We start from the raw sequence: 57,671 nt of genomic DNA on the forward strand, positions 1-57,671 counted from the left end.
CGCGGTGGCGTATCGCGCCCTGCGCGATCAGCTGAACCCGGGCGAGTACGGCCTGTTCCTCGGCACCGCGCACCCGGCGAAGTTCAAAGAGAGCGTGGACGCGATCCTGGGCGATTCCCTGCCGCTGCCGAAAGAGCTGGCCGAACGTGCCGATCTGCCGCTGCTGTCGCACAACCTGCCGGCCGATTTTGCGGCGCTGCGTAAGTTGATGATGACGCGCGGGTGATTGTTTGTTGCCGGGTGGCGCTTCGCTTACCCGGCCTACACGAGCTCGAATTGTAGGCCCGCCAGGCACAGCGCCGCCGGGCATCAGGCCGCACAATCCAGCCGGGGACGCCTCTGCGTTACCCGGCTTTTTTATGGAGAAATTAAGGAGAGAAATAGCAGGGAAAAAGTAGAAATTCCCAATTAATGCGGATACTTACAGAATAGGATTGCAGAGAATAACATCCTACCTATCCCTCACGTAATCTCCTTACATCGGCCCACAACGGGCAGGATGAATAAGGAGTAACCTATGTCGAAACTGAAACCTGTGCTGATCGCGCTTTCTCTGATGCTGGTGGCTCCGATGGCGGCTCAGGCCTCTGAAATCACTCTGGTACCGGCGGTCAAACTGCAAATTGGCGATCGGGATAATCGTGGACACTACTGGGATGGCGGTCACTGGCGCGACCATGACTGGTGGAAATCTCACTACGAGTGGCGGGATAACCGCTGGCATCCGCATGGCGAGCATCACGATAATCGCCATCACGATCGCCATGATGACCACCGTCCGGGACCGGGCTGGAAGCATCACTAAGATTTCCCCGCCGGGCGGCGGGGAAGGTGATTACTGCTCGTGACGCTTAAACACCAGCTCACCTTTCCCTGACGCTTCCTCATCAAAGAAATAGCCTTCGCTGTCGAATGCTTTCAGCTGCTCTGGCTGGGTCAGACGGTTTTCAATGATGTAGCGGCTCATCAACCCGCGGGCTTTTTTGGCGTAGAAGCTGATCACTTTGAATTTGCCATTCTTCTCGTCCAGGAAGACCGGCTTGACGATCTCCGCGTTCAGCTTTTTCGGTTTGACCGCTTTGTAGTACTCATCTGATGCCAGGTTAATGATAACGTTATCACCCTGGGCCGCCAGCGCCGCGTTCAGCGTATCGGTGATGGTCTCTCCCCAGAACTGATAGAGATCTTTCCCTCTCGCGTTTTCCAGGCGGATCCCCATCTCCAGGCGGTAAGGCTGCATCAGATCCAGCGGGCGCAACACCCCGTACAGGCCGGAGAGCATGCGCAAATGCTGCTGGGCAAAATCAAAATCCGCTTCGCTAAAGGTTTCTGCCTGCAGGCCGGTATAAACATCGCCTTTAAAGGCCAGAATCGCCTGACGCGCGTTGAATGGGGTGAAATCGGGCTGCCAGTCGTGAAAACGGGTGGCATTCAGATCCGCCAGCTTGTCGCTGATGCTCATCAGGGTCGCAATTTGCGGAGCCGAAAGCTTACGCGCCTCGCGGATCAGCTGTTGCGAGTGATCCAGCAGTTCCGGCTGGGTATAGCGCTCGGTGGCAAGCGGGCTCTGGTAGTCGAGCGTTTTGGCAGGTGAAATCAGAATCAGCATATCCAGTCCTTGCAGAAGAATGAGTGCGACTTTAGCAAAAAAAACGCCCTGGGTGATCGATGGCTGTTATTGACGCGGCAAATCATCCCAGGCGCCGGGGGCGAGCTGTGCTTCAATCTCGGGATAACGCGAGACATCAAAGACCGGCTGGACACCCAGCTTGCGCTGACGCAGATAGTCCCGGGCAATCAGGGTCACCACCGGGGAGAGCAGCAGGATAGCCGTCAGGTTGGCGATGGCCATCAGGGCCATGATGATATCCGCCAGCTGCCAGACCGTCGGCAGGCTTAACAGCGATCCGAGCAGCACCATCAGCACAACGCCGCCCCGTAATACCCAGCGCGATCGCCGGGCATCGGGATGCAGAAAGATCAGGTTATTTTCGGCATAGATGTAATTCACCACGATGGAGCTGAACGCGAACAGGATGAGGATAAACCCGACGAATCCCGCTCCCCAGCCCCCGGTCAGGTTTATCAGGGCCTGTTGCAGCAGCTGTATGCCTGCGGTATCTGCTGGCAGATCCATAGGCCCTGCCAGCAGCACAATCATGGCGCTGGCGGTACCGATAATGATGGTATCGACGAAGACGCCGATCATCTGCACCAGTCCCTGAGAGGCCGGGTGAGGGGGACAGGAGGCGGCGGCTGCGGCGGCATTCGGGGTTGAGCCCATGCCCGCTTCGTTGGAAAACATGCCGCGCTGGAAACCTGCCGTCAGGGCCTGGCTCAGGGTGTAGCCCAGCGCCCCGGCGGCCGCTTCGCGCCAGCCAAAGGCGCTTTTGACGATCAGGCTGAAGACGGCGGGTAACTGTCCGGCATGCCAGACGCAAATGACCAGGCTGCTCATGACCCACAGCAGCGCCATCGTCGGCACCATCCACTGCATCAGCCGGGCGACGCCTTTGATGCCGGTGACGATCGCCAGCAGCGTGAACGCGGCCAGCATGCCGCCGGTGATGATTTCCGGGCAGTCGAAGGCGAAGCGCAGCGCATGGGCCACCGAGTGGGCCTCGACGGTGTTAAAAATAAGACCGTAGGCGACGAGCAAAAAGAGTGAAAAGAGCACGCCCATCCAGCGCATGCCGAGGCCCCGGGCCATGTACCAGGCCGGGCCACCGCGAAATTGCCCCTGTTTATCCGCTTCCTTATAAAGCTGCGCCAGCGAGCACTCTGCGAAGGAGGTCGCCATGCCGATAATGGCGGTCATCCACATCCAGAATATCGCCCCCGGGCCGCCAGCGGAGATGGCCAGCGCGACTCCGGCCAGGTTACCGCTACCGAGCCGGGCCGCCAGGCTGGTACAGAGCGCCTGGAATGAGGTTAAGCCTCCCGGCTGGGGGCTCAGGCTATTTTTCAGATTAATGCGCAGTTGAGGAAGGGAGCTAAATTGAATAAACCCGCTGCGAACAGTGAACCAAAGACCTGCCGCAAAAAGCAGGTATATCATCACCGAACCCCACAGAATTTCATTAATAAACGACAGATAATCAGGCACTAACGTCCCTCGTGTTGATGCCAAAGTGCATAGGTAATCGCTTCGAGCGATTGAACAAACAGTGAATGGGTAATCTGTTAATTTGCTGAGTTTATCACAGTATCTTTCAGCGCATTGTCTGCGGTTGCGCTGACCTTCCGTCGTGTTATCATCAGGGCAGACCGGTTACATCCCCCTAACAAGTAAACCTGTCATTTTTCCGTTTCTGGCATCTTGCTGGTAACGCGAATTATCCAGGGCAAGTTAAAGAGAAACACTATCATGACGGATAAATTAACCTCCCTTCGTCAGTTCACGACTGTTGTCGCTGACACCGGAGATATCGCGGCAATGAAGTTGTACCAGCCGCAGGATGCCACAACGAACCCTTCTCTGATCCTTAACGCTGCACAGATCCCTGAATACCGTAAACTGATCGACGATGCCGTTGCCTGGGCGAAAAGCCAGAGCAGCGATCGCGCACAGCAGGTAGTGGATGCTACCGACAAACTGGCAGTGAACATCGGTCTGGAGATCCTGAAACTGGTTCCGGGCCGCATCTCCACTGAAGTGGATGCGCGTCTCTCTTACGACACCGAAGCGTCCATCGCGAAAGCCAAACGCCTGATCAAGCTGTACAACGATGCGGGTATCAGCAACGACCGTATCCTGATCAAACTGGCTTCCACCTGGCAGGGCATTCGCGCTGCAGAGCAGCTGGAAAAAGAGGGCATCAACTGTAACCTGACCCTGCTGTTCTCCTTCGCGCAGGCGCGTGCGTGTGCAGAAGCGGGTGTCTACCTGATCTCGCCATTCGTGGGCCGTATTCTGGACTGGTACAAAGCCAACACCGATAAGAAAGAGTACGCGGCAGCGGAAGATCCGGGTGTGGTTTCCGTTACCGAGATCTACGAGTACTACAAACAGCACGGTTATGAAACCGTGGTGATGGGCGCAAGCTTCCGTAACGTGGGCGAGATCCTGGAACTGGCTGGCTGTGACCGTCTGACCATCGCCCCTGCGCTGCTGAAAGAGCTGGCAGAAAGCGAAGGCGCAATCGAGCGTAAGCTGAGCTTCAGCGGTGAAGTGAAAGCCCGTCCAGAGCGCATCACTGAATCTGAGTTCCTGTGGCAGCACAACCAGGATCCAATGGCGGTAGACAAACTGGCGGACGGTATCCGTAAGTTTGCCATCGACCAGGAAAAACTGGAAAAAATGATCGGCGACCTGCTGTAATCATTCCAGCGTGACCGGGCTCCCGGTCACGCTACCTTTCTCATACCCTGTCTGAATCGCCTTCCTGCGTGTATCATTCCCCTCAATCTGTATTGTTTGAATGGAATGGATATGAATACCTTACGCATTGGCTTAGTTTCCGTCTCAGATCGCGCCTCCAGCGGTGTCTATGAAGATAAAGGCATCCCCGCGCTGGAAGCCTGGCTGGCGTCTGCCCTGACTACGCCGTTTGAAGTACAAACCCGTCTGATCCCCGACGAGCAGGCCGTGATTGAGCAAACCCTGTGTGAACTGGTGGATGAAATGAGCTGTCACCTGGTGCTGACAACCGGCGGTACCGGTCCGGCACGACGCGATGTGACCCCGGACGCAACGCTTGCCGTCGCCGACCGTGAAATGCCGGGCTTTGGCGAACAGATGCGCCAGATTAGCCTACACTTTGTGCCAACGGCCATCCTGTCACGCCAGGTCGGTGTGATCCGCAAGCAGGCGCTGATTCTCAATCTCCCGGGCCAGCCAAAGTCGATTAAAGAGACGCTGGAAGGCGTTAAAGAGGCTGACGGCAAAGTGGTGGTGGCGGGAATCTTTGCAAGTGTACCGTATTGTGTACAGCTTCTGGAAGGACCTTACGTCGAAACCGATCCGCAGGTAGTAGCAGCTTTTCGCCCTAAAAGCGCGAGACGTGAAACAATATCCTGAAATTAACCAGAATGTGACATAAGCTGTAACGGCAGTAGCGTGCTGATTGATTTACGGTATAGTAATTTTTTCTTTACGATAGCTGTAAATATAACTCAACAATTCAGCCCAGAATGGTTCGCTATGTCACATTACAACCGGCCCCTCAATCGACAGGATTATAAGACCCTCACGCTTGCCGCACTCGGCGGCGCGCTGGAGTTTTATGACTTCATCATTTTCGTCTTCTTCGCCGCTGTCGTCGGGGAGCTATTCTTCCCGGCTGACATTCCCGAATGGCTGCGTCAGGTTCAGACCTTTGGCATTTTCGCCGCTGGTTATCTGGCGCGCCCGCTGGGCGGCATCGTGATGGCCCACTTCGGCGATCTGGTCGGGCGCAAGAAGATGTTCACCCTCAGCATCCTGCTGATGGCGGTACCTACCCTGGCGATTGGCCTGCTGCCTACCTATGCCTCCATGGGCATTCTCGCGCCGGTCCTGCTGCTGCTGATGCGTATTCTGCAGGGGGCGGCGATCGGCGGTGAAGTACCAGGGGCATGGGTATTTGTGGCGGAACATGTTCCGGCCCGGCGGATCGGCATTGCCTGCGGCACACTGACCGCAGGACTGACCGTCGGCATTCTGCTGGGCTCGGTGGTGGCGACGCTGGTGAATACCAGCATGACCCAACAGGCGGTACACGACTGGGGCTGGCGTATTCCATTCCTGCTGGGCGGCGCGTTTGGTCTGGTCGCCATGTATCTGCGCCGCTGGCTGCAGGAGACACCGGTATTCCTTGAGATGCAGCAGCGTAAGACGCTGGCGCAGGAGCTGCCGGTGAAAGCGGTGGTGGTGCGGCACAGAAAGGCGGTGGTGGTGTCAATGCTGCTCACCTGGCTGCTCTCGGCGGGTATCGTGGTGGTGATTTTGATGTCGCCGGTCTGGCTGCAAAAACAGTATGGCTTTGCGCCGGCGGTGACGCTGCAGGCTAACAGCATCGCCACCATCATGCTGTGCTTTGGTTGCCTGATTGCCGGGCTGGCGGTGGATCGTATCGGCTCCAGCCTGACCTTTATTATTGGCAGCCTGCTGCTGGCCGGGTCGAGCTGGGCGTTTTACCATCTTGCGGGTAGCCATCCTGAACAGCTGTTCCTGCTGTATGGCACCGTGGGGCTTTGCGTAGGTGTGGTTGGGGCGGTGCCGTATGTGATGGTCCGCGCCTTCCCGCCTGAGGTGCGCTTCACCGGTATTTCGTTCTCCTATAACGTCTCGTACGCCATCTTCGGCGGCCTGACGCCGGTTGCCGTAACCCTGCTGATGGGGATATCGCCGATGGCGCCCGCCTGGTATGTGCTGGCGCTCTCGTTGATGGGACTGGCGCTGGGGATCTGGCTGCGCCAGAAACCGGTAGAAGCACCGGTCCTCGCGGGATAGCAAAATGCCGGGCTGGGCCCGGCATTTTTATGAGTGCGAAGGGGTGTAGCTCAGGATGATGTTCTCATCCGGGATATGGGTGAAGTCAGCGATAATCGCGTGGTAATCCGCCTGTGGATCCATGTCGTTAAAGAGTGCTGGATAGAAAATTTTACTCAACGCCTCGATGGCGACGATGTTGTATGGGTTGTTATAGAAGTGGTGATACAGCGCCCCGGTATGACCCTGCGCCACCGCCGGAATAGCGGCAACCCCCTGACGCGCCACAAGCGCATTGAACGCTGCGGTGACCTTCTCTGCCGGGACGTTATAGCCAAACGGGATAATGGCCGAGCCTTTGCCCGGACGCTTAGAGCCGGTCATCAGGTAGTAGTCCGGGTTGAGGGAGATTATTTTTTCCACCGAAACATTCCCGCTCGCCCCAGGCAGCAGCTGTGAGCCTATGTTGGTGCCACCCGCCGCTTCAACCAGTCCCCCCCAGCCGTTACGCGCATGGGTAAAACAGCAGCCATTATCCAGCCCGCCAACACCGGCGATCGGTTCGATAAAGACCAGCGGTTTTTTGCTGACGGTCGCCAGACGCTGGTGGATTTTATCCAGACGCTGTTGATAGAAATCGATGTAGGCTTGCGCGCGTTCGGTCTGACCCAGCACCTGGCCCAACAGGGCGATACTCGGCAGGGTATTCTTTACCGGATGCAGCTCGTAATCCACGAAGAGGACCGGAATGTGCAGGGCCTCGAGCTTCGTCAGTACGCCAGATTGCACCAGCGACGGTTTAGCGCGAAGCTGGGCGATCATCAGGTCCGGCTGGCGGGAGAGCACCGTTTCGAGATCGACATTGCCCTGGTCGGAAAACTTCATGTCGAGGATCTTCTCCGCTTCTGGCCATTTCCGCTTCAGCACGTTCCAGGTTTCGGTATCCTGCTTTTTCGGCAGATTGTTCCACGCCACCACCCTGGCGAACGGGTTCTCGCGCACCAACAGCGCCAGCGCGAAGATGTCCCGCCCGTCCTGCAAAATGATGCGCTGCGGTTCGTGTTCCACCGTCACCGTGCGGTTATCCATATCCTTGACCGTCACGGGCCAGCTTTGCGCCTGGGCGATAAGCGGGGTAATGAAGAGTGCCAGCCCCCCGGCGGCTGCGATGAGTTTTTTTAGCATCCTGTTTTCCATCTCTTTTAGGGTGTTAATCCGTCGACCACCACATGGGGCAGCCTGCGGGAACAGTATTCGACTCGTCCCTCCACGCCATATACCGTCGCCAGATTAGCAGGGGTAACAACCTCTCCCGGCAGGCCGCTGGCAATCAGTTCGCCGCCTTTCAGCATCAGGGCATAGTTAGCGTGGCGCAGGGCAATGTTGATGTCGTGGATCACCACGACAGTGACGATGTTGCGCAGCCGCGTTTCGCGGGCGACGATATCCATCACATGGAACTGATAGTTGAGGTCGAGGGCACTCAGGGGCTCGTCCAGCAACAGCAAATCGGGCTGGCGGATCAGGGACTGAGCGAGGCCAATCAACTGCTTTTGCCCGCCGGAGAGCCGGTCGAGAAAACGCATCGCCAGATGAGCAACACCCAGTTTTTCAAGGATGGCGTACGCCTCCTGTTCAACATTTTGCGTATCGACGCTGCCGCTGGCCCGACGGGCGACAATCACCGATTCCAGCGCATGCAGGTGCACACCCTGAGGCAGGGATTGCGGGAGATAAACCACCTTCTGCGCCCGCGTTGCCGAGGGCAGCATCATCAGATCCTCGCCATTCAGCCGTAACTCGCCCTGCGCAGGATTCAGGTCCGCCAGGGCGCGCAGCAGGGTCGATTTACCGGAGCCGTTCGGCCCCAGCAGGGCGGTGATCTCGCCGCGGGGGAGCAGGGGCGTGGTGAGCCCGCTGATGATCTTTGTCTTGCGATAGCCGGTGTGCAGTTCCCGGACGCGAAGGCCGTCGGTCATACGTTCCCCCGGTTGCGAATAATGATGCTCAGGAAGAACGGCACGCCCACCAGCGAGGTGACAATCCCTACAGGAATAATGACGCCGGGAACGATGTTCTTGGAAAAAACGGAGGCCAGCGAAAGCACCAGGGCGCCAACCAGCATGCTGCCGGGGAGATAAAAACGGTGATCCTCGCCAAACATCATGCGGGAGATATGCGGCGCCACCAGGCCTATAAAACCCACTGGCCCGACAAAGGCGACCGTCAGCGACGAGATAATACTGATGCGTAAGAGCGTCGCCAGACGCAGCTTTTTTACGTTAATGCCGAAGCTGACGGCACGATCTTCGCCCAGACGCAGCGCCGTGAGTTTCCATGCATTTTTCAGCGACAGCGGCACGATAATCAGCAGGGCTACGGCCAGGATCGCCAGCTTATCCCATGAGGCTCTTGCCAGGCTGCCCATCGTCCAGAATACCAGTCCCTGCAGCGTATCTTCGCTGGCGACAAACTGCAGGATGGAGATTAGCGCGTTAAAGGTAAAGACCAGCGCGATACCGAATAACACCACGCCGGAGGTGGCCACGCGGGTCCAGCGGCTGATGCCATCCAGAATAAAGCAGGCCAGCAGGGCAAAGATAAAGGCGTTTGCCGGAATAAACCACTTATCGTCAATGCCGGGAACGCCCAGCCCGAGCACTATCGCCAGCGCGGCACCGAAGGAGGCGGCAGACGACACGCCCAGCGTAAATGGACTGGCGAGCGGGTTATTCAGGATGGTTTGCATCTCTGCCCCGGCAAGCCCCAGGGCCATGCCAACGGCGACAGCCATCAGCGCGAACGGCAGCCGCAGTTCCCAGACGATAACGCGCGTGCCGGCATCGACAGAAGCGGCATCCATTAAGGTGTGCCAGAGCGTGGAAACGGAGATGCCCGACGGGCCGAGGATAAAATCGAGGATCAGGGAGCAGATAATGAAGAAGAGCAGTACGCCTGCCAGAGTAAAACGCCTGACCAGGACTTTACGGTAATGCGACGCGATAATGGCTTCGCCAGTTTGCTCGCGAGCGGCAAGGCTGGAGTTCATCAGATAACCCTATGCAACACAAAAGAATCATTTATCCCCTGCGCGTTCCATTTTGGCGGCCGTCTGATATCCATTATCGGGGATGCCCGGGCAACACTATTCGCAATGATAATGCTTATCAATTGAATATGATGATTATTGCCGTTCTGTTTACGTATCGTTTCTGAAGCGGGCAAAAAACAAGCAGATTAGAAGGGGAAGGTGTAACCGGAGAGGGGAGTCGTGCCCGCGGAGCGGGCACGAAGGGGATCAGTGTTTTTCACCAATCGGCAGAACGGTGCGACCGAACTGCTCGTTCAGGACTTCACCCATTGCCAGGTAGATGGCGCTGGCACCGCAGACCAGGCCAACCCAGCCCGCCACGTGGATAATGGCTTCGCCGTTATCCACCAGGTGACCCACTGCCAGCAGGGCGAACAGCACGGTCAGGCTCAGGAAGACGAACTGCAGCGCGCGGTTACCCACCAGCGTGCCGAAGAACATGAACAGCGTGAAGACGCCCCACAGGCCCAGATAGACACCCAGGAACGGCGTATTAGCCGCATCGGTCAGGCCCATTTTCGGCATCAGCAGAATGGCGACCAGGGTCAGCCAGAATGAACCGTAAGAGGTAAATGCGGTTAAACCGAAGGTATTGCCTTTCTTATATTCCAGCAGGCCCGCGAAGATCTGTGCGATACCGCCATAAAAAATGCCCATCGCCAGGATAATGCCATCCATCGGGAACATCCCGATATTATGCAGGTTCAGCAGAATGGTGGTCATGCCAAAACCCATCAGGCCCAGCGGAGCCGGATTAGCCAACTTAGTGTTGCCCATAAGTCCTCAAAAAAATCATCATTAATATGGTGAAATAGTGGTTCCCACGCCAATACTCCCTGGCGGGGCGCGGCATCATAATGGGCGCCATCGATGCCGTCTATGATCTAATCAGGGTGAAATTAAAAAATTTTTTATCCGTCCCCCTTGATGGATGCCGTTGCGACCCCATCTTGTAGTCAACCGCAGTGTGTGGACCTGAAAAAATTCAAATCTGGGCAGTTGAAAAAGCACCTTTTGCCCTTATTACAGGTACACAACCACATGTTGACCGAATTTATAGTGGAGACGTTTAGATGGGTAAAATTATTGGTATCGACCTGGGTACTACCAACTCTTGTGTAGCGATTATGGACGGCACAACTGCACGTGTGCTGGAGAATGCCGAGGGCGATCGCACCACGCCTTCTATCATTGCCTATACCCAGGATGGTGAAACTCTGGTTGGTCAGCCGGCTAAACGTCAGGCAGTGACAAACCCGCAAAACACGCTGTTTGCGATTAAGCGCCTGATTGGCCGTCGCTTCCAGGACGAAGAAGTTCAGCGTGATGAAGCCATCATGCCTTACAAAATCATCGGCGCTGAAAACGGCGACGCCTGGATTGATGTTAAAGGCCAGAAAATGGCACCGCCGCAGATCTCTGCTGAAGTGCTGAAAAAAATGAAGAAAACGGCGGAAGATTACCTGGGTGAGCCGGTAACTGAAGCGGTTATCACCGTACCAGCCTACTTCAACGATGCACAGCGTCAGGCGACCAAAGACGCGGGCCGTATCGCGGGCCTGGAAGTCAAACGTATCATCAACGAACCAACCGCAGCGGCACTGGCTTACGGTCTGGATAAAGAAGTTGGCAACCGCACCATCGCGGTATACGACCTTGGTGGTGGTACTTTCGATATCTCTATTATCGAAATCGACGAAGTTGACGGCGAAAAAACCTTCGAAGTACTGGCAACCAACGGTGATACCCACCTGGGTGGTGAAGACTTCGACAGCCGTATGATCAACTACCTCGTTGACGAATTTAAGAAAGATCAGGGCATTGACCTGCGTAACGATCCGCTGGCGATGCAGCGCCTGAAAGAAGCCGCAGAAAAAGCGAAAATCGAGCTCTCTTCTGCGCAGCAGACCGACGTGAACCTGCCGTACATCACTGCAGACGCCACCGGTCCAAAACACATGAACATCAAAGTGACTCGCGCGAAACTGGAAAGCCTGGTAGAAGACCTGGTTAACCGTTCCATCGAGCCGCTGAAAGTTGCGCTGCAGGATGCGGGCCTGTCCGTATCTGAAATCCAGGACGTTATCCTGGTAGGTGGTCAGACTCGTATGCCAATGGTTCAGAAGAAAGTCGCTGAATTCTTTGGTAAAGAGCCGCGTAAAGACGTTAACCCGGACGAAGCCGTTGCTATCGGTGCTGCTGTTCAGGGCGGCGTACTGACCGGTGATGTTAAAGACGTACTGCTGCTGGACGTTACCCCGCTGTCTCTGGGTATCGAAACCATGGGCGGTGTGATGACTCCGCTGATCGCCAAAAACACCACCATCCCGACCAAGCACAGCCAGGTGTTCTCTACCGCTGAAGACAACCAGTCTGCGGTAACCATCCATGTGCTGCAGGGTGAGCGTAAACGTGCCGCAGATAACAAAGATCTGGGCCAGTTTAACCTCGACGGTATCAGCCCGGCGCCGCGCGGTATGCCTCAGATCGAAGTCACCTTCGACATCGATGCTGACGGTATCCTGCACGTTTCCGCGAAGGACAAAAACAGCGGTAAAGAGCAGAAGATCACCATCAAGGCCTCTTCTGGTCTGAACGAAGAAGAGATCCAGAAAATGGTTCGCGAAGCAGAAGCGAATGCCGAGTCTGACCGTAAGTTCGAAGAGCTGGTTCAGACCCGCAACCAGGGTGACCATCTGCTGCACAGCACCCGTAAGCAGGTTGAAGAAGCGGGCGATAAACTGCCTGCTGACGACAAAACGGCTATCGAGTCTGCACTGAGCGCGCTGGAAACTTCCCTGAAAGGTGAAGACAAAGCCGATATCGAAGCGAAAATGCAGGCACTGGCGCAGGTTTCCGAGAAGCTGATGGAGATCGCACAGCAGCAGCACGCACAGCAGCAGGCTGGCGCAGGCGCTGACGCTTCTGCGAACAACGCGAAAGATGACGATGTTGTCGACGCAGAGTTTGAAGAAGTGAAAGACAAAAAATAATCGCCCTTTGAACGGGTAATACACTGGCACGGGCGAAGAGGTTTCCTCTCCGCCCGTGCACGCATGTTAGGGGCAGATAAAACAAGATGGCAAAGCAAGACTATTACGAGATTTTAGGCGTTTCCAAAACAGCGGAAGAGCGTGAAATCAAAAAGGCGTACAAGCGCCTGGCCATGAAATATCACCCGGACCGCAACCAGGGTGACAAAGAGGCCGAAGCCAAATTTAAAGAGATCAAAGAAGCCTACGAAGTCCTGACCGATGCGCAGAAACGTGCGGCTTACGATCAGTACGGTCATGCCGCGTTTGAACAGGGCGGTATGGGTGGCGGCGGATTTGGCGGCGGCGGCGCAGATTTCAGCGATATCTTTGGTGACGTGTTCGGCGATATCTTCGGCGGCGGCCGCGGTCGCCAGCGTGCAGCCCGTGGTGCAGACCTGCGTTACAACATGGAGCTGACGCTGGAAGAGGCGGTCCGTGGCGTGACGAAAGAGATCCGCATCCCGACGCTGGAAGAGTGTGACGTTTGCCACGGCAGCGGCGCGAAGGTGGGCACCAAGCCGCAGACCTGTCCAACCTGTCATGGCTCCGGTCAGGTGCAGATGCGTCAGGGCTTCTTCGCGGTGCAGCAGAGCTGTCCGCACTGTCAGGGTCGCGGTACGCTGATCAAGGATCCGTGCAACAAATGTCACGGTCACGGTCGCGTCGAGAAGACCAAAACCCTCTCCGTTAAAATCCCGGCGGGCGTGGATACCGGCGATCGTATTCGTCTCTCTGGCGAAGGCGAAGCAGGCGAGCATGGCGCACCGGCAGGCGATCTGTACGTTCAGGTACAGGTGAAGCAGCACGCGATTTTTGAACGTGAAGGTAACAACCTGTACTGCGAAGTGCCGATCAACTTTGCGATGGCGGCGATGGGCGGTGAGATTGAAGTGCCAACGCTGGACGGTCGTGTAAACCTGAAAGTGCCTGGCGAAACCCAGACCGGCAAGCTGTTCCGTATGCGCGGCAAAGGGGTGAAATCCGTCCGTGGCGGCGCGCAGGGCGACCTGCTTTGCCGCGTGGTGGTAGAAACCCCGGTTGGCCTGAACGAAAAACAGAAGCAACTGCTGAGAGAATTGCAGGATAGCTTTGGTGGCCCAACAGGTGAAAACAACAGCCCGCGCTCCAAAAGCTTCTTTGATGGCGTGAAAAAATTCTTTGACGATTTGACTCGCTAATGCTGAGCTAACGTTGTCCCCGAAGCCCGGAAGCGATTCCGGGCTTTTTTATCCCTGAAGTAATCAGATCGAAAAAACTGAGTCTATAGTTAACATTAACCTGCTTTTGCCGATGAATATCCGTGCGTATGATGGTTTTAACGAAGGATTGTCGTAAAAAGAGAGAGTAATAGTGAAACTTTTGAATCGTTTTTTCCGCAATGAGGCCTCTGGGGGCATCATACTCATGCTGGCTGCAGCCATCGCTATGCTGCTGGCAAACTTGGGCCCAACCCGCGGCCTGTATCACGCTTTTCTGGAAACACCCGTTGAGTTACGCGTCGGCGTGCTGGAAATCAACAAGAACATGCTGCTGTGGATCAATGATGCACTGATGGCGGTCTTTTTCCTGCTGGTGGGGCTGGAGGTCAAGCGTGAGCTGGTCCAGGGCTCCCTGGCAAGCCGTCAGCGCGCGGCGTTTCCGGTGATTGCCGCCATCGGCGGGATGGTGGTTCCGGCCCTCATCTTTCTGGCTTTTAACTATCAGGATCCCATTGCCCGGGATGGCTGGGCGATCCCGGCAGCAACGGACATCGCCTTTGCGTTGGGCGTTCTCGCGCTGTTAGGTAATCGCGTGCCGATGGAGTTAAAAATCTTCCTGATGGCCCTGGCGATCATCGATGACCTGGGCGCAATCGTCATTATTGCCCTGTTCTATACCAGCGAGCTGTCGGTGCTGTCGCTGGCGGTTGCGGCGGCGGCCATCGTGGTACTGGCGCTGCTCAATATCTGCAATGTCCGTCGTATTGGTATCTATCTCCTGGTGGGTATGGTGCTGTGGACGGCTGTACTGAAATCGGGCGTGCATGCCACTCTGGCCGGCGTGATTATCGGTTTCTTCGTGCCGCTGAAGGCGCAAGAGGGTAAATCGCCGGCGAAGCAGCTCGAGCACGTGCTGCATCCGTGGGTCGCCTTTATGATCCTGCCGCTCTTCGCCTTCGCAAACGCGGGTGTTTCCCTTGAGGGCGTCACGCTGGATGGATTGATGTCGATGCTGCCGCTGGGGATCATCGCCGGGCTGTTTATCGGTAAGCCGCTGGGGATTGGCCTCTTCTGCTGGATGGCGCTGAAACTGAAGCTTGCCACCCTGCCGCACGGAACCACCTGCCGGCAGATCATGGCCGTCGGCGTGCTGTGCGGGATCGGCTTTACTATGTCGATCTTTATCTCAACACTGGCGTTTGGCGCGAATGCCCCTGAGCTTATCATCTGGGCTAAGCTGGCTATCTTAACCGGATCGCTGTTGGCTGCGTTTGTAGGTTATATGTTGCTGAAGACGAAATTGCCCTCGCAGGCGCATCCGGCGTAACGGGACTCCGGGAGGGACAGGCAGCCCTCCCGTTAACACAATCAGGGAGCGAGGATCATATGTCTCATCTTAACTACAACCATCTTTACTACTTCTGGCATGTCTACAAAGAGGGGTCGGTTGTCGGCGCTGCAGAGGCGCTCTACCTGACGCCGCAGACGATTACCGGGCAGATAAAAGCGCTGGAGGAGCGCCTGCAGGGCAAGCTCTTCAAGCGTAAGGGGCGCGGTATTGAGCCAAGCGAACTGGGTGAACTGGTGTTTCGCTACGCCGACAAAATGTTCACCCTGAGCCAGGAGATGCTCGATATTGTGAATTACCGTAAGGAGTCGAACCTGCTTTTTGATGTGGGCATTGCAGATGCGCTGTCAAAGCGGCTGGTCAGCGGGGTGCTGGATGCGGCAGTCGTGAAGGATGAGCAGATCCACCTGCGCTGTTTTGAATCGACGCACGAGATGCTGCTGGAGCAGCTGAGCCAGCATAAGCTGGATATGATTATCTCTGACTGCCCCATCGACTCCACGCAGCAGGAAGGCCTTTTTTCGGTGAAGATTGGCGAATGCGGCGTCAGCTTCTGGTGCAGCAATCCGCCGCCAGAAAAACCGTTCCCCGCCTGTCTGGAAGAGCGCCGTTTACTGGTTCCCGGGCGTCGTTCGATGCTGGGACGCAAGCTGCTGAACTGGTTTAACTCCCAGGGGCTGAACGTTGAAATTCTGGGTGAGTTTGACGATGCCGCATTGATGAAAGCGTTCGGGGAAGCGCATAACGCCATTTTTGTCGCCCCGACGCTCTATGCGCAGGATCTCTATGCGGATGAGAAGATTACCGAGATAGGCCGGGTGGACAACGTGATGGAAGAGTATCACGCCATTTTTGCCGAAAGGATGATCCAGCATCCGGCGGTGCAGCGTATCTGTAATCAGGATTACGCTGCGCTGTTTACGCCACCGGTACTCTGAAGGCATAAAAAAACCCGCATTAAGCGGGTTCTTTTAAAACAAGCAACAACAAATAGCGATTAAGCCAGTTTGTTGATCTGCGCGGTCAGGTTAGCCTTATGACGCGCTGCTTTGTTTTTGTGGATCAGACCTTTAGCAGCCTGACGATCCACGATTGGTTGCATTTCGTTAAATGCGTTCTGCGCAGCAGCTTTGTCGCCAGCTTCGATAGCTGCGTATACTTTCTTGATGAAAGTACGCATCATAGAGCGACGGCTTGCATTGTGCTTACGAGCCTTTTCAGACTGGATAGCACGTTTCTTAGCTGATTTGATATTAGCCAAGGTCCAACTCCCAAATATGATCTATGTGGACAATTCAAAGGCCGAGGAATATGCCCTCTATACCTTCTTTTGTCAATGGATTTGTGCAAATAAGCGCCGTTAATGTGGCGACGCTACGTTACGTAGTGATGGCGCAGGATTCTACCAGCTTGTCGTGTCTGAATACAGCTTTTCGGCACAAAAAACGTTATCTGCCGACAGTTTTTTTCGCTCTGAAAGGTCAGCATGATGAAATCATTACAGCTTTCTGTTTTGCGGCAACAATCGCCGGTTAACCTTAACCGCTGTACAAGGTATACTCTGGCGATTTTCACTGTTTTGAGCCAGTCATGAAGCTGATACGCGGCATACATAATCTCAGTCAGGCCCCGCACGGGTGTGTGCTGACTATTGGTAATTTCGACGGCGTGCATCGTGGGCATCAGGTGCTGTTGCAGGGATTGCGTGAAGAGGGACGGGCACGGGGTCTGCCGGTCGTCGTAATGATTTTTGAACCGCAGCCGCTGGAGCTCTTCGCCAGCGAGAAGGCGCCTGCGCGACTGACCCGTCTGCGTGAAAAATTACGCTATCTGGCGCAGTGTGGCGTGGACTATGTCCTGTGCGTCCGGTTCGACCGACGCTTTGCCGCCCTGACGGCACAAAATTTTGTTGGCGACCTGCTGGTCGATCGCCTCGGGGTACAGTTTTTGGCGGTGGGTGATGATTTCCGCTTTGGCGCTGGTCGTCAGGGGGATTTCTTGCTATTACAGAAGGCTGGTCTGGAGTATGGCTTTGACGTCACCAGCACCCAGACCTTTTGCGAAGGCGGCGTGCGCATCAGCAGCACGGCGGTTCGCCAGGCTTTAGCCGATGACGATCTGGATACCGCCGCAAAACTGCTCGGACGCCCGTTCTCCATTTCCGGACGCGTCGTGCACGGCGATGAACTGGGTCGCACCATTGGTTTCCCTACGGCGAATGTACCGCTGCGCCGTCAGGTTTCCCCGGTTAAAGGGGTTTATGCGGTAGAAGTGACGGGGCTGGGTGATAAGCCTTTACCGGGTGTTGCCAATATTGGTACCCGTCCGACAGTTGCTGGCGTGCGCCAGCAGCTCGAAGTGCATTTGCTGGACGTTGTAATGGACCTCTACGGTCGCCATATAGATGTAATCCTGCGTAAAAAAATACGCAATGAGCAGCGATTCGCCTCGCTTGATGAGCTGAAAGCGCAAATCGTGAGAGATGAATTAACAGCCCGCGAAATATTTGGGCTATCGAACCCGGCTTAATGCCTGAGATATAAATACGGAACCGAGAATCTGATGAGTGACTATAAATCAACCCTGAATTTGCCGGAAACAGGGTTCCCGATGCGCGGCGATCTCGCCAAGCGCGAACCGGGAATGCTGGCGCGTTGGACCGATGATGACCTGTACGGCATCATCCGTGCAGCCAAAAAAGGTAAAAAAACTTTCATTCTGCATGATGGCCCTCCCTATGCGAATGGCAGCATTCATATTGGTCACTCTGTAAACAAGATTCTGAAAGACATTATCGTTAAGTCTAAAGGCTTAATGGGCTATGACTCGCCTTACGTTCCAGGCTGGGACTGCCACGGTCTGCCGATCGAGCTGAAAGTGGAGCAGGAGTTTGGCAAGCCGGGCGAGAAGTTCACCGCTGCTGAATTCCGTGCTAAATGCCGCGAATATGCCGCCACGCAGGTGGATGGTCAGCGTAAAGACTTTATCCGTCTGGGCGTACTGGGCGACTGGTCGCATCCGTACCTGACCATGGACTTCAAAACCGAAGCCAACATCATCCGTGCGCTGGGTAAAATCATCGGCAACGGCCACCTGCACAAAGGCGCTAAGCCGGTGCACTGGTGTGTGGACTGCCGCTCTGCGCTGGCAGAGGCAGAGGTTGAGTATTACGACAAAACCTCTCCGTCCATCGACGTAGCCTTTGAAGGCGTCGATCAGGATGCGCTGCAGGGCAAATTTGGTCTGCCGGGCGTCAACGGCCCAATCTCGCTGGTCATCTGGACCACCACGCCGTGGACCCTACCTGCCAACCGCGCGATCTCCCTCTCTGCGGAGTTCGAATATGCGCTGGTACAGGTTGAAGGCCGCGCGCTGATTCTGGCGAAAGATCTGGTTGAGAGCGTGCTGAAGCGCGCGAATATCACCGACTATAAGGTACTCGGCACCGTGAAGGGCGCTGAGCTGGAGCTGATGCGCTTTAAGCATCCGTTCCTCGATTTCGATGTTCCGGCGATCCTGGGCGAGCACGTTACCCTGGAAGCGGGTACCGGTGCGGTACATACCGCCGGTGGCCACGGCCCGGACGACTACAACATCAGCCTGCAGTACGGTCTGGAAATCGCTAACCCGGTTGGCCCGGATGGCGCGTACCTGCCTGGCACATACCCGACGCTGGACGGTGTTAACGTCTTTAAAGCCAACGATATCATCGTCAACATGCTGCGCGACAACGGCTCGCTGCTGCACGTTGAAAAAATGCAGCACAGCTATCCATGCTGCTGGCGCCACAAAACGCCGATCATCTTCCGTGCGACCCCGCAGTGGTTTGTGAGCATGGATCAGAAAGGGCTGCGCGCGCAGTCATTGAAAGAGATCAAAGGCGTGCAGTGGATCCCGGACTGGGGCCAGGCGCGTATCGAGTCCATGGTGGCGAACCGTCCTGACTGGTGTATCTCCCGTCAGCGTACCTGGGGCGTACCGATGTCTCTGTTCGTGCATAAAGAGACGCAGGAGCTGCACCCGCGCACGCTGGAGCTGATGGAAGAAGTGGCTAAGCGCGTTGAAGTGGACGGCATTCAGGCGTGGTGGGATCTCGATTCCCGCGACATCCTGGGCGCAGATGCGGATAGCTACGAGAAGGTGCCGGATACGCTGGACGTCTGGTTCGACTCCGGATCTACCCACGCCTCCGTGGTTGACGTGCGTCCTGAGTTTGCCGGTCACGCTGCCGACATGTATCTGGAAGGTTCTGACCAACACCGCGGCTGGTTCATGTCATCCCTGATGATCTCCACCGCCATGAAGGGCAAAGCGCCTTACCGTCAGGTACTGACCCACGGTTTCACCGTCGATGGCCAGGGCCGCAAGATGTCTAAATCTATCGGTAACACCGTTTCTCCGCAGGACGTGATGAACAAGCTGGGCGCGGATATTCTGCGTCTCTGGGTGGCATCTACCGACTACACCGGCGAAATGGCGGTTTCTGACGAGATCCTGAAGCGTGCTGCCGACAGCTATCGTCGTATCCGTAACACCGCGCGTTTCCTGCTGGCGAACCTGAATGGTTTCGATCCGGCAAAAGATATGGTGAAACCGGAAGAGATGGTGGTGCTGGATCGCTGGGCGGTAGGCTGTGCCCAGGCGGCGCAGGAAGATATCGTCAAGGCGTACGACTCCTACGACTTCCACGAAGTAGTGCAGCGCCTGATGCGCTTCTGCTCCATCGAGATGGGCTCGTTCTATCTCGACATCATCAAAGACCGTCAGTACACCGCCAAAGCGGACAGCGTGGCGCGTCGTAGCTGCCAGACTGCGCTGTACCACATCGCGGAAGCGCTGGTGCGCTGGATGGCGCCGATCATGTCCTTCACCGCAGATGAGATCTGGGGCTACCTGCCAGGCGACCGTGAGAAGTATGTCTTCACCGGCGAGTGGTATGAAGGTCTGTTTGGTCTGGGCGAAACCGAAGCCATGAACGATGCCTTCTGGGACGAGCTGCTGAAAGTGCGCGGCGAAGTGAACAAAGTCATCGAGCAGGCGCGTACCGACAAGAAAGTGGGCGGCTCTCTGGAAGCGGCAGTAACCCTGTTCGCTGAACCAGAGCTGGCGGCGAAGCTGACTGCGCTGGGTGATGAATTACGATTTGTCCTGTTGACCTCCGGTGCAAAAGTTGCGGATTATGCCGGTGCGAGCGCTGATGCCCAGCAGAGCGAACTGCTCAAAGGGCTGAAAGTGGCGCTGGCAAAAGCCGACGGCGAGAAGTGCCCGCGCTGCTGGCACTACACGACCGATGTCGGTCAGGTGGCGGAACACGCAGAGATCTGCGGACGCTGTGTCAACAACGTCGCCGGTGATGGCGAAAAACGTAAGTTTGCCTGATGAGTAAATCACTCTCTTCAACAGGGCTGCGCTGGCTGTGGCTGGTGGTGGTCGTGCTGATTATTGATTTGGGCAGCAAGTACCTGATCCTCCAGAACTTTGCTCTGGGGGATACGGTTCCGCTGTTCCCGTCGCTTAATCTGCACTATGCGCGTAACTATGGCGCAGCGTTTAGCTTCCTTGCGGACAGCGGCGGCTGGCAGCGCTGGTTCTTTGCCGGTATCGCCCTCGGTATCTGCGTGGTACTGGCCGTGCTGATGTACCGTTCGAAAGCCACGCAAAAGCTGAACAACATCGCCTACGCGCTGATCATTGGCGGCGCGCTGGGTAACCTGTTCGACCGTCTGTGGCACGGCTTTGTGGTCGACATGATCGACTTCTACGTCGGCAACTGGCACTTCGCCACCTTCAATCTGGCCGATACGGCGATTTGTATCGGTGCGGCGCTGATTGTGCTGGAAGGCTTCTTGCCGAAGCCCGCAGCGAAAGAGCAGGCGTAACAAACCCGCCGGGCGGCGCTGCGCTTGCACCGGCCTACAATGAGTAGGCCCGGTAAGCGCAGCGCCACCGGGCAAAATGAGTGAGCACTCTGCATGTCTAAATCCGTACAGTCCAACAGCGCGATGCTGGTTCATTTCACGCTGAAACTCGATGATGGCTCCACGGCGGAGTCCACCCGCAATAACGGCAAACCGGCGCTGTTCCGTCTGGGTGATACCTCTCTGTCTGAAGGTCTTGAGCAACAGCTGCTGGGGCTGAAAGAGGGGGATAAAAAAAGCTTTTCACTGGAGCCGGATGCTGCGTTTGGCGTGCCGTCCCCGGACCTGATCCAGTACTTCTCGCGTCGTGAATTTATGGATGCAGGAGAGCCTGAGATCGGGGCGATTATGCTCTTTACCGCTATGGATGGCAGCGAAATGCCAGGTGTGATCCGTGAAATCAACGGCGACTCGATTACCGTTGACTTCAACCATCCGCTTGCCGGGCGTACCGTTCATTTTGATGTAGAAGTGCTGGAAATCGATCCGGCACTGGAGGCCTGAAATGCAGATCCTGTTGGCTAACCCGCGCGGCTTCTGCGCCGGTGTAGACCGCGCTATCAGCATTGTTGAAAACGCGCTGGAGATCTACGGCGCGCCGATTTACGTGCGCCATGAAGTGGTACACAACCGCTACGTGGTCGACAGTCTGCGCGAGCGTGGGGCGATCTTTATCGAGCAAATCAGCGAAGTGCCGGACGGCGCTATTCTGATCTTCTCTGCTCATGGCGTTTCCCAGGCCGTGCGTAACGAAGCCAAAAGCCGCGATCTGACCGTATTCGACGCTACCTGTCCGCTGGTGACGAAAGTGCATATGGAAGTGGCCCGCGCCAGCCGTCGTGGTGAAGAGTCGATCCTGATTGGCCACGCCGGTCATCCGGAAGTCGAAGGTACCATGGGCCAGTACAGCAACCCGGAAGGAGGGATGTATCTGGTTGAGTCCCCGGAAGATGTCCTGACGCTGAACGTGAAAAACGAAGCCCGTCTGTCGTTTATGACGCAGACCACGCTTTCGGTTGATGATACGTCGGATGTGATTGACGCCCTGCGCCAGCGCTTCCCGAAAATCGTCGGGCCGCGTAAAGATGATATCTGCTATGCAACCACTAACCGTCAGGAAGCGGTGCGTGCCCTGGCTGAACAGGCGGATGTGGTGCTGGTAGTCGGCTCGAAAAACTCCTCTAACTCCAACCGTCTGGCCGAACTGGCGCAGCGAATGGGCAAGGCGGCGTTCCTGATCGACGACGCGACGGACATCCAGGAAGCGTGGGTTAAAAACGCGGCCTGTGTCGGTGTCACCGCCGGGGCTTCCGCGCCGGATATTCTGGTGCAGAATGTGATTGCTCGCCTTCAGGAGTTGGGTGGGGGTGAAGCCGTTCCGCTGGAAGGGCGCGAAGAGAACATCGTCTTCGAAGTCCCGAAAGAGCTGCGAATCGACGCCCGCGAAGTAGAATAAGGTTTAAAAATGCCAGTCATCAGGTGACTGGCATTTTTTCATTCAGATAGTTGATCATGGCTCGCATTCTGGCTGGCATATGCTTGTTACGCGTCCAGAGCAGCCATAAATCGCCCGAATAGCTGCTGATAAACGTCCACTCCGGCAGAACCTGTACTATTTCCCCTTTTTCAAGCGCCTCACGCGCCGTAAACAGCGGTAAACTCCCGATACCTACATGGTGTTTGACCGCATCCAGCCGCACGCCCGTGTGGTTAGCCGCGTAGCGGCCGTGTGTCTGTACCATCTCCGTTTTTCCCTGCGAGGTAAATTTCCAGCGTGAATCGGCCGGGGTTTCACCGAGCGAAATACAACTATGCCCCCGGAGGTCGTGCGGATGCTGAGGCGTGCCTGCGCGACGAAGGTATTCTGGCGTCGCGCAAATAATATGGGTTACCGGCATCAGCGGTTTTCCGTACAGGCCTGGCGAAGGGGTATCGGTGATCCGCAATGCCAGATCGACACCGTCATCGATCAGATCCATGTAGCGATCTTCTAGGCGCAGGCAGACATCTATTTGCGGATAGCGCGCCAGGAATGCTGGCATCAGCGGATGGATCACGAACCGTCCCACGGCTTTCGGTACGCTTATCGTGAGCTTTCCCTGCGCAATGGTTTGCAGACTGCTGCCGGAATCCATTGCCTGTTGGGCCGCGTCCAGCATATCCAGGGCATGTTCATAGACCGATTTTCCGGTTTCGGTAAGCGCCAGTTTGCGCGTGGTACGGTTCAGTAACTTACACCCCATCTCCTTCTCCAGGCGTGAAACACAGCGGCTGATCGCTGAGGGGGTCGCGCCCGTAATACGGGCTACGGTTGAAAAATTGCCATGTTCGACAATGGTAACGAAGGTCGCGAGATCGGGAAGCAGTGCATGTTTCATTTGTGCATACCAGGCAAGAGTGCATTGATTGAAAGCCAGATTATCGATGCTTAAGTGATGAATATACTGTCAGGGTACAGAGGAGAACAACCATGACAGAACGACTTTATTACATCAGTGAAGCGACGGAAGGCCGCGCGAAAGTCATCCGTTGCACTGAAGAGGCGGATGGCCGTTACGCCGTCGAGCTGGATCAAACCCTTTTCCATCCGCAGGGTGGCGGACAACCAGCAGATCGGGGCTTCATCGCTGGGATCGCGGTGGAGAGCGTGAACCTGCGTGGAGAGCAGGTCATTCACATTCTGGCCCGGCCGCTTATGCCTGGTGAGGTGGACATTCAGGTGGATAAAAGTGCGCGGGTGCGACATTCCCGCTGGCACAGCGCAGGCCATTTGATCGGTTATGCCGGCGAGCGATGTGGTTGGGAACCGGTAAAAGCCCACCACTGGCCCGGTGAAGGACGAATTACCTTTACGGCCCGGGACCTTAATAGCGCAATGCCTGATGCTAGCGCGCTGACAGTTCTTATTAACGGCTGGAAAGCGGACAATCTGCCCCGTCATACAGCAATAGAAGCGGGCAGACGCCAGGTTCGCTTTGGCGATCTTCCTGCTTATGCCTGTGGCGGAACGCATGTTAGCCAGCTGGCGGAAATAGGTGAGATGGAGATCCTGGGGATGAAAATAAAAAAAGGGCAGTTGGTCGTCACTTATGCCCTTCACGAGCAGGCGTAACTGGAGCGTGATTAACCCGACAGAGCGGAAGGCTTCGCGGGAGGGGGACAGGTTAATCTGGTAAGCTTGTTGTGTTGTTCTCCTCGGGCCGGAGATAAACATGAATCCTGATATTACCCCGCCACCCCAGGTGGCATCGGCCGGCGGTTATGCGCTTCGCGTATTTGCCGCTGAACTTCACCCACAGGGATGGGAGGTCAGCCATGCTTAACGTTGGGCTGGATATGACCATTACACACCGTCCATTGGGTTTTAGCTACGGAGGCGACGTCACTGGCCCGATGCCGGAGATCCGAACGCTGGATCAGATCCGTCCGTCGCTGCGCAATCCGGACTGCGAAGGGCCAGAGCAGGTGTATGCCATCGCGATGGACGTGGCGAGGCTTGCAGACAGAGAGGAGCTGGAAAAGCGGAAACTGCTGTTTGGCGTGGTCACCTATGCCGCGGGTACGCTCGGCGATGAGCCGGTGCGTAGCCAGGGGCATGTTCACCGTATCAGCCAACACAGTGGATGGTCACCGCCCGAACTGTATGAGATCTGGCAGGGGAAAGCGATCGTCTACATGCAAGAGTATGTTGATGACGATCCCGGCCGCTGCTTTGCGGTGCTGGCGGGGCCGGGTGAAAAGGTACTGGTGCCGCCGGGGTGGGGCCATGCCACTATTTCCGCCTCGCCGGAGGAGCCCTTAACCTTTGGCGCCTGGTGCGACAGAGAATATGGCTTTGAGTATGAGGCCATTCGCGCCCGCAGGGGGCTCGCCTGGTATCCGCTGGTGCAGGGGAGGCATATCGTCTGGCAACATAATAAGCATTATATGGCAGGCAGGCTGCAGATGATTACGCCGCGCTGCTACAGCGAGTTTGGCATCACCGATGCGCCTGTCTACCAGCAGTTTATTGACGATCCCGCCCGCTTTCAGTTTATCTCCCGCCCGGATAAAACGGCGGAGCTATGGCGCAACTTCCATCCGTAACGTAAGCCGGGGCATCGCCCCGGCTCGTTTAACCGGCAAACAGACCGGATGCCACGCCAAGCGCGGCCAGCACCAGCAGTAGCAGCATGGCTTTCACCGGCGAGACCCCTTTTTTTGCCATCAGATACCAGGTGCCGAGCACGACCGCCAGCGGCAGCAACTGCGGGAAGATCCCATCGAGCATCTGCTGAACGTGGATATTCACCCCATCTTTAGTGATGAACTCCAGCCCGGTGCCCAGCTTCACGTAGCTTGCCGCCACGCCGCCCATGACGAAAACCCCTAGCAGCGAGAGCGCCTCACGCAGGCGTGCGGATTTGCTGCTTACCAGCATCTCCACCGAGCCGGAACCCATCCGGTAGCCCTTAAGAAACAGGAACCAGGAGCCAGGGAGCACGATCGCCAGCCAGGCGATAGCATAAAAAAGCGGCCCGAGAATATTCCCCCCCGCCGCCAGCGCCATTCCGATACTCAGCAGAATGGGGATCAGCATGCCGGGGATCATTGAGTCGCCGATGCCGGCGATCGGCCCCATCAGGCCCACCTTCAGGGTATTGATGGTGTCGCCGTCAATGGGTTCACCGTTGGCTTTTTTCTCTTCCAGGCCCAGCACCATGCCGTTAACTATCGCGCCAATCTGCGGTTCTGTGTTGTAGAACGAGGCATGACGGCGCAGCATTTCGGTGCGCTGCGTTGCGTCCGGATAGAGCTTTTTTGCCACCGGCAGCATGCTCAGGCAAAAGCCGAAGGATTCCAGGCGTTCAAAGCTCATCGACGACAGGTTATGCATCATCCATGCCCGCCAGCAGCGGCGCAGATCCTTACGGGTGAGTTTACGTTCTTCCATCAGAATTCATCCTCGTCGTCGTGCGTCGGTCTTGCGGCAACGGGTTGCGGTGCCTCCGGCTTGTAGTTGTAATGGATCAGCGCCAGCAGCGCGCCGACAATCACCAGCGCCACCATGTTCAGCTTCAGAAAGACAATGCAGACGAAACCGACCAGGAAGTAGATGAGCATGGTATAGCTTTTGATGATCTGCTTTAACAGAATGGCGATGCCCACGGCAGGCAGGATGCCGCCCAGCACGTTCATCGTGGAGAGCACGATTTGTGGCAGGCTATCCATAAAGCTGCTGATGTACTGGGCACCAAAATAGACCGCGATGAAGGCCGGAACAAAGCGCAGTACAAAGTTCATCGCCTGCGGCCAGATCGCGCTGTTGAGAAAGAGTCCCCGTTCGTCGCCGCGTTCCAGCGCAACATCCGCCCGGTGGTTCCAGTACGAATTCAGGACCATCATGGCGTTAAAGAGGATGGTGCCGGCGATGCCAATGGTGGCCGCCAGGGCAACGGCGACTTCGGGACCTTTACCGGAGAGAATGCCAAGGGCTATCGCAGGCCAGGCGACGAAGTTTAAATCCGCTGGCATCGAGCCGCCCGGGGTGACCATGGCGATATAGACAGCCTGAACCGCCACGCCAATCATGATACCGGTTTTTACGTCGCCAAGGATAAGCCCTACCAGCATGCCCGAAATCAACGGCCTGGAGATGAGATACCAGCCGCCTGTCAGGCCGAACAGCCAGGGACTGCTGAGCGCCCCGAGATAGCAAAACAGGCCGATTAATGATGCTTCGACAATCATTTCTGGCTCCTTATTTTATTTTTTGTTTAGCGTCCTGCCAGCTAAAGAAGCTGGCATCCGGCACCAGGCGAAACTCAATCACATGGCCCCGTTCGGCAAGCCACTCAAAGGCTGCGGCCTCCTCAGCGCTGACGGACTGGTTAGGCCCGATGGTCGTGGTGTTGGCGCGGGCGCTCATTGGCCCGACATTAATTTTCCCGTTGCTGTTTTTCAGGCTAATGCCCGCCTGTTCAATGCGCTGCAGCGTGACCGGTGATTTGCCGATCACGAAATAGCGTTTCTCGCTGGCAATGACCTTCGGCAGCTTCTCAATGGCCGTAGCGGTATCAAATAGCCACACTTTGGTATCGGATACCGCCCCTTTCATGACCGACGAGAGCAGTGGGTCGGCCGCGACGGCATCGTCAATGGCGACGATGCCGTCGCAGGGCAGCTCTTTTGCCCAGCGTGTGACCAGCTGGCCGTGGATTACCCTGTCATCAATGCGTACGAAAGAAATCGTCATAGCTCTCTCCTTAAAAATCGTCTGTCTGTTCGGTCACCACGTGCCTGGCCTGGATGAGCGTGGGGAAAGTCAGTTCAAGAAGCTGTGCGGCGGCGTGTTGCACATCGTCCAGCTCAGTGACCTCATCGGTTTGCAGCAGCATCGGGAAATTCACCCCCGCTACCACGGCGATGGGCGGCTGGGTTAAGGGGTTAAACGCGGCTTCGCAGGCCACGTTCCAGGGCGTGCCGCTCTGCATATCGCACAGCACCAAAATGCCGCTGGCCCCCTCGCTGGCCTGCGCCAGAGCGGTAGTGAAATCATGGCGAAATCCTTCAATGCCTCTCTCTCCGGTGAGGCATACGGCGCGTAGATTTGGCAGTTCGCCATAGACCATCTCCCCGCTTTCCAGCAGCGCGGCGGCCAGGGGGCCGTGTGTGGCAACGATAAACTGAATCATGCTTACCCCCTTATCCAGGCTTTAACGGTGGCCAGTTGCTGGCCGATGCCTTTACCCCAGGGAGAGATGCGGTATTCGCCCACGGCAGCAGGGACGATAAAGGTTTCGGCGTAATGCACCACGAAGGGTTCAAAGGCGTTGTCAGGACTGTCCACTCGCGCTTCTGCCCCCTCCACCAGGTTCAGCACGTTTACGCCGCCTTCCGTGTTGTGCAGGACTGGTTCGCTGAACCAGTGACGGCGGGTTTCAATAAATTCGCGTTCGTGCAGGCCGGTGCGCTCTTCGCGCCAGCCCTTTCCTTCGCTGACAGGCTCAAACTGGTTCACGAGATGCTTCTGTACCCAGCGGGTGTCACGCTGCCAGTCAATGACCTGCTCGCCATGCTCGAGGTGAACAGGGCGGGGCAGACCGTCCATGCCGAGACGGCCCCAGTCCCAGAGTTTGAAGGTGAAAATGTAAGGCGTGGCGCTGATCTCCAGCACCATCGTGCCGGAACCTGAGCAGTGAACCGTGCCGGCGGGGATCAGGAAGTGATCGTGTTTATGCGCCGGGATCTTGTTCACAAAGCGGGCGTCATCGAAGGCTTTTTCACCCTGAGCGGCGCGTTTGAGATCGTCCATCATTGCCTGTGGGTGGGTGCCGCTCACGGTGCCAAGGTAAACCACCGCGCCGGGCTCCGCCTCCAGAATGTAGTAACTCTCATCCTGGGTGTAGTGCATACCGAACTGCTGCTGGATGTACTCCGTTACCGGGTGCACCTGAAAGCTCAGGTTCTGCCCGCCGATGGTATCGAGAAAGTCGAAGCGGATTGGGAATTCTGCGCCAAACCGGGCGTGAACCTTTTCCCCCAGCAGCGAGCGGGGCTGAAGCAGAACCAGGTCCTGGGAGGGGATCTCGATCCGCACCGCGCCAAAACGCAGTAACAGGCTGTTTTCCTCGGGCACGCAATCAAAACACCACGCGTAGTTGGGCGCGGCGGGATCGAGATCGAACTGTTGTTTCATCCACTGGCCGCCCCAGACGCCGGGATCGAAGAAGGGCACCACGCGGAAAGGACGCCGGGTGGTGTGCGCCAGGCCCGCGCGCAGGGCGTCTCCGCAGACCATCGCCGGTGCGTTAGCGAGGGTGGTATCCAGCAGGAAATCAGCGCGTTTAAGGAGCGGTGTTTTGTGGCGATCGAACACCCGCCACTCAATAAAGAAGGCGCGCTTATAACGGCGGAGCATATCTTCAGTCTGGTTTTCGACGCCCCAGTTGCCCAGCTCGCCTTTGCGCATACGCTGCTGAATTTCCCAGCGCGGCAGATCGGCGTAGACCAGCACGTCGCCCGGATGGACCAGGGCAGCGCCGGAGCCATAAATCACCACCAGCCCCTCTTCACAAGCGGTGACCTGCTCTTGCAGAACCTTTAGCCTCTCCCTGTCCATAAATTCCACTAGCTGGTGGCATGAAAGCACGCCAAAAACGCGGTCATCGGTGAGGTTACGCGCCAGCATCGCATGCAGCGCATCCTCATCGCGGCGGGCCCGTTCGGCATTAATCGTCAGCGCCGGACGGAGCGATGAGAACAACATCTGCTCCAGTTCGTCGAGACGTACGCCGGGATAGCAGTCGATAACCAGCACGGTGCGTTTCGGGAGCTGTTGCTGTGCAAGCGAACGTCCAATCGCCTCCCAGCCCTGCCAGGCGCGGTGGTCGAAGCCGCTTATGTTGACTTCAGGGTGTTTATCGTAGGTGGTCATAGTCTCTCTCCTTCAATATTGATTAGGTTATTCGATTAACCGGCTTTGAAAAGAGTGGTTAACGCGATTAACCCGGCATTCCGCGGCATTTACGGGTAATCTGCGGCGGTTCTGTGAAGGAGGTCACAGGGAAAAATGCAAAAATTAGGTTATTCGATTAATCTAAAGAAAAAAGGAGTCACCATGACGGGAATAACGCTGGCGGACGTGGCAAAACGGGCAGGCGTATCAACTGCAACGGTATCAATGGTGCTGTGCAACAAGGGGCGGATCTCCCAGGCCACGCGGGAGAAAGTACTCCGGGCGCTGGACGAGACGGGCTACGTCTATAACCAGACGGCGGCTAATCTGCGCAACCGGCGAAGTAACCAGGTCGGGCTGCTGCTTCACGATATTACCAACCCCTTCTACGGCGAAATGACGGCGGGGCTGAGCCACGAGATGGAGCGCCACGACCTGCTGCTGTTCCTGGCCAACAGCGAAGAGTCTTCATCGCGCCAGCAGAAGTTTGTTGATTCACTGATGCGCAACAACGTCTGCGGCATGGTGCTGTGTGCCGCGCGCGAAACGCCGCAGGCCTTTTTTGATGGCCTGAAGCGCCGCACTATTCCGGCCATTATGGTGGTGCGCCCGCTGAACGATCCAGATTTTGATTTCGTTGGCACTGATAACTTCCTCGGCACCCAGTTAGCCACGGAGCATCTGTTGCGGATGGGCCATCGCCATATCGCCTTTATCGGAGGAAGCGCGCGCTCCGGCTCGCGGGCGCAGCGCCTCGGGGGATTTACCAGCAAGCTGCTGGAGTATGGCGTAACGCCGAATCCGGAGTGGATCGTCACCGCCCAGGCCAGCCAAAGTGACGGGGCGCGCGTTGCGCTGGCACTATTGTCGCGCCATCCGCAGATCACAGCGGCTATCTGTTACCAGGACATCGTGGCGCTGGGCGTTATGCAGAGTTTACGCAAGCTGGGGCGCGAGCCGGGCAGTGATTTTGCGCTGGTCGGGTTCGATGACATTACCGAAGCGGGACTGGTTCAGCCTGCGTTAACCACGGTCTCCGTGGCCGCCAAAGAGATCGGTCGTAAGGCGGGCGAGCTGCTCTTTAGCCGCATTCAGGGGAATGACGAGCCGCCAAAGCGGATCATCCTGCCCCCTACGCTGGTAGTGCGTGAATCGTGCGGTTTTCGCTGACACCTATGTTTTTTACTGATATCTGTCCCGTTTTATCATTAAATTCTAATTATCGGCGTTTTCAGATGGCGGCAATCTTGCTGGCTGGTTACTCTGGAAACGATTTACATCATTTTAACGTAAGAGAATAACTATGCATGATGCACAGGTCCGTGTCGCAATTGCGGGCGCGGGTGGCCGTATGGGCCGTCAGTTAATTCAGGCTACGCTGCAGATGGATGGCGTTGCGCTTGGCGCCGCGCTGGAGCGCGAAGGCTCTTCTTTATTAGGCGCGGATGCCGGTGAGCTGGCAGGCGTGGCTAAGACGGGCGTTACCGTGCAGAGCAGCCTTGATGCAGTAAAAGATGACTTTGACGTGTTTATCGATTTTACGCGCCCGGAAGGCACGCTGCATCACCTGGCGTTTTGCCGCCAGCACGGCAAGGGCATGGTAATCGGCACCACCGGTTTTGACGATGCGGGCAAACAGGCGATTCAGGATGCGGCGAAAGTCATCCCTGTCGTATTTGCGGCCAACTTCAGCGTGGGCGTGAACGTGATGCTCAAGCTGCTGGAGAAAGCGGCGAAGGTGATGGGCGACTATACCGATATCGAGATCGTTGAAGCGCACCATCGCTACAAAGTGGATGCACCGTCAGGTACGGCCCTGGCGATGGGCGAGGCGATTGCCCAGGCGATGGATAAGGATCTGAAAACGTGTGCCGTCTACACCCGTGAAGGTCATACCGGCGAACGCGTTCCGGGCACCATTGGTTTTGCCACGGTGCGTGCCGGTGACATTGTAGGCGAACATACCGCGATGTTTGCCGATATTGGTGAGCGCGTTGAAATCACCCATAAGGCTTCCAGTCGTATGACTTTTGCAAATGGGGCTGTACGTTCTGCTATTTGGTTGAAAGGCAAAAAAGATGGTCTTTTTGACATGCGAGATGTGCTTGATCTTAACAACTTGTAATCATAGTTACCCTTCGTGATGTGGTTATTGCAGTCGTAATTAATTGATTGCACAGGGCAATATTTTATTGCCCTTTAATTTTGAAGTCTTTGGCATAGTTTTTATATTAACTTCCCATAAATCTTCTTTTTCACCTCTATTTTTGTTTCAAACTTGTGAATTTTGACCAAATGGTCCACTTTTTTGGACCGCAACGGCAGTTCTAACAATAAAATGGGTTAGCAAGCGTTTTCCCAGGTGATTTAGTTGATCTTTTTGCCCGTTAACAACTCTCTCTCCCACCAGTGGCATAAAAATGACAGACAAAACCCACTTTTTGAGTTGACTTTCCCCTGCTTAATCTCCAGAATGCCGCCGTTTGCCGAAAATCCACTGGCAGCAGATTTGCATTGATTTGAACCCTGGTTATGAATTAATATGCAAATAAAGTGAGTGAATATTCTCTGGAGGGTGTTTTGATTAAGTCAGCGCTATTGGTTCTGGAAGACGGAACCCAGTTTATCGGTCGGGCCATTGGGGCAACAGGTTCGGCGGTTGGGGAAGTCGTTTTCAATACTTCAATGACCGGTTATCAAGAAATCCTCACTGATCCTTCCTATTCCCGCCAAATCGTCACTTTAACTTATCCCCATATTGGTAATGTCGGCTCCAACGCCGCTGATGAAGAGTCCTCCCAGGTCCACGCACAAGGTCTGATCATTCGTGACCTGCCGCTGATTGCCAGTAACTACCGCAGTACTGAAGACCTCTCTTCCTACCTGAAACGCCATAACATCGTGGCGATTGCCGATATCGATACCCGTAAGCTGACGCGTCTGCTGCGTGAAAAAGGTGCCCAGAACGGCTGCATCATCGCTGGCGACAACCTGGATGCGGCTCTGGCGCAGGAAAAAGCCAAAGCCTTCCCGGGTCTGAACGGTATGGATCTGGCAAAAGAAGTGACCACCGCTGAGTCCTACAGCTGGACGCAGGGTAGCTGGACGCTGGCTGGCGAACTGCCGGAAGCGAAAAAAGAGGAAGAGCTGCCGTTCCACGTGGTGGCCTACGACTACGGCGCCAAGCGCAACATCCTGCGTATGCTGGTGGATCGCGGCTGCCGCCTGACCGTTGTGCCGGCCAAAACCCCGGCAGACGAAGTACTGAAGATGAACCCGGACGGGATCTTCCTCTCTAACGGCCCGGGTGACCCGGCACCGTGCGATTACGCTATCGACGCGATTAAAACTTTCCTTGAAACCGACATTCCGGTATTCGGCATCTGCCTCGGCCATCAGCTGCTGGCGCTGGCGAGCGGTGCGAAAACCGTGAAGATGAAGTTCGGTCACCACGGTGGCAACCACCCGGTGAAAGATATCGACAACAACACGGTAATGATTACCGCACAGAACCACGGTTTTGCTGTCGATGAAGCCTCCATGCCTGCCAACCTCCGCGTCACGCACAAGTCGCTGTTCGATGGCACCTTGCAGGGCATTCATCGTACCGACAAACCGGCGTTCAGCTTCCAGGGACACCCGGAGGCAAGCCCAGGCCCGCACGATGCCGCGCCGCTGTTCGATCACTTCATCGAACTTATCGAGCAATACCGTAAGACCGCTAAATAATCAGGAGCCGAGAAGACCATGCCAAAACGTACAGACATAAAAAGTATCCTGATCCTTGGCGCTGGCCCGATCGTTATCGGCCAGGCCTGTGAATTTGACTACTCTGGCGCCCAGGCGTGTAAAGCCCTGCGTGAAGAGGGTTACCGCGTTATTCTGGTGAACTCCAACCCGGCCACCATCATGACCGACCCGGAGATGGCCGATGCGACCTACATCGAGCCGATTCACTGGGAAGTGGTACGCAAAATCATCGAAAAAGAGCGTCCGGATGCCGTACTGCCAACCATGGGCGGCCAGACGGCGCTGAACTGTGCGCTGGAGCTGGAGCGTCAGGGCGTGCTGGAAGAGTTCGGCGTGACCATGATTGGTGCCACCGCCGACGCGATTGATAAAGCGGAAGACCGCCGTCGCTTCGACGTGGCAATGAAAAAAATCGGCCTCGACACCGCGCGTTCCGGTATTGCACACAATATGGAAGAGGCGCTGGCGGTTGCCGCTGACGTGGGTTATCCGTGCATCATCCGTCCTTCCTTCACCATGGGCGGCACCGGCGGCGGTATCGCTTACAACCGTGAAGAGTTCGAAGAGATTTGTGCCCGCGGTCTGGATCTTTCTCCAACCAACGAGCTGCTGATTGATGAATCACTGATCGGCTGGAAAGAGTATGAGATGGAAGTGGTGCGTGATAAAAACGACAACTGCATCATCGTCTGCTCTATTGAAAACTTCGACGCCATGGGCATCCACACCGGTGACTCCATCACCGTGGCACCCGCCCAGACCCTGACCGACAAAGAGTATCAAATCATGCGTAACGCCTCAATGGCGGTACTGCGTGAGATTGGCGTCGAAACCGGCGGCTCTAACGTGCAGTTCTCGGTTAACCCGAAGAACGGTCGTCTGATTGTTATCGAGATGAACCCGCGTGTATCCCGCTCCTCTGCGCTGGCATCGAAAGCCACCGGCTTCCCGATTGCCAAAGTGGCGGCGAAACTGGCGGTAGGTTATACCCTCGACGAGCTGATGAACGACATCACCGGCGGTCGTACTCCGGCCTCGTTCGAGCCGTCTATCGACTACGTTGTGACCAAAATTCCTCGCTTCAACTTCGAGAAATTTGCCGGTGCGAACGACCGTCTGACCACCCAGATGAAATCTGTCGGCGAAGTGATGGCCATTGGCCGCACCCAGCAGGAGTCCCTGCAGAAAGCGCTGCGCGGTCTGGAAGTGGGCGCCACCGGTTTCGACCCGAAAGTAAGCCTGGATGACCCGGAAGCCCTGACCAAAATCCGTCGTGAGCTGAAAGACGCGGGCGCCGAGCGTATCTGGTATATCGCCGACGCCTTCCGTGCGGGCATGTCCGTCGATGGCGTCTTCAACCTGACCAACATTGACCGCTGGTTCCTGGTGCAGATTGAAGAGCTGGTGCGTCTGGAAGAGAAGGTGGCAGAGCTGGGCATCAACGGCCTCGACGCTGACTTCCTGCGCATGCTCAAGCGTAAAGGCTTTGCCGACGCGCGTCTGGCTAAACTGGCGGGCGTACGCGAAGCGGAGATCCGCAAGCTGCGTGACCAGTACGACCTGCACCCGGTCTACAAGCGCGTGGATACCTGTGCGGCAGAGTTTGCGACCGACACCGCCTACATGTACTCCACCTATGAAGACGAGTGCGAAGCGAACCCGTCCGTTGACCGCGACAAAATCATGGTGCTGGGCGGCGGTCCAAACCGTATCGGCCAGGGCATCGAGTTCGACTACTGCTGCGTACATGCCTCCCTGGCGCTGCGCGAAGACGGTTACGAGACCATTATGGTCAACTGTAACCCGGAAACCGTCTCGACTGACTACGACACCTCCGACCGCCTCTACTTCGAGCCGGTAACGCTGGAAGATGTGCTGGAAATCGTGCGTATCGAGAAGCCAAAAGGGGTTATCGTGCAGTACGGCGGCCAGACTCCGCTGAAGCTGGCCCGCGCGCTCGAAGCGGCAGGTGTACCGGTTATCGGTACCAGCCCGGATGCGATTGACCGTGCGGAAGACCGCGAACGTTTCCAGCACGCCGTTGACCGTCTGAAGCTGAAACAGCCGGCTAACGCCACCGTTACCACCATTGAGCAGGCGGTTGAGAAGGCCAAAGAGATCACCTACCCGCTGGTGGTGCGCCCCTCCTACGTGCTGGGTGGCCGCGCAATGGAGATCGTCTACGACGAAGCCGACCTGCGCCGTTACTTCCAGACGGCGGTCAGCGTCTCTAACGATGCGCCAGTCCTGCTGGACCGCTTCCTGGACGATGCGGTAGAAGTGGATGTGGATGCTATCTGCGACGGCGAAAGAGTGCTGATTGGCGGCATCATGGAGCACATCGAGCAGGCGGGCGTGCACTCCGGCGACTCCGCATGTTCTCTGCCAGCCTATACGCTGAGCAAAGAGATTCAGGACGTGATGCGCGAGCAGGTGCAGAAACTGGCCTTCGAGCTGCAGGTACGCGGTCTGATGAACGTGCAGTTTGCGGTGAAAGACAATGAAGTCTACCTGATTGAAGTGAACCCACGTGCGGCACGTACCGTCCCGTTCGTCTCCAAAGCCACCGGTATCCCGCTGGCGAAAGTGGCGGCGCGCGTGATGGCTGGCCAGACGCTGGCGCAGCAGGGCGTAACCAAAGAGATTATCCCGCCGTACTACTCGGTGAAAGAGGTGGTGCTGCCGTTCAACAAGTTCCCGGGTGTTGACCCGCTGTTAGGGCCAGAGATGCGCTCAACCGGTGAAGTCATGGGCGTGGGCCGTACCTTCGCGGAAGCGTTCGCCAAGGCGCAGTTGGGCAGTAACTCCACCATGAAGAAACGGGGCCGTGCGCTGCTCTCCGTGCGCGAAGGCGACAAAGAGCGCGTGGTGGACCTGGCGGCGAAGCTGCTGAAGTATGGCTTTGAGCTGGATGCGACCCACGGCACCGCGATTGTGCTGGGTGAAGCGGGTATCAACCCGCGTCTGGTGAACAAGGTGCATGAAGGTCGTCCGCACATTCAGGACCGTATCAAGAATGGCGAATATACCTACATCATCAACACCACCGAAGGGCGCCAGGCGATTGAAGACTCCAAGCTGATTCGCCGCAGCGCGCTGCAGTACAAAGTGCACTATGACACTACCCTGAACGGCGGTTTTGCGACAGCGATGGCGCTGAACGCGGATGCCACCGAGAAGGTGATTTCTGTGCAGGAGATGCACGCGCAGATTAGCAAGTAACAAGCCTGTTATCGTAGGGCGGGTAAGCGAAAGCGACGCCGGGCAAATGGCGGGTGGCGCTTCGCTTACCCGCCCTACGATGGCTGCCTCCCTCTTCAGAACCTTCTGCTTTCTCATCTCCTATCAGTCAGTTAGCCTAAAATTATCAGGTCGATAATTAAATCCAACTGAAAAGCAGGGAGAACACCATGCGTAAGAATCTTTTGCTGACTTCAATTTTTACTGCCGCAGCACTATTTACCGTTGCAGGTTGTTCCTCTAACCAGGCGGTGAAAACTACTGACGGTAAAACCATCGTCACCGACGGAAAACCGCAGGTAGATGACGATACTGGAATGATGTCTATTGATAATGCCGAAACCGGTCAGACGGAACAGATTAACCGCGATCAGGTGAAATCCATGGGTGAACTGGATAACTGATAAAAAAATGCAGTGGCCTGCGCCACTGCATCGGTTGTTGCGGTAACAGGATTACCAGCGGTGATTTAACAGGATATGACCGCCATAGGCGTCGTAGCTGTTTTCGCCCCATTCGCCGCTGGCGCGCAGCGAGATCAGGGTGGTCTCGTTCAGCTTGCCCGTTACGCCCAGCTCCAGCTGTGCGCGGTCGTCCGGGGTATCGTTGCTGAAGGTTTCGCCGTTGAAAGCGATGTCGTTCTGTCCTGCCCCTTTCAGCCAGTTAACTGCCACATAAGGCTGCCACGCCTGAACATCTTTCTGGTCAAAGTAGCTGGATTTCACCCCTACGCGGCCAAGTACGCTGTCGTTATCAAGGGTAGAGATCCGTACGCCGTCGGCATCCTTATGATTTTCCTGGTCCAGGTAGCTGTAAATCGCCTGAATTTGCGGCTCGATTTTCCAGGTTCTCTCGTTTTCTGAATCAACAATCCAGGCATGGCCCGCTTCCAGCGACACGGCAAAACCGTGGCTGTTGTAAGATTCATTGTCGCGCCCATCGCTTCTCAGGCCGTTGTGATACCAGCCGTAAGAGGCCCAGCTGTCGATATAGCTGCCTTTACGCAGCTTCTGATCTTCCTGCCAGGTGGCGTAGACGCCAACGTTCACACCATCGACCTTGCCGTGCGCGGAACGGTGGCTGCCGGTAGAGGTGGAGTCGGTTTTCGCCTGGCCTGCGCCAAACATCATCCCACTATGCAGAACACCAGTATCCATCTGCTTGCTGATGAAATCGCTGCCAACCTGCATGACGTACTGGGTCGTGTCATAGTTTACTTTTCCGCCTGCCACGTCATTGTCGTGATAGCGGCCTTTGACATACATCCAGGTATTGAGATCCTCACCATCGCGCAGCGTCAGCTGATCGCGATCGTCACGTTTGTGCAGGAACATCCCCTGGGCTGCCAGGTAGTTACCCATATAGGCGCCGACTTCAGGGGCCATGTTAGACGGTGCTGGTGGGGTATAGCCACCATCATCAGGGTTGGTATTGTTGCCGTTATCATCCGGCTCTGGTGCCGGCTGAGGGGCTGGCGTTGGGTCTGGCGTTGGATCGGGTGTTGGCTCGGGCGCAGGGGAAGGCGAAGTGTTCGCAGATTCCAGGTACCAGTTACCGTCGGTGTGCTTGTTCAGGCTGTATTCCCAGGCACCGGCAACAACAGGTCGGGAAAGGGAGAATGCGGCGTCGGAGTTACCACTAACTTTGACAACCTGCATACCGTTAACGGTTTGCGCACCCAGACCACCGATATTCGAGATGCGGATACCGGACTGGCCGGCGCTATCACCGGTAATGGTCAGGTGATCGGTAGCAGAATCATCCTCTCCCAACACGCTGTTCATCAGGATCTGGCTACCGCTCGTCCCGGTATAGTTGCCGTTAATGACGAATCTGTTGCCGACGTGGTCATTAAGACCATTGACCTGCAGCGTACCGCTGTTGGTCACATTACCGTTGATGGTATTCGCAGTTGAAGGCGTTACGCTATTGCCAGAGATGGCATTCCAGGAGGCGAGGGTACCGCCGTTAAGAATATTGATGTTGTTATTAACGGTTCCGGCGCTGGCAAAGGTTGCTCTATTGCCAACGGTGACGGTAGCGGTATTGCCGCTGGTGCCCAGGGTTGCGCCTTCTGCGATCAGGGTGGTACCGCTATTCAGTAGGGTATTGCCGGTATAGCTGTTATTGCCGGTCAGGGTTAACAGATTAGCATCGATTTTTTTAACGTTGCCGCTGCCGGTAATATCCCCTGCGAAAACAGAGTCGGAGCCCTGGTTGAACGTGAAGGTGCCGTTATTGGTCAGGGTGCCGGTCAGAAAGCCTGTTTGGTCACCATTACCCAGCTGAAGATGGCCTGCCTCTGAAATCAGGGTATTACCGGCGTCGTTTTTTACGATGCCCGCCAGAGTCAGTTTACCTGAGTTGATCTTAATTGAGTCACCCGCGCCGATAATATCGATGTTGCCGGTCAGTGACCAGTCAGTACCGTCCATAGACAGCGAAGCAAAGCCATCACCTGCGTTCAGGCCGCGGAAATTGCTGTCTTCTGAGCCGCTATTCAGTAACGCTAAGGTGTTTGTTGTGGAATTGGTGGAGATAACATCGCCATCAAGCACAGATCCTTGCCCCAAAGTCAGCGTATTAGCCTGGGTACTCTCAAAGGTAATTGCACTTTCTGAACCTTTTATCAGGCCATTATTTCCTATATTAAGTCTGTGATTACCCGTGACGACAACACCGTTAACATCAGCCTCGATCTGCCCCCGATTATTAAGATTACTTTTGCCTGAAGCATCAAGCAGGATACCGTTATCGGTGCCGCCTTTTAACATTCCATCATTATCAATGATGACACTGGCACCGGAGGTGAACGCGGTTTTACCCTGGATCGTACCGGTATTTGCGATGTTGACGTTACTTGAATCTTCATGAATTTTAATACCGTATTCTGCCCCCAGAATTTTACCGGCGTTGTTTATGTCCCCACCCATATTTTCGACATAAATTCCGGTGGCACCCGTGGATTCGATTAATCCACTTTGCTGGTTATTTATGATTACTTTTTGTGAGCCAGTAGCGATAAGCATTCCATCGCCTACGCCAGACACTTTCCCATAGTTCGTGACACCGTCAATTACCTGCCCTTTGACCGTAACAGTGGGCATGTCAGTGGAATTGGTAATGCTGACATCTTCAGGAATGATGTATGTATTATCTGATGAAAAAGTCTGTGGGGCATCCGTGTTGTCATTAATTATGATTTCTGCGGATACCATTAACGGGGTAAATACTATTAATGCTGATAAAGCTGGAAAAATATTTTTCAACGATGCCGTTGTCTTATTTAATTGAGGGGTTTTGCTTGTCATTGTCACATCCGTTTTGTGATTTAAGAAAGCGTATTTTAGTAATGAGGTGATTTTTTGTAAATCACTGCTTTTTAATGGTGTATTATTAATATTAAGTTAACCAATTGAGTTGTCAGAGGTTTTTTATGAATGGTGTTTTTAAATTATGGATTAAATTCATTTTATTGATAATGTTTTTGCATTAATCCAAAGAGAATAATCTTAATGCTAAATATGATGTTTATTTTTTATGGAATTAATAAAAATAATAGATTTCCAAGCAAAGCCATTTACCAATCTTTGCGGTTAATGCCAGCAAGGCCAGAGACCCCTTCAAACGCCTCGCTTTCCTGACTACACTGACAGTCACAACAAGAAAGCCGTTTACCCAGGTTAATCATGATACTCATTATCTACGCCCATCCTTATCCGCACCATTCGCATGCGAATAAGCGAATGCTCGATCAGGTAAAGACGCTGGAGGGTGTAGAAATCCGCTCGCTCTATCAGCTCTATCCTGACTTTAATATTGATATCGCCGCAGAGCAGGAGGCGATTTCCAGAGCCGATCTCATCGTCTGGCAGCACCCGATGCAGTGGTACAGCACGCCTCCGTTGCTGAAACTGTGGATCGATAAAGTCTTCTCGCACGGCTGGGCGTACGGTCATAACGGCAGAGCGCTCAAGGGTAAAAGCCTGCTGTGGGCGGTGACCACCGGTGGCGGCGAAAGCCATTTCGATATCGGTTCCTTCCCCGGCTTTGAGGTGCTGGCGCAGCCGCTGCAGGCGACCGCGCTCTACTGCGGGCTCAACTGGCTCCCGCCATTTGCTATGCACTGCACCTTCGTTTGCGACGACGAAACCCTTCAGGCGCAGGCGCGCCACTACAAACAACGTTTACTCGACTGGCAGGAGGCGCACCATGGATAGCCATACGCTGATTCAGGCGCTGATCTATTTGGGGGCCGCGGCGCTGATTGTGCCGGTTGCGGTTCGTCTGGGGCTGGGGTCGGTGCTGGGCTATCTGATTGCCGGCTGCGTCATTGGTCCGTGGGGTTTCCGGCTGGTCACCGATGCCGAGTCGATTCTGCACTTTGCGGAAATTGGCGTGGTGCTGATGCTGTTCGTGATTGGTCTGGAGCTGGATCCGCGTCGCCTGTGGAAACTGCGCGCCTCGGTATTTGGCGGCGGGGCATTGCAGATGCTGGCCTGCGGTCTGCTGCTGGGCGGATTCTGCATCCTGCTGGGCATGGACTGGAAAGTGGCGGAGCTGATCGGTATGACGCTGGCGCTCTCATCCACGGCGATCGCCATGCAGGCCATGAATGAACGTAACCTGACGGTTTCGCAGATGGGTCGCAGCGCCTTCTCAGTGCTGCTTTTTCAGGACATCGCCGCCATTCCGCTGGTGGCGATGATCCCGCTGCTGGCCGCTTCCGGGGCGTCAACTACCCTGGGCGCCTTTGCCCTTTCGGCCCTGAAAGTTGTCGGGGCGCTGGCGCTGGTGGTCCTGCTCGGGCGGTACGTCAGCCGACCGTTGCTGCGTTTTGTCGCCCGCTCCGGCCTGCGTGAAGTCTTCAGTGCCGTGGCCTTATTCCTGGTCTTCGGCTTTGGTCTGATGCTGGAAGAGGCCGGGCTCTCTATGGCGATGGGGGCGTTTCTGGCAGGCGTTCTGCTGGCGAGCTCCGAGTACCGCCACGCCCTGGAAAGCGATATCGAGCCCTTTAAGGGGCTGCTGCTGGGGCTGTTCTTTATTGGCGTGGGGATGTCGGTTGATTTCGGGACGTTAGTCACCCATCCGCTGCGCATCGCGATCCTGCTGGTGGGCTTCCTGGCCATTAAAATGCTCATGCTCTGGCTGGTAGCTCGCCCGTTGAAGGTTCCCGCGAAACAGCGGCGCTGGTTTGCGGTGCTGCTGGGGCAGGGGAGTGAGTTTGCCTTTGTGGTGTTTGGCGCGGCAAACATGGCAAACGTGCTCGATCCCGAATGGGCGAAGGCGCTGACGCTGGCGGTGGCGCTGTCAATGGCGGTAACCCCGCTGCTGCTGGTGGTGCTGACCCGTCTCGACGCTGCCAACAGTGGTCAACAGCACGAGGCTGATGAAATTGATGAAGAGCAACCGCGGGTCATCATCGCCGGGTTTGGTCGCTTCGGTCAGATTGCGGGCCGTTTGCTGCTCTCCAGTGGGGTAAAAATGGTCATCCTCGATCACGATCCCGATCATATTGAAACCTTGCGTAAGTTTGATATGAAGGTCTTTTATGGCGATGCCACCCGCGTGGACCTGCTGGAATCCGCCGGGGCGCACAAGGCCGAAGTGTTGATCAACGCGATAGACGATCCGAAGAACAGCCTGCAGCTGGTTGAGCTGGCGAAGACGCACTTCCCGCATCTGAAAATCATCTCCCGCGCGCGCGATATCGATCACTACATCAAACTGCGTCAGACAGGTGTCGATGCCCCGGAGCGTGAAACCTTTGAAGGCGCGCTCAAATCCGGACGGCTGGCGCTGGAGAGCCTTGGCCTCGGGGCATATGAAGCCCGGGAGCGGGCCGATCTGTTCCGTCGCTTTAATATTGAGATGCTGGAGGAGATGGCGGAAATGGCGGAGAACGATGCCAAATCCCGCGCGGCAGTGGTTAAACGCACCAGCGCCATGCTGACCGAGATCATCAATGAGGATCGTAATCACCTCTCACTGACCCAGCGTCATGGCTGGCAGGGAACGGAAGAGGGTAAGCATACCGGCGATCCGCACGATGAGCCGGAGAGCAAACCTGTAGCGTGAAGAGGGGTTGCCAGCAAATATAAAAAATTTCCTGTTCTTTACTCTGCCGCCAGTCGACGAAAGATTAAGCTTTCCGTATAGTGGCGGCAATTTTTTGCATCCGGGAAATAATCAATGATCAGTCTGATTGCGGCGCTTGCGGTAGATCGCGTGATTGGTATGGAAAACGCCATGCCGTGGAATCTGCCTGCCGATCTCGCGTGGTTTAAACGTACAACGTTGAACAAGCCGGTAGTAATGGGCCGCCTGACCTGGGAGTCAATCGGGCGCCCGTTGCCGGGCCGTAAAAACATCGTAATAAGCAGCCAACCCGGCACGGACGATCGTGTTGAGTGGGTTAAATCCATCGACGAAGCCATTGCTGCCTGCGGCGATGCTGAAGAGATCATGGTGATTGGCGGGGGGCGTATCTATGAGCAATTCCTGCCGAAAGCGCAGAAATTATATCTGACCCACATTGATGCTGAAGTGGAAGGGGATACCCATTTTCCGGACTACGATCCTGACGAGTGGGAATCGGTGTTCAGCGAATTCCACGACGCGGATGCGCAAAACTCGCATAGCTACTGCTTCGAGATCCTTGAACGCCGCTAATGTGGTTACTGCACCTTTCCCGCCGGGAGAGGTGCAGCGCTCTTCTACGACGCTACGGCTTCATTTTCATCCAAATCCAGATGCCGGTTCGAAGGCTGCATAAACCAGGCTTTATCTTCCCAGCGCAGACAGGTGAGTTCTCCCCCCCAGCAGCAACCCGTATCCAGCCCATAAATGCCTTCAGGCGTGCCTTTCCCTTCCAGCGATGCCCAGTGGCCGAAGACGACACTGTACTGCTCCGTTACCGGGCCAGGGATTGCAAACCACGGCTTGAGCGGCGTCGGCGCGTTTTCCGGCACATCCTTGCAATACATATCCAGCTGACCATTCGGGAAGCAGTAACGCATGCGGGTGAAGGCGTTCGTGATAAAACGCAGGCGCGCAACGCCGCTGAGCTCCATGCTCCAGTTGTTGGGCATGTCGCCATACATCGCATCGAGGAAGAACGGGTAAGAGTCGCTGGCGAGCACCGCTTCGACGTCCCGGGCACACTCTTTGGCGGTTTGCAGATCCCACTGCGGGGTAATGCCCGCGTGCGCCATCACCACTTTTTTATCTTCGTCGATCTGCAGCAGCGGCTGGCGACGTAGCCAGTTAATCAGCTCATCGGCGTCGGGCGCTTCCAGCAACGGCGTGATCCTGTCTTTCGGTTTATTGCGGCTGATCCCGGCGTAGACCGCCAGCAGATGCAGGTCGTGGTTGCCGAGGACGATCCGCACGCTGTCGCCGAGCGATTTGACATAGCGCAGGACTTCCAGCGAGCCAGGGCCACGGGCAACGAGATCGCCCGTGAGCCACAGCGTGTCTGTACCTGGGGTAAAATCCACCTGCTTTAGCAAGGCGATCAGTTCATCGTAGCAACCGTGAACGTCGCCAATGAGATATGTAGACATGTTTAGTGAATGAGTGTTGGTACAGCCAGACGGAAAACAGGAATGGCAACGCGGAATGCATTGCCCTCGGTATCGACCATTTCATAATGGCCCTGCATGGTTCCCAGCGGCGTCTCGATTACTGCACCGCTGGTATACTGATACTCTTCGCCGGGCGCAATGTGCGGCTGTTCACCCACCACACCTTCGCCCTGCACTTCAATTTCACGGCCATTGCCGTTAGTGATAAGCCAGTAACGCCCCAGCAGCTGGACAGGGGTTCGCCCGAGATTGCGAATGGTCACGGTGTAAGCAAAAACAAAACGTTCTTCATCCGGTGTGGATTGAGACTCGATGTAAAGGCTTTGCACCTGAACACATACGCGGGGCGAATTAATCATGGCTTAGCTCTCCTTCGGCGGCGCATTTTCGCTGATGTAGTTAGCCAGCTTGCAGTACTGCTCTACGGAAATGTTCTCCGCGCGCATCGCCGGGTCGATACCCAACTGAGCTAACACGTCAACAGTAAACAGATTGCCAAGGCTGTTACGAATCGTTTTACGACGCTGGTTAAAGGCTTCGGTGGTGATGCGGCTCAGCACGCGCAGATCCTTCACCGGATACGGCTTCGTTTTATGCGGCACCAGGCGCACAACCGCTGAGTCAACTTTTGGCGGCGGCGTAAATGCCGATGGCGGTACTTCGAGTACCGGGATCACGTTACAGTAGTACTGTGCCATCACGCTTAAACGACCATACGCTTTACTGTTCGGCCCTGCAACCAGTCGATTAACGACCTCTTTTTGCAACATGAAGTGCATGTCAGCAATGGCATCAGTATAGCTAAACAGGTGGAACATCAGCGGCGTGGAGATGTTATACGGCAGGTTGCCGAATACGCGCAGCGGCTGGCCCATTTTCTCCGACAGTTCGCCGAAGTTCATGGTCATGGCATCCTGCTGATAAATGGTCAGTTTCGGCCCGAGGAACGGGTGCGTCTGCAGGCGCGCTGCCAGATCGCGGTCCAGCTCGATGACGGTAAGTTCATCCAGACGCTCGCCAACCGGTTCGGTCAGAGCGGCGAGGCCCGGCCCGATTTCGACCATTGCCTGGCCTTTCTGTGGATTGATAGCCGAAACAATACTTTCGATCACGAACTGATCGTTGAGGAAGTTTTGCCCGAAACGTTTACGGGCTAAATGGCCCTGGTGGACGCGATTATTCATTGAGTATTAACAATCATTTTGATGGCGAGATTAAGCGCCGTAATAAAACTGCCGACATCTGCTTTTCCCTGGCCTGCTAAATCGAGCGCAGTACCGTGGTCAACAGAAGTACGAATAAAGGGTAAACCGAGGGTAATATTCACCCCGCGGCCAAATCCCTGGTATTTTAGCACGGGAAGGCCCTGATCGTGGTACATCGCCAGCACGGCGTCTGCATGATCCAGGTATTTCGGTTGAAACAGGGTATCGGCAGGCAGCGGCCCGCTGAGATTCATGCCTTTCGCGCGCATCTCTTCCAGCACCGGAATGATGGTGTCGATCTCTTCCATACCCATATGCCCACCTTCACCCGCATGTGGGTTCAGGCCGCATACCAGCACGTGCGGATCGGCAATACCGAATTTGGTGCGTAAATCGTGGTGCAGGATGGTAATGACGTCGCGCAGCAGATCCGGCGTAATGGCGTCGGAAATGGCTTTGATGGGCAGGTGCGTCGTCGCCAGGGCGACCCGCAGCTCCTCGGTTGCCAGCATCATCACCACTTTTGCGCTGTGCGACCGCTCTTCAAAAAACTCGGTATGACCGGTAAAGGCCACGCCGGCATCGTTGATCACCCCTTTATGGACCGGGCCGGTGATCAGCGCGGCAAATTCCCCGCTCAGACAGCCATCGCAGGCGCGCGCCAGCGTCTCCACCACATAATGACCATTTTCAGTGCTCAACTGGCCGGGGATAACCGGCGTGCGTAGCGGGACAGGTAGCAGCGTTAAGGTGCCTGCTTGCTGGGGAAGGGGAGCGTTTTCTGCCTGATACGGCAGAAGCGTGAGCGGGAGATTAAGCTGTTTCGCTCGCGCTTCGAGCACGCTGGCATCGGCGCAGATCACCAGTTCGACCGGCCAGCTGCGCTGGGCAAGCTGGACGACCAGGTCGGGACCAATCCCGGCGGGTTCGCCGGGAGTGATGACAACACGATGTTGTTTCATTAGTTGCTCAGGACTTTGACGTAGGCGCTGGCGCGTTGTTCCTGCATCCAGGTCGCTGCTTCTTCAGAGAACTTACGGTTGAACAGCATACGGTATGCACGATCTTTTTGCGCCGCATCGGTTTTATCCACATTGCGGGTATCCAGCAGCTCGATGAGGTGCCAGCCGAAGGTGGAGTGAACCGGTTCGCTCATCTGACCTTTGTTCATTCTCATCAGCGCATCGCGGAAGGCCGGATCGTAAATATCCGCAGCCGCCCAGCCCAGATCGCCGCCCTGATTCGCGGAACCTGGATCCTGAGAGAACTCTTTCGCGGCGTTGGCGAAGGAGGTTTTACCGCTGCGAATATCGGCGGCAATTTGCTCCAGCTTGGTACGCGCCTGCGTATCAGACATGATCGGCGAGGTTTTCAGCAGAATGTGGCGGGCGTGCACTTCCGTCACGGAGATGCTCTGGCTCTGGCCGCGCAGATCGTTCACTTTCAGAATATGGAAGCCCACGCCGGAACGGATTGGACCCACGATGTCGCCTTTCTTCGCCGTGCTCAGCGCCTGGGCAAAGATAGAAGGCAGCTCCTGAATACGACCCCAGCCCATCTGGCCGCCTTTCAGCGCCTGCTGGTCAGCGGAATAGGTGATCGCCAGTTTGCCGAAATCACCGCCATTACGCGCCTGATCGACGATGGAACGTGCCTGGCTTTCCGCCTCGGCCACCTGGTCAGAAGATGGGTTTTCTGCCAGGGGGATCAGGATGTGGCTCAGGTTCAGTTCGGTGCTGGCATCGTTCTGGTTGCCCACCTGTTTCGCCAGGGCATCCACTTCCTGCGGCAGGATGGTAACGCGGCGACGCACTTCGTTATTGCGCACTTCTGAAATCAGCATCTCTTTGCGGATCTGATTACGGTAGGTCGAATAGCTGATGCCGTCATAGGCCAGACGGCTGCGCATCTGGTCCGGGGACATATTGTTCTGCTTCGCAATGTTGGCGATAGCCTGATCGAGCTGCTCATCAGAGATCTTCACACCCATCTTCTGACCCATCTGCAGAACGATTTGATCCATGATCAAACGTTCAAGGATCTGATGACGCAGCGTGGAATCGTCCGGAAGTTGCTGACCTGCCTGACCCGCGTTGAGCTTCACAGACTGCATTAAACCATCAACGTCGCTCTCAAGTACCACACCGTTGTTCACAACGGCAGCGACTTTGTCGACAACCTGTGGGGCCGCGAAGCTGGTATTCGCGACCATAGCGATACCGAGCAGCAGCGTTTTCCAGTTCTTCATACTTTTTCCATATCAATTAACCGCAAAGCGGATTACGTGTTAAATCAAGTACATCACAATGAACTACGGTACGGCAGAATCGGTGAGCGCAGCATCTGCTGAGTACCCAGACCATAGTTGGAACTCAGGCCACGGAGTTCGATGTTAAAGCCGATGACGTTATCGTACTCGCTCTGATTTTTGTCTGGATCCCAGCCGTTAAGCTTACGTTCGTATCCAACGCGAATCGCATAGCAGCAGGAGTTGTACTGCACACCCAGCATCTGATCTGCAGACTTATTCTGGTTGGTATCGAAGTAGTAGGCTCCCACCACCGACCAACGATCGGCAATTGGCCAGCTTGCGATGCCTCCCACCTGCGAAATGCCCTCTTTCGTTTGTTCGGACGTGGCAAAGTTAGGTAACGTCGCCTGGATATATTCCGGGCTGGCGTAACGATAGCTGAGCTGTACCATTCGGTCTGCATCACGACGGTACTCGATTGAACCGCTACCGGTGGCAACATTGTTCAGCCGCGTGTCATATTGCACGCCGCTGCGCAGACCCCAACGATCGGTTATGCGCCAGTAAGTATCTCCGGCCCATACCAGCGATCCTTTTTTGTCGTCCTTCTCCCACTGGATATTGTCATCACCGGTACGTGCTTCGGTGAAGTAGTAGATTTGACCCACAGAAGCATTAAAACGTTCAACTGCAGCATCATCATAAATACGCGTTGTGACCCCGGTGGTCACCTGGTTGGCCGATGCAATACGGTCCAGACCACCGTAAGTACGGTCGCGGAACAGGCCGCTGTAATCAGATTGCAGGAATGAAGAGTCATAGTTCTGGATATTGCTCTGATCGCGGTACGGCACATAGAGATACTGGGCGCGCGGCTCCAGCGTCTGGGTATAGCCCTCGCTCCAGTTCATGTCGCGCTCGAAGACGAGCTTGCCGTCCACTTTAAACTGCGGCAGCACGCGGTTAACGGAATCTTCCAGACGCGTGCCATGATTGGCATTGTACATTTCCAGATTATCCTGCTGATAGTGGGTCGCCATCAGCTTCACTTCGGTATCGAGGCTGGCCCAGTCGTTTGAAACAGGCAGGTTAATCGTTGGCTCAAGGTGCAGACGCGTTGCTTCAGGCATGTCAGAGTCAGTATTGACGAAATGCACCGCCTGGGCGTAGACCCGGGTGTCAAAAGGACCCACATTATTCTGGTACCAGTTAACATCAAGCTGTGGCTCTGCAGCATAGGTGCTCTGCGTTTGGTCGCTAAAGACCTGGAACTGTTTGGTGGAAACGGTCGCGTCAAAATTCTGTACTACATAGCCCGCGCTGAATTTCTGCGTGGCGTAGCCATCGGTACTTGAGCCGTATTTAGAGGTAAAGTCGTTAAAATAGCTCGAGTCGCTGACTTTGGTGTAGTCGACGTTAAAACGCCACACCTGATCCATTACGCCCGAGTGCTGCCAGTAGTACAACCAGCGATGGCGATTATCCCCGGAGGTGTTTCTTGGATCATCCTCATACACTTTATCCGATGGCAGATAGTCCAGCTCCATCAGACCCGAACCCGCATGCGTCAGATAGCGGAACTCGTTCTCCCACATGATGTTGCCGCGCTTGTGGATATAGTGCGGCGTGATCGTCGCGTCCATGTTGGGCGCGATATTCCAGTAGTACGGCAGGTAGAACTCAAAGTAGTTTGAGGTGCTGTACTTGGCGTTCGGGATCAGGAAGCCGGAGCGACGTTTGTCACCCACGGGCAGTTGCAGATAGGGGCTATAGAAGACCGGCACCGGGCCGAGCTTAAAGCGGGCGTTCCAGATCTCCGCAACCTGCTCTTCGCGATCGTGGATCACTTCGCTACCTACCACGCTCCAGGTATCCGAGCCTGGCAGACAGGAGGTAAAGGTCCCGTTTTCCAGAATGGTGTAGCGGTTTTCACCGCGCTGTTTCATCAGGTCCGCTTTACCGCGACCCTGGCGGCCAACCATCTGGTAATCACCTTCCCAGACGTTAGTGTCTTTGGTATTCAGGTTCGACCAGGCTTTCGGACCTTTCAGGATGACCTGATTATCGTCATAGTGCACATTACCCAGCGCATCGACCGTACGTACCGGTTCGGCTGCGCCTTCTGGCTGTTTCTGGTGCAACTGCACTTCATCGGCCTGCAAACGGCTGTTGCCCTGGTTAATATCCACATTCCCGCTAAACAGGGCGTCGTCAGGATAGTTCCCTTTTGCGTTGTCAGCGGTGATGGTAACCGGTAGCGTGTTCGTATCACCCTGTACCAGCGGGCGATCATAGCTGGGGATACCCAGCATACATTGCGAGGCGAGATCGGCTGCCAGACCCTGTTGACTGTACAGAGCCGTAGCTATCATCGTGGCCAGAAGGGTGGGGATACGTTTTTTCATACGTTTTATTTATTGTTCCGTCATCAGTGGCTTATCGCTGGCAAACGGTCAGAGACTATCTTACTCATCATCACAGTGCCAGCGTTAATCCTGCCCGTAAACGAGCCATGGTGATAGGCTCGTTATTGAATGACGAGTATGATAATGCAAATTATAGGCGATGTCCTTCACTTGACCGTGGCCAGGCCACCGGAATGATGGCGTTGCGCTGGATCAAATCGATCACCATTTGGGGAGTATATGCAGTATTGGGGAAAAATTATCGGCGTAGCGTTCGCTTTACTGATGGGCGCGGGCTTCTGGGGTATCGTTCTGGGGCTGCTTATCGGCCATATGTTTGATAAAGCGCGCAGTCGCAAGATGGCCTGGTTCGCTAACCAGCGTGAACGCCAGGCGCTTTTTTTTGCGACAACCTTCGAGGTAATGGGCCATCTGACCAAATCGAAAGGGCGTGTCACCGAGGCCGACATCCATGTCGCCAGCCAGTTTATGGATCGCATGAACCTGCACGGTGACTCCCGGGCGGCCGCGCAAAACGCATTTCGTATCGGTAAGGCGGATAACTATCCCCTGCGCGAAAAAATGCGTCAGTTCCGCAGCATCTGCTTCGGGCGCTTCGACTTAATTCGGATGTTTCTGGAGATTCAGATCCAGGCGGCGTTTGCCGATGGGTCGCTCCACCCGAACGAACGTGAAGTGCTGTATGTTATCGCCGAAGAGTTGGGCATTTCCCGCACCCAGTTCGATCAGTTCCTGCGCATGATGCAGGGCGGCGCACAGTTTGGCGGCGGCTATCAGCAACAGCAGGCGGGCGGTGGCGGCTGGCAGCAGGCGCAGCGTGGTCCTACCCTGGAAGATGCCTGTAATGTGCTGGGCGTGAAGCCAACCGATGAACCGACAACCATCAAGCGGGCCTACCGTAAGCTGATGAGCGAGCATCACCCGGATAAGCTGGTGGCCAAAGGTTTACCGCCAGAGATGATGGAGATGGCGAAGCAAAAAGCGCAGGAAATTCAGAAAGCCTACGAGCTTATCAAAGAGCAGAAGGGCTTTAAGTAAGGAAGCGGTTGGCCCGGCGGCAAGGGGTGCTGCCGGGCAACGGATCAAAAGTCTGCCGGTGCCTTAAAGGTCATCGGCGTACCGTATTCCGGGTGGGTGATGGTGAGCATCTGTGCATGCAGTTGCAGACGCGGCGCCATCGCCCGGGCTTCCGGCGTGGCATAAAAGCGATCCCCCAGAATCGGGTGACCCAGCGCCAGCATATGCACACGCAGCTGGTGCGAGCGGCCGGTAATCGGTTTTAGCAGCACGCGGGCGCTGTTGTCCGCCGCGTACTCCAGCACTTCATACTCGGTTTGCGCCGCCTTGCCGGTCTCGTAGCAGACCTTCTGCTTCGGGCGGTTAGGCCAGTCGCAGATCAGCGGCAGATCAACCAGCCCTTCCGCCGGTTGTGGATGACCCCAGACGCGCGCCAGGTACTGCTTCTTCGGCTCACGCTCTCGAAACTGACGTTTCAGCTCGCGCTCTGCCGCCTTGGTCAGCGCCACTACAATCACTCCGCTGGTGGCCATGTCCAGACGGTGGACGGACTCCGCCTGCGGATAATCGCGCTGAACGCGCGTCATCACGCTGTCTTTGTGCTCATCCAGCCTGCCCGGCACGGACAACAGGCCGCTTGGCTTGTTGACCACCATAATATGCTCATCCTGATAGAGAATGACCAGCCACGGATCCTGCGGCGGATTGTAGGGTTCCATCAACATGTTTCGCTCCGCTTACTGATGCGTCACAACGATAAGGCGCAGCGCATCCAGACGCCATCCCGCCTGATTCAGGCTCTCAAGCACCTGCTGACGATTGGTTTCAATCGCCGCCAGTTCATCGTCACGAATATTGGGGTTCACCGCACGCAGGGCCTCGAGACGAGAGAGCTCCGCAGACAGTTTTTCATCCGCCTCGCTGCGCGCCGCGTCAATCAGGGCGCGCGCTGCTTTCTCAACCTGAGACTCACCCTGCTGGAGGATGGCGTAGACATCCTGCTGCACCGCATTCACCAGCTTGCTGCCGGTATGGCGATTCACCGCGCTCAGCTGGCGGTTAAAGCTCTCAAACTCGACCTGCGCCGCCAGGTTGGTACCGTTTTTGTCCAGCAGCAGACGCACCGGCGTGGCAGGCAGGAAACGGTTGAGCTGCAGCTGTTTCGGTGCCTGGGCCTCTACCACGTAGATCAGCTCCAGCAGCAGGGTACCCACCGGCAGCGCCTTGTTCTTCAGCAGCGAAATGGTGCTGCTGCCGGTGTCGCCGGAGAGGATCAGATCCAGACCGTTGCGGATCAGCGGGTGTTCCCAGGTGATGAACTGCGCATCCTCGCGGGACAGCGCCACATCACGCTCGAAGGTGATGGTGCAGCCATCTTCCGGCAGGCCCGGGAAGTCCGGCACCAGCATGTGATCGGACGGGGTCAGCACAATCAAGTTCTCGCCGCGATCGTCCTGGTTGATACCGACGATATCAAACAGGTTCATGGCGAAGCTGATCAGGCTGGTATCGTCATCCTGCTCTTCAATGCTCTCTGCCAGCCGCTGGGCTTTCTCGCCGCCGTTGGAGTGGATCTCCAGCAGGCGGTCGCGGCCCTGCTCCAGCTGCGCTTTCAGGGCGTCATGCTGTTCACGGCAGGTTTTGATCAGCTCATCAAAGCCGTCGGTGTTTTCCGGCGCCGCCAGATAGCCTGTCAGCTCGTTATGCACGCTATCGTAAATGGTACGACCGGTCGGGCAGGTATGTTCAAACGCATCCAGCCCTTCGTGGAACCAGCGCACCAGCACCGACTGGGCGGTTTTTTCCAGATACGGAACGTGGATCTGAATGTCGTGCGCCTGACCGATACGGTCCAGACGACCGATACGCTGCTCCAGCAGATCCGGGTTGAACGGCAGATCGAACATCACCAGACGGCTGGCGAACTGGAAGTTACGCCCCTCGGAGCCGATTTCGGAGCAGAGCAGCACCTGGGCGCCGCTGTCCTCTTCGGAGAACCATGCCGCCGCGCGGTCGCGCTCGATAATGGACATGCCTTCATGGAACACCGCCGCGCGAATACCTTCCCGCTCGCGCAGAACCTGCTCAAGCTGAAGCGCGGTGGTAGCTTTGGCGCAGATGACCAGCACTTTCTGGGAACGGTTGGCGGTCAGATAGCCCATCAGCCATTCAACGCGCGGGTCGAAGTTCCACCAGGTGCCGGTATCGCCTTCAAACTCCTGATAAATCTGTTCCGGATAGAGCATGTCCCGGGCGCGCTCTTCCGCTGTTTTACGCGCGCCCATGATGCCGGAGACCTTGATCGCCGTCTGATACTGGGTGGGCAGCGGCAGGCGAACGGTATGCAGCTCGCGTTTCGGGAAGCCTTTCACCCCGTTACGGGTATTACGGAACAGCACGCGGCTGGTGCCGTGCCTGTCCATCAGCATGGAGACCAGCTCCTGGCGTGCGGCGTCGGCGCCTTCACGATCGCTGTTGGCCGCCTGGAGTAGCGGCTCGATATCCTGCTCGCCAATCAGATCGCTCAGGGTGTTGAGCTCGTCGTTGGAGAGGTGCTTGCCCGCCAGCAGCAGGGCAACGGCATCCGCCACCGGGCGATAATTTTTCTGCTCTTCGACAAAGAGGTCAAAGTCATGGAAACGGTTTGGATCCAGCAGGCGCAGACGCGCGAAGTGGCTCTCCAGACCCAGCTGTTCCGGCGTAGCGGTGAGCAGCAGTACGCCAGGTACGCGCTCGGCCAGCTGTTCAATCGCCATATATTCACGGCTCGGCGCGTCGACATTCCACACCAGATGGTGCGCTTCATCGACCACCATGATGTCCCACTCGGCATCACAGAGGTGCTCAAGACGCTGCTTGCTGCGGCGGACGAAGTCCAGGGAGCAGATCACCAGCTGTTCGGTTTCGAACGGGTTATCGGCGTCGTGCTGGGCTTCGGCGTAGCGCTCGTCGTCAAACAGGGAGAAACGCAGGTTGAAGCGACGCAGCATCTCCACCAGCCACTGGTGCTGCAGGGTTTCTGGCACCACAATCAGCACGCGCTCGGCCGCGCCGGAGAGCAGCTGCTGGTGCAGGATCATGCCCGCTTCGATGGTTTTACCTAAACCGACTTCATCCGCCAGCAGGACGCGCGGCGCATGGCGGCGGCCAACGTCATGGGCGATGTTGAGCTGATGGGGGATCAGGCTGGTGCGCTGGCCACGCAGACCGCTCCACGGCATGCGGTACTGCTCGCTCTGGAACTTGCGCGCACGGTAGCGCAGCGAGAAGCGATCCATACGGTCGATCTGACCGGCGAACAGGCGATCCTGAGGTTTGCTGAAGACCAGTTTGCTGTCGAGCAGCACTTCGCGCAGCATGACACCCGTCTCTTCGGTATCCAGTCGGGTTCCGATATAGGCGAGCAGTCCATTCTCTTCTTTTACGTCTTCAATCTTCAGCTGCCAGCCTTCATGGCTGGTAACGGTGTCGCCCGGGTTGAACATCACGCGGGTGACAGGGGAATCATTGCGAGCATACAGACGGTTTTCACCGGTGGCGGGGAAAAGGAGAGTCACCATACGCGCATCCAGCGCCACTACAGTTCCTAACCCAAGTTCGCTTTCTGTGTCGCTGATCCAGCGTTGACCAAGTGTAAAAGGCATATTTGTTCGGCTCTAATCTTTAATTGCAGGCAATAGTTCAACCACCGTTCAGGAATGACGGTCGTCGAATAATGGGTCCGGGAATGGAAAGGGCGCTATGGTACTGGATGGCAGCGATTTCGTCACCTGTCAAAATAGCCCCAACTGACCTGTCATCAGTGTAGCAAAGTCGTCGTCCATGAACGGTAAAATTCCCTCTGCGACGGGCTGTAGCTGGCGCGTGAGGTAGTGCTCATAGTCAAGGGGCGAACGCTGATAATCCACCGGCTCCGGGCCGCTGGTGGTCCAGACATACTTGATGGTGCCTCGGTTCTGGTATTGCGGCGCGCGCCCAAGACGGACGTTCTCTTCATCGGCAAGCCGGGCGGCACGAACGTGGGGCGGCACGTTGCGCTGATACTCCGCCAGCGGGCGACGCAGGCGCTTGCGGTAGACCAGCTGGTCATCCAGTTCGCCCGCCATCAGGCTGGCGATGGTCTCGCGCACAAACTCCTGGTAGGGTTCGCGCCGAAAAATTTTCAGATAAAGCTCCTGCTGGAAACGCTGCGCCAGCGGGGTCCAGTCGGTACGGACGGTTTCCAGCCCTTTAAATACCATCCGCTGCTTTTCCCCCTCCTGGATAAGCCCGGCATAGCGCTTCTTGCTGCCCTGATCGGTTCCCCGAATGGTGGGCATTAGAAAACGGCAGAAGTGGGTCTCATACTCCAGCTCCAGAGCGCTGGTCAGGCCAGCCTGTTGCAGATGCGTTCGCCACCAGCTGTTAACAAATTCCACCAGCGACTGGCCAATGGCGGCAGCCTCCGCTTCGGCGTGGGCGCCCCTGAGCCAGACGAAGGTCGAATCGGTATCGCCATAAATCACATCATAGCCCTGGGATTCCACCAGCACTTTGGTCTGGCGCATGATCTCGTGGCCGCGCATGGTAATCGACGAGGCCAGGCGCGGGTCGAAGAAACGGCAGGCGCTGGTGCCGAGCACGCCATAAAAGGCATTCATGATGATCTTCAGCGCCTGGGAAAGCGGCTTATTGCCGTGGCGCTTGGCCTCTTCGCGCCCGTACCAGATCTGGCTGACGATCTCCGGCAGGCAGTGTTTTTCCCGGGAGAAACGCGCCCCGAGGAAGCCCTCAGTGCTGTGCTGCTCATCCGGCTGGGCGAGCCCTTCCACCAGGCCGACCGGATCGATAAGAAAGGTGCGAATGATCGACGGATAGAGGCTTTTGTAATCCAGCACCAGCACCGAGTCGTACAGGCCGGGGCGGGAGTCCATCACATAGCCGCCGGGGCTGGCCTGGGGCGGCACGTCACCGAGATTGGGGGCTACATAGCCCGCCCGGTGCATGCGCGGAAAGTAGAGATGGCTGAAGGCGGCCACGGAGCCGCCGTGGCGGTCGGCCGCCAGGCCATTGACCGTGGCGCGCTCCAGCAGAAACGGCATGATCTCGGTTTTGTGGAAAATCCGCGTCACCAGCTCGCAGTCTTTCAGGTTATAGGTCGCCAGGGCCGGTTTATCTTCGGCGAAGCGGCGGTCAATTTCGTCCATCCTGTCCCAGGGATTGTCGATGGATTTACCTTCCCCGAGCAGCTCCTGCGATACCGATTCCAGCGAGAATGACGAGAAGCTCCAGAAGGCAGATTTCAGCGCCTCGATGCCGTCGATAATTAAGCGCCCGTTCGCCTGGGCAAAGAAGACGCCGTTTTTAAAGCCGTGCTCGCGCCACTCCAGCTCGCTGTTGCCGCGTCCGAGCAGCAGAGGGATGCGGTAGCGCTCGGCATGTTTTTGCAGAATGCGCAAATCAAACTGCACTACGTTCCAGCCGATGATGACGTCCGGGTCGTGCCGGGCAAACCAGGCATTCAGTTTTTCGATCAGCTGCGGGCGGCTGTTGACGTACTCCAGCTGGAAATCGAGCCCCGAGGCATCGCCGTTGGCCGGGCCCAGCATATAGACAACCCGCTGGCCGCAGCCTTCGATGCCGATGCAGTACAGCTCCCCGTGCCGGGTGGTTTCAATGTCCAGCGACGCCCATTTCAGGGGCGGGCGATAGTGCGGATTGGGTTTGAGACGGGCGTTGATCAGCCGTGCGCCCTGGGGCGTACCGTCCACCCAGACCGGGGCGGTGATAAAGCGCTCCATCAGAAAGCGCTCCGGGGGGCGAATATCGGCCTCAAAGAGGGTCACGCCCGCCTCGCGCAGCAGCTTTTCATAACGCATCAGCTGGCGGTGGGCACGGCAGTATAGGCCGTAAACCGGACGACGGTGGAAATCTTTCAGCTCAAGGGGCGTCAGCCGCCAGCCGTTTTCACCCTGCAGCAACTGGCGGGCTTTTTCGACGTCAGGCTCGGGAATAAAGGCAACGGACTCCTGGACAGACAGGGTGACGTTTAGCGGGCCGGTATCTGTCGCCAGCCAGAATTCAACTTCGGTACCCTGGGGCGTATCCCGCCAGTGCCGGGTGAGTAAAAAGCCTTGTTGCGCCTGCGCCACGCCGTTCTCTCATAAAACAAAACCAGGCCTGATTATAGCCTGGTTAAGGGGGGGGTGCTGGGGTTTTATACAGGTATGCTTTGCCGGATGGCGCTGCGCTTATCCGGCCTGGGAGACCTGTAGGCCCGGTAAGCGTAGCGCCACCGGGCGGGTTTTACTGCCCGTAATAGGCCTTCGCGCCGTGCTTACGCAGATAGTGTTTATCCAGCAACGTCTGCTGCATATCCGGCAGCTGCGGCGCCAGCTGGCGGCAGAAGATGCCCATATAGGCCACCTCTTCCAGCACGATAGCGTTATGCACCGCATCCTCGGCATTTTTACCCCACGCAAACGGGCCGTGAGAGTGAACCAACACCCCCGGCATCTGCGCGGCGTCGATACCCTGTTTCTCGAAGGTTTCAACAATCACGTTGCCGGTTTCCCACTCATACTCGCCGTTGATCTCGGCATCGGTCATCTTGCGGGTGCAGGGGATGGTGCCATAGAAGTAGTCGGCGTGGGTGGTGCCGGTCGCCGGGATCGGCTGGCCTGCCTGCGCCCAGATAGTGGCGTGGCGGGAGTGAGTGTGGACGATGCCGCCGATGGACGGGAAGGCCTGATAGAGCAGGCGATGCGTTGGCGTATC

50 protein-coding genes and 1 pseudogene (2 of these 51 cut by a window edge) are annotated in these 57,671 nt (G+C 56.3%); 27 read left to right on the forward strand and 24 right to left on the reverse strand.

Annotated elements, in window-relative coordinates:
- Together thrC and C2U54_RS08330 are read left to right on the forward strand one after the other, a co-directional pair.
- Positions 1-226, forward strand: the final stretch of a protein-coding gene (gene thrC / locus C2U54_RS08325; RefSeq protein ID WP_103178197.1) for a threonine synthase. Its footprint begins 1,061 nt before the window's first position; 226 of the gene's 1,287 nt are visible here — the last part of the coding sequence; its start codon lies beyond the left edge, outside the window; it ends in the stop codon at positions 224-226.
- Positions 227-517: 291 nt separating this feature from the next.
- Positions 518-805 (forward strand): DUF2502 domain-containing protein, encoded by a 288-nt coding sequence (locus tag C2U54_RS08330; protein WP_103178198.1) that lies wholly within the window; start codon positions 518-520, stop codon positions 803-805.
- A gap of 30 nt (positions 806-835) precedes the next feature.
- Here C2U54_RS08330 and yaaA read toward each other — a convergent pair whose 3' ends face one another.
- Together yaaA and C2U54_RS08340 are read right to left on the reverse strand one after the other, a co-directional pair.
- Positions 836-1,609 carry a peroxide stress protein YaaA gene (gene yaaA, locus C2U54_RS08335; protein ID WP_103178199.1) on the reverse strand — a complete coding sequence of 258 codons (774 nt, stop codon included), beginning with the start codon at positions 1,607-1,609 and terminating at the stop codon, positions 836-838.
- A 66-nt stretch (positions 1,610-1,675) separates the two neighbouring features.
- Positions 1,676-3,106, reverse strand: coding sequence for an alanine/glycine:cation symporter family protein (locus C2U54_RS08340; protein WP_103178200.1), 1,431 nt, complete (start codon positions 3,104-3,106; stop codon positions 1,676-1,678).
- Between the two features lie 261 nt (positions 3,107-3,367).
- Between C2U54_RS08340 and tal the strand changes: the two genes are divergently transcribed.
- The 3 genes from tal to C2U54_RS08355 all read left to right on the forward strand — a co-directional run bounded on the left by tal (position 3,368) and on the right by C2U54_RS08355 (position 6,433).
- Positions 3,368-4,321, forward strand: a complete 954-nt coding sequence (gene tal / locus C2U54_RS08345; protein ID WP_103178201.1) for a transaldolase — start codon at positions 3,368-3,370, stop codon at positions 4,319-4,321.
- A gap of 111 nt (positions 4,322-4,432) precedes the next feature.
- Positions 4,433-5,020, forward strand: a complete 588-nt coding sequence (gene mog / locus C2U54_RS08350) for a molybdopterin adenylyltransferase (protein WP_103178202.1) — start codon at positions 4,433-4,435, stop codon at positions 5,018-5,020.
- Positions 5,021-5,143: 123 nt separating this feature from the next.
- Positions 5,144-6,433 carry an MFS transporter gene (locus tag C2U54_RS08355; RefSeq protein ID WP_103178203.1) on the forward strand — a complete coding sequence of 430 codons (1,290 nt, stop codon included), beginning with the start codon at positions 5,144-5,146 and terminating at the stop codon, positions 6,431-6,433.
- Between the two features lie 27 nt (positions 6,434-6,460).
- Here C2U54_RS08355 and C2U54_RS08360 read toward each other — a convergent pair whose 3' ends face one another.
- The 4 genes from C2U54_RS08360 to satP all read right to left on the reverse strand — a co-directional run bounded on the left by C2U54_RS08360 (position 6,461) and on the right by satP (position 10,280).
- Positions 6,461-7,597 carry an ABC transporter substrate-binding protein gene (locus tag C2U54_RS08360; RefSeq protein ID WP_103178204.1) on the reverse strand — a complete coding sequence of 379 codons (1,137 nt, stop codon included), beginning with the start codon at positions 7,595-7,597 and terminating at the stop codon, positions 6,461-6,463.
- 17 nt (positions 7,598-7,614) lie between these two features.
- A complete protein-coding gene (locus tag C2U54_RS08365) occupies positions 7,615-8,391 on the reverse strand; it encodes an ABC transporter ATP-binding protein (RefSeq protein WP_103178205.1) in 777 nt (258 codons plus the stop codon).
- Positions 8,388-9,461, reverse strand: coding sequence for a FecCD family ABC transporter permease (locus C2U54_RS08370; RefSeq protein WP_103178206.1), 1,074 nt, complete (start codon positions 9,459-9,461; stop codon positions 8,388-8,390). The genes C2U54_RS08365 and C2U54_RS08370 overlap by 4 nt, the downstream gene beginning before the upstream one ends.
- A gap of 249 nt (positions 9,462-9,710) precedes the next feature.
- Complete coding sequence (gene satP / locus C2U54_RS08375) at positions 9,711-10,280, reverse strand: acetate uptake transporter (protein ID WP_103178207.1); 570 nt, start codon at positions 10,278-10,280, stop codon at positions 9,711-9,713.
- Positions 10,281-10,576: 296 nt separating this feature from the next.
- On the opposite strand from satP, the gene dnaK reads away from it, so the two are divergent.
- The 4 genes from dnaK (at position 10,577) to nhaR (ending at position 16,023) form a co-directional block, all read left to right on the forward strand.
- Positions 10,577-12,496 carry a molecular chaperone DnaK gene (gene dnaK, locus C2U54_RS08380; protein ID WP_103178208.1) on the forward strand — a complete coding sequence of 640 codons (1,920 nt, stop codon included), beginning with the start codon at positions 10,577-10,579 and terminating at the stop codon, positions 12,494-12,496.
- An 86-nt stretch (positions 12,497-12,582) separates the two neighbouring features.
- A complete protein-coding gene (gene dnaJ, locus C2U54_RS08385) occupies positions 12,583-13,716 on the forward strand; it encodes a molecular chaperone DnaJ (protein ID WP_103178209.1) in 1,134 nt (377 codons plus the stop codon).
- 172 nt (positions 13,717-13,888) lie between these two features.
- Positions 13,889-15,064, forward strand: a complete 1,176-nt coding sequence (gene nhaA / locus C2U54_RS08390) for a Na+/H+ antiporter NhaA (RefSeq protein ID WP_103178210.1) — start codon at positions 13,889-13,891, stop codon at positions 15,062-15,064.
- A 59-nt stretch (positions 15,065-15,123) separates the two neighbouring features.
- The gene (gene nhaR, locus C2U54_RS08395) at positions 15,124-16,023 is read left to right on the forward strand and encodes a transcriptional activator NhaR (protein WP_103178211.1); all 900 of its coding nucleotides are present in this window, start codon (positions 15,124-15,126) and stop codon (positions 16,021-16,023) included.
- 59 nt (positions 16,024-16,082) lie between these two features.
- Here the strand turns inward: nhaR and rpsT are convergent, their stop codons facing one another.
- On the reverse strand, positions 16,083-16,346 hold the full coding sequence (gene rpsT / locus C2U54_RS08400; RefSeq protein ID WP_008502037.1) for a 30S ribosomal protein S20: 264 nt from the start codon (positions 16,344-16,346) through the stop codon (positions 16,083-16,085).
- A gap of 154 nt (positions 16,347-16,500) precedes the next feature.
- Between rpsT and C2U54_RS27705 the strand changes: the two are divergent.
- The 6 genes and pseudogenes from C2U54_RS27705 to ispH all read left to right on the forward strand — a co-directional run bounded on the left by C2U54_RS27705 (position 16,501) and on the right by ispH (position 22,459).
- Positions 16,501-16,668 (forward strand): annotated as a pseudogene (locus C2U54_RS27705) (DUF2575 domain-containing protein).
- Positions 16,669-16,675: 7 nt separating this feature from the next.
- The gene (gene ribF / locus C2U54_RS08410; protein WP_103178213.1) at positions 16,676-17,614 is read left to right on the forward strand and encodes a bifunctional riboflavin kinase/FAD synthetase; all 939 of its coding nucleotides are present in this window, start codon (positions 16,676-16,678) and stop codon (positions 17,612-17,614) included.
- 33 nt (positions 17,615-17,647) lie between these two features.
- Positions 17,648-20,464, forward strand: coding sequence for an isoleucine--tRNA ligase (gene ileS, locus C2U54_RS08415; RefSeq protein WP_103178214.1), 2,817 nt, complete (start codon positions 17,648-17,650; stop codon positions 20,462-20,464).
- On the forward strand, positions 20,464-20,964 hold the full coding sequence (gene lspA / locus C2U54_RS08420) for a signal peptidase II (RefSeq protein ID WP_103178215.1): 501 nt from the start codon (positions 20,464-20,466) through the stop codon (positions 20,962-20,964). The genes ileS and lspA overlap by 1 nt, the downstream gene beginning before the upstream one ends.
- A 93-nt stretch (positions 20,965-21,057) precedes the next feature.
- Positions 21,058-21,507: an FKBP-type peptidyl-prolyl cis-trans isomerase gene (fkpB, locus tag C2U54_RS08425; protein WP_103178216.1), complete on the forward strand. Its 450-nt coding sequence runs from the start codon at positions 21,058-21,060 to the stop codon at positions 21,505-21,507.
- A 1-nt stretch (position 21,508) separates the two neighbouring features.
- Positions 21,509-22,459: a 4-hydroxy-3-methylbut-2-enyl diphosphate reductase gene (gene ispH, locus C2U54_RS08430; protein ID WP_028015471.1), complete on the forward strand. Its 951-nt coding sequence runs from the start codon at positions 21,509-21,511 to the stop codon at positions 22,457-22,459.
- A gap of 19 nt (positions 22,460-22,478) precedes the next feature.
- Here ispH and C2U54_RS08435 read toward each other — a convergent pair whose 3' ends face one another.
- Positions 22,479-23,381, reverse strand: coding sequence for a LysR family transcriptional regulator (locus C2U54_RS08435; RefSeq protein WP_103178217.1), 903 nt, complete (start codon positions 23,379-23,381; stop codon positions 22,479-22,481).
- A 92-nt stretch (positions 23,382-23,473) separates the two neighbouring features.
- Between C2U54_RS08435 and C2U54_RS08440 the strand changes: the two genes are divergently transcribed.
- Positions 23,474-24,115 carry a hypothetical protein gene (locus C2U54_RS08440; protein ID WP_103178218.1) on the forward strand — a complete coding sequence of 214 codons (642 nt, stop codon included), beginning with the start codon at positions 23,474-23,476 and terminating at the stop codon, positions 24,113-24,115.
- A 203-nt stretch (positions 24,116-24,318) separates the two neighbouring features.
- The gene (locus tag C2U54_RS08445; protein WP_103178219.1) at positions 24,319-25,089 is read left to right on the forward strand and encodes a glucose-6-phosphate isomerase family protein; all 771 of its coding nucleotides are present in this window, start codon (positions 24,319-24,321) and stop codon (positions 25,087-25,089) included.
- Between the two features lie 28 nt (positions 25,090-25,117).
- Here the strand turns inward: C2U54_RS08445 and C2U54_RS08450 are convergent, their stop codons facing one another.
- The 5 genes from C2U54_RS08450 to C2U54_RS08470 are packed head-to-tail and all read right to left on the reverse strand — an operon-like array spanning position 25,118 to position 29,419.
- Positions 25,118-25,936 (reverse strand): PTS system mannose/fructose/sorbose family transporter subunit IID, encoded by an 819-nt coding sequence (locus tag C2U54_RS08450; RefSeq protein ID WP_103178220.1) that lies wholly within the window; start codon positions 25,934-25,936, stop codon positions 25,118-25,120.
- Positions 25,936-26,733, reverse strand: coding sequence for a PTS mannose/fructose/sorbose/N-acetylgalactosamine transporter subunit IIC (locus C2U54_RS08455; RefSeq protein WP_103178221.1), 798 nt, complete (start codon positions 26,731-26,733; stop codon positions 25,936-25,938). Before C2U54_RS08455 ends, C2U54_RS08450 begins: the two co-directional genes overlap by 1 nt.
- A gap of 10 nt (positions 26,734-26,743) precedes the next feature.
- Complete coding sequence (locus tag C2U54_RS08460; RefSeq protein ID WP_103178222.1) at positions 26,744-27,238, reverse strand: PTS system mannose/fructose/N-acetylgalactosamine-transporter subunit IIB; 495 nt, start codon at positions 27,236-27,238, stop codon at positions 26,744-26,746.
- Between the two features lie 10 nt (positions 27,239-27,248).
- Entirely contained in the window at positions 27,249-27,677 is a 429-nt protein-coding gene (locus C2U54_RS08465; RefSeq protein WP_103178223.1) for a PTS sugar transporter subunit IIA, read from the reverse strand.
- Positions 27,678-27,679: 2 nt separating this feature from the next.
- On the reverse strand, positions 27,680-29,419 hold the full coding sequence (locus C2U54_RS08470; RefSeq protein WP_103178224.1) for a class I mannose-6-phosphate isomerase: 1,740 nt from the start codon (positions 29,417-29,419) through the stop codon (positions 27,680-27,682).
- Between the two features lie 183 nt (positions 29,420-29,602).
- Between C2U54_RS08470 and C2U54_RS08475 the strand changes: the two genes are divergently transcribed.
- The 5 genes from C2U54_RS08475 to C2U54_RS08495 all read left to right on the forward strand — a co-directional run bounded on the left by C2U54_RS08475 (position 29,603) and on the right by C2U54_RS08495 (position 36,834).
- Complete coding sequence (locus C2U54_RS08475; RefSeq protein ID WP_103178225.1) at positions 29,603-30,610, forward strand: LacI family DNA-binding transcriptional regulator; 1,008 nt, start codon at positions 29,603-29,605, stop codon at positions 30,608-30,610.
- Between the two features lie 133 nt (positions 30,611-30,743).
- The gene (gene dapB, locus C2U54_RS08480; RefSeq protein WP_103178226.1) at positions 30,744-31,565 is read left to right on the forward strand and encodes a 4-hydroxy-tetrahydrodipicolinate reductase; all 822 of its coding nucleotides are present in this window, start codon (positions 30,744-30,746) and stop codon (positions 31,563-31,565) included.
- A gap of 455 nt (positions 31,566-32,020) precedes the next feature.
- Positions 32,021-33,169 carry a glutamine-hydrolyzing carbamoyl-phosphate synthase small subunit gene (carA, locus tag C2U54_RS08485; RefSeq protein ID WP_103178227.1) on the forward strand — a complete coding sequence of 383 codons (1,149 nt, stop codon included), beginning with the start codon at positions 32,021-32,023 and terminating at the stop codon, positions 33,167-33,169.
- Between the two features lie 18 nt (positions 33,170-33,187).
- Entirely contained in the window at positions 33,188-36,412 is a 3,225-nt protein-coding gene (gene carB, locus C2U54_RS08490) for a carbamoyl-phosphate synthase large subunit (protein WP_103178228.1), read from the forward strand.
- Positions 36,413-36,600: 188 nt separating this feature from the next.
- Positions 36,601-36,834, forward strand: a complete 234-nt coding sequence (locus C2U54_RS08495) for a YgdI/YgdR family lipoprotein (RefSeq protein WP_103178229.1) — start codon at positions 36,601-36,603, stop codon at positions 36,832-36,834.
- Between the two features lie 51 nt (positions 36,835-36,885).
- Here C2U54_RS08495 and C2U54_RS08500 read toward each other — a convergent pair whose 3' ends face one another.
- The gene (locus C2U54_RS08500; protein WP_233210491.1) at positions 36,886-39,363 is read right to left on the reverse strand and encodes an autotransporter family protein; all 2,478 of its coding nucleotides are present in this window, start codon (positions 39,361-39,363) and stop codon (positions 36,886-36,888) included.
- Positions 39,364-39,553: 190 nt separating this feature from the next.
- Between C2U54_RS08500 and C2U54_RS27710 the strand changes: the two genes are divergently transcribed.
- The 4 genes from C2U54_RS27710 (at position 39,554) to folA (ending at position 43,102) form a co-directional block, all read left to right on the forward strand.
- Positions 39,554-39,724, forward strand: coding sequence for a hypothetical protein (locus tag C2U54_RS27710; protein WP_231736585.1), 171 nt, complete (start codon positions 39,554-39,556; stop codon positions 39,722-39,724).
- Positions 39,725-40,119: 395 nt separating this feature from the next.
- Complete coding sequence (gene kefF / locus C2U54_RS08505) at positions 40,120-40,650, forward strand: glutathione-regulated potassium-efflux system oxidoreductase KefF (RefSeq protein WP_103178231.1); 531 nt, start codon at positions 40,120-40,122, stop codon at positions 40,648-40,650.
- Complete coding sequence (kefC, locus tag C2U54_RS08510) at positions 40,643-42,508, forward strand: glutathione-regulated potassium-efflux system protein KefC (protein ID WP_103178232.1); 1,866 nt, start codon at positions 40,643-40,645, stop codon at positions 42,506-42,508. Before kefF ends, kefC begins: the two co-directional genes overlap by 8 nt.
- Before the next feature lie 114 nt (positions 42,509-42,622).
- Complete coding sequence (gene folA, locus C2U54_RS08520; protein ID WP_103178233.1) at positions 42,623-43,102, forward strand: type 3 dihydrofolate reductase; 480 nt, start codon at positions 42,623-42,625, stop codon at positions 43,100-43,102.
- 44 nt (positions 43,103-43,146) lie between these two features.
- Here the strand turns inward: folA and apaH are convergent, their stop codons facing one another.
- Genes apaH through lptD form a run of 6 tightly spaced genes read right to left on the reverse strand, consistent with a single transcriptional unit; the run spans position 43,147 to position 49,877 of the window.
- Positions 43,147-43,995, reverse strand: a complete 849-nt coding sequence (gene apaH, locus C2U54_RS08525; protein WP_103178234.1) for a bis(5'-nucleosyl)-tetraphosphatase (symmetrical) ApaH — start codon at positions 43,993-43,995, stop codon at positions 43,147-43,149.
- Between the two features lie 2 nt (positions 43,996-43,997).
- Entirely contained in the window at positions 43,998-44,375 is a 378-nt protein-coding gene (gene apaG, locus C2U54_RS08530) for a Co2+/Mg2+ efflux protein ApaG (RefSeq protein WP_103178235.1), read from the reverse strand.
- A 3-nt stretch (positions 44,376-44,378) separates the two neighbouring features.
- Complete coding sequence (rsmA, locus tag C2U54_RS08535) at positions 44,379-45,200, reverse strand: 16S rRNA (adenine(1518)-N(6)/adenine(1519)-N(6))-dimethyltransferase RsmA (protein ID WP_103178236.1); 822 nt, start codon at positions 45,198-45,200, stop codon at positions 44,379-44,381.
- Positions 45,197-46,183, reverse strand: a complete 987-nt coding sequence (gene pdxA, locus C2U54_RS08540; protein ID WP_103178237.1) for a 4-hydroxythreonine-4-phosphate dehydrogenase PdxA — start codon at positions 46,181-46,183, stop codon at positions 45,197-45,199. The genes rsmA and pdxA overlap by 4 nt, the downstream gene beginning before the upstream one ends.
- A complete protein-coding gene (gene surA / locus C2U54_RS08545) occupies positions 46,183-47,469 on the reverse strand; it encodes a peptidylprolyl isomerase SurA (protein WP_103178238.1) in 1,287 nt (428 codons plus the stop codon). The genes pdxA and surA overlap by 1 nt, the downstream gene beginning before the upstream one ends.
- A 53-nt stretch (positions 47,470-47,522) precedes the next feature.
- Entirely contained in the window at positions 47,523-49,877 is a 2,355-nt protein-coding gene (lptD, locus tag C2U54_RS08550; RefSeq protein ID WP_103178239.1) for an LPS assembly protein LptD, read from the reverse strand.
- Between the two features lie 240 nt (positions 49,878-50,117).
- Between lptD and djlA the strand changes: the two genes are divergently transcribed.
- Positions 50,118-50,936, forward strand: a complete 819-nt coding sequence (gene djlA / locus C2U54_RS08555) for a co-chaperone DjlA (RefSeq protein ID WP_103178240.1) — start codon at positions 50,118-50,120, stop codon at positions 50,934-50,936.
- Positions 50,937-50,980: 44 nt separating this feature from the next.
- Here djlA and rluA read toward each other — a convergent pair whose 3' ends face one another.
- From rluA to araD, 4 genes are all read right to left on the reverse strand, one after another.
- Positions 50,981-51,640: a bifunctional tRNA pseudouridine(32) synthase/23S rRNA pseudouridine(746) synthase RluA gene (gene rluA, locus C2U54_RS08560; RefSeq protein WP_103178241.1), complete on the reverse strand. Its 660-nt coding sequence runs from the start codon at positions 51,638-51,640 to the stop codon at positions 50,981-50,983.
- Between the two features lie 12 nt (positions 51,641-51,652).
- Positions 51,653-54,559, reverse strand: a complete 2,907-nt coding sequence (gene rapA, locus C2U54_RS08565) for an RNA polymerase-associated protein RapA (RefSeq protein WP_103178242.1) — start codon at positions 54,557-54,559, stop codon at positions 51,653-51,655.
- Between the two features lie 129 nt (positions 54,560-54,688).
- On the reverse strand, positions 54,689-57,046 hold the full coding sequence (gene polB, locus C2U54_RS08570) for a DNA polymerase II (protein WP_103178243.1): 2,358 nt from the start codon (positions 57,044-57,046) through the stop codon (positions 54,689-54,691).
- Positions 57,047-57,200: 154 nt separating this feature from the next.
- Positions 57,201-57,671: the 3' portion of an L-ribulose-5-phosphate 4-epimerase gene (gene araD / locus C2U54_RS08575; protein ID WP_032616482.1), read on the reverse strand. 225 nt of this gene lie beyond the right edge of the window; 471 of the gene's 696 nt are visible here — the last part of the coding sequence; the start codon falls outside the window, past its right edge; its stop codon occupies positions 57,201-57,203.

Source organism: Leclercia sp. LSNIH1, assembly GCF_002902985.1.
GTDB lineage: Bacteria > Pseudomonadota > Gammaproteobacteria > Enterobacterales > Enterobacteriaceae > Enterobacter.

Excerpts from the sequence above, each read along its gene's own strand:
- carB (WP_103178228.1), top strand. The coding sequence starts at position 33,188 with ATGCCAAAACGTACAGACATAAAAAGTATCCTGATCCTTGGCGCTGGC.
- rluA (WP_103178241.1), bottom strand. The coding sequence starts at position 51,640 with ATGTTGATGGAACCCTACAATCCGCCGCAGGATCCGTGGCTGGTCATT.
- lspA (WP_103178215.1), top strand. The coding sequence starts at position 20,464 with ATGAGTAAATCACTCTCTTCAACAGGGCTGCGCTGGCTGTGGCTGGTG.
- nhaR (WP_103178211.1), top strand. The coding sequence starts at position 15,124 with ATGTCTCATCTTAACTACAACCATCTTTACTACTTCTGGCATGTCTAC.
- rsmA (WP_103178236.1), bottom strand. The coding sequence starts at position 45,200 with ATGAATAATCGCGTCCACCAGGGCCATTTAGCCCGTAAACGTTTCGGG.
- mog (WP_103178202.1), top strand. The coding sequence starts at position 4,433 with ATGAATACCTTACGCATTGGCTTAGTTTCCGTCTCAGATCGCGCCTCC.
- fkpB (WP_103178216.1), top strand. The coding sequence starts at position 21,058 with ATGTCTAAATCCGTACAGTCCAACAGCGCGATGCTGGTTCATTTCACG.
- C2U54_RS08370 (WP_103178206.1), bottom strand. The coding sequence starts at position 9,461 with ATGAACTCCAGCCTTGCCGCTCGCGAGCAAACTGGCGAAGCCATTATC.
- dapB (WP_103178226.1), top strand. The coding sequence starts at position 30,744 with ATGCATGATGCACAGGTCCGTGTCGCAATTGCGGGCGCGGGTGGCCGT.
- C2U54_RS08440 (WP_103178218.1), top strand. The coding sequence starts at position 23,474 with ATGACAGAACGACTTTATTACATCAGTGAAGCGACGGAAGGCCGCGCG.
- C2U54_RS08475 (WP_103178225.1), top strand. The coding sequence starts at position 29,603 with ATGACGGGAATAACGCTGGCGGACGTGGCAAAACGGGCAGGCGTATCA.
- ribF (WP_103178213.1), top strand. The coding sequence starts at position 16,676 with ATGAAGCTGATACGCGGCATACATAATCTCAGTCAGGCCCCGCACGGG.
- dnaJ (WP_103178209.1), top strand. The coding sequence starts at position 12,583 with ATGGCAAAGCAAGACTATTACGAGATTTTAGGCGTTTCCAAAACAGCG.
- tal (WP_103178201.1), top strand. The coding sequence starts at position 3,368 with ATGACGGATAAATTAACCTCCCTTCGTCAGTTCACGACTGTTGTCGCT.
- C2U54_RS08355 (WP_103178203.1), top strand. The coding sequence starts at position 5,144 with ATGTCACATTACAACCGGCCCCTCAATCGACAGGATTATAAGACCCTC.
- pdxA (WP_103178237.1), bottom strand. The coding sequence starts at position 46,183 with ATGAAACAACATCGTGTTGTCATCACTCCCGGCGAACCCGCCGGGATT.
- C2U54_RS08460 (WP_103178222.1), bottom strand. The coding sequence starts at position 27,238 with ATGACGATTTCTTTCGTACGCATTGATGACAGGGTAATCCACGGCCAG.
- kefF (WP_103178231.1), top strand. The coding sequence starts at position 40,120 with ATGATACTCATTATCTACGCCCATCCTTATCCGCACCATTCGCATGCG.
- C2U54_RS08455 (WP_103178221.1), bottom strand. The coding sequence starts at position 26,733 with ATGATTGTCGAAGCATCATTAATCGGCCTGTTTTGCTATCTCGGGGCG.
- yaaA (WP_103178199.1), bottom strand. The coding sequence starts at position 1,609 with ATGCTGATTCTGATTTCACCTGCCAAAACGCTCGACTACCAGAGCCCG.
- dnaK (WP_103178208.1), top strand. The coding sequence starts at position 10,577 with ATGGGTAAAATTATTGGTATCGACCTGGGTACTACCAACTCTTGTGTA.
- satP (WP_103178207.1), bottom strand. The coding sequence starts at position 10,280 with ATGGGCAACACTAAGTTGGCTAATCCGGCTCCGCTGGGCCTGATGGGT.
- lptD (WP_103178239.1), bottom strand. The coding sequence starts at position 49,877 with ATGAAAAAACGTATCCCCACCCTTCTGGCCACGATGATAGCTACGGCT.
- apaG (WP_103178235.1), bottom strand. The coding sequence starts at position 44,375 with ATGATTAATTCGCCCCGCGTATGTGTTCAGGTGCAAAGCCTTTACATC.
- djlA (WP_103178240.1), top strand. The coding sequence starts at position 50,118 with ATGCAGTATTGGGGAAAAATTATCGGCGTAGCGTTCGCTTTACTGATG.
- folA (WP_103178233.1), top strand. The coding sequence starts at position 42,623 with ATGATCAGTCTGATTGCGGCGCTTGCGGTAGATCGCGTGATTGGTATG.
- C2U54_RS08435 (WP_103178217.1), bottom strand. The coding sequence starts at position 23,381 with ATGAAACATGCACTGCTTCCCGATCTCGCGACCTTCGTTACCATTGTC.
- C2U54_RS08500 (WP_233210491.1), bottom strand. The coding sequence starts at position 39,363 with ATGGGTGGGGACATAAACAACGCCGGTAAAATTCTGGGGGCAGAATAC.
- rapA (WP_103178242.1), bottom strand. The coding sequence starts at position 54,559 with ATGCCTTTTACACTTGGTCAACGCTGGATCAGCGACACAGAAAGCGAA.
- C2U54_RS08470 (WP_103178224.1), bottom strand. The coding sequence starts at position 29,419 with ATGACCACCTACGATAAACACCCTGAAGTCAACATAAGCGGCTTCGAC.
- C2U54_RS08495 (WP_103178229.1), top strand. The coding sequence starts at position 36,601 with ATGCGTAAGAATCTTTTGCTGACTTCAATTTTTACTGCCGCAGCACTA.
- C2U54_RS08465 (WP_103178223.1), bottom strand. The coding sequence starts at position 27,677 with ATGATTCAGTTTATCGTTGCCACACACGGCCCCCTGGCCGCCGCGCTG.
- C2U54_RS08365 (WP_103178205.1), bottom strand. The coding sequence starts at position 8,391 with ATGACCGACGGCCTTCGCGTCCGGGAACTGCACACCGGCTATCGCAAG.
- apaH (WP_103178234.1), bottom strand. The coding sequence starts at position 43,995 with ATGTCTACATATCTCATTGGCGACGTTCACGGTTGCTACGATGAACTG.
- C2U54_RS27710 (WP_231736585.1), top strand. The coding sequence starts at position 39,554 with ATGCTGACATCTTCAGGAATGATGTATGTATTATCTGATGAAAAAGTC.
- ispH (WP_028015471.1), top strand. The coding sequence starts at position 21,509 with ATGCAGATCCTGTTGGCTAACCCGCGCGGCTTCTGCGCCGGTGTAGAC.
- C2U54_RS08360 (WP_103178204.1), bottom strand. The coding sequence starts at position 7,597 with ATGCTAAAAAAACTCATCGCAGCCGCCGGGGGGCTGGCACTCTTCATT.
- C2U54_RS08450 (WP_103178220.1), bottom strand. The coding sequence starts at position 25,936 with ATGGAAGAACGTAAACTCACCCGTAAGGATCTGCGCCGCTGCTGGCGG.
- kefC (WP_103178232.1), top strand. The coding sequence starts at position 40,643 with ATGGATAGCCATACGCTGATTCAGGCGCTGATCTATTTGGGGGCCGCG.
- C2U54_RS08445 (WP_103178219.1), top strand. The coding sequence starts at position 24,319 with ATGCTTAACGTTGGGCTGGATATGACCATTACACACCGTCCATTGGGT.
- surA (WP_103178238.1), bottom strand. The coding sequence starts at position 47,469 with ATGAAGAACTGGAAAACGCTGCTGCTCGGTATCGCTATGGTCGCGAAT.
- ileS (WP_103178214.1), top strand. The coding sequence starts at position 17,648 with ATGAGTGACTATAAATCAACCCTGAATTTGCCGGAAACAGGGTTCCCG.
- C2U54_RS08330 (WP_103178198.1), top strand. The coding sequence starts at position 518 with ATGTCGAAACTGAAACCTGTGCTGATCGCGCTTTCTCTGATGCTGGTG.